This is a genomic window from Bradyrhizobium sp. SRL28 (genome assembly GCF_018596315.1).
GTDB lineage: Bacteria > Pseudomonadota > Alphaproteobacteria > Rhizobiales > Xanthobacteraceae > Bradyrhizobium.
Genome location: NZ_JAHEAG010000023.1, coordinates 1 through 55,582, shown reverse-complemented (window position 1 = coordinate 55,582; position 55,582 = coordinate 1). Strand labels below are relative to the sequence as shown.

Sequence of the window (55,582 nt, the reverse complement as noted above, 5' to 3'; positions counted from 1 at the left end):
TCATCGGTGGTTCGCCGGTGCCTGCCATTGTTCTGCTGGCGTTGAACGCTGTGGTTGCCTATGCGGAGCGTGGCCAGATCGCATTGCTTGCCGAGACTTCGTGAGGTGGCCGCGATGCGTTTTTCTCGCCGCGAGTTGACGATTACCGTGGGGCTGATCCTGGCCTTCGTGCTGCCGCTGACCGTGACCCTGTTGCTGACAGGATCCGGAGCGGCGACCTCAAAACCGCAGGCGAAGCCCGCTTTGCCCCCGATGCATCGGCTGGTGCTGCCGATCAACACCGATGACCCCACCACGATGAGGGCGCTGATCTCGACGTCGCTCAACCTTCCGAAATATTATCAGGAGCGCAACGAAGCGTTCACGATCGAAGTCGTCGCCTACAACGCCGGCGTTCACATGCTCCGCGCCGACACTTCACCGGTAAAGGACATGCTGCGCGTACTACGGGCGGTCAATTCGAACATCCGTTTTGTGGTCTGCGAGGCGACCAAGCTTGGCATGGAGCGCCAGGAGGGGCGTCCGATCACGCTGATCGATAACGTCGATCTCGTGCCGAGCGGGCCCGGGCGTATCATTGAATTGCAGGAAGCCGGCTGGTCCTACATCCGGTCGTGACAAATAGCGTTTTCGAGCGAAGTGGATACCCGGTTCGCGTGAAGAAAACGCGTCAAACAAGAATGCACAGTGGAGCATCCGATATGACGTCGCATCGCAGGCCGAGCCGCCGCACCGTCGTTGCCGGCATGATGGGCGCGACCGTCTCGCTCGCTCTGCCGGCACGCGCAGGAGCCGGCGGGCCGCCGCCATTCGCAACGGTCAGGCATCAGTTCACGGAGGTTCGCGGCGCGCGCCCGGTCCCGGTGCTGCCGATCCCGCGCCTCGGCAAAGGTACGCTCGATCTGACGTCCTTGCGCGGCAAGGTGGTGTTCGTCAATTTCTGGGCGACCTGGTGCCCGGCCTGCCGCACTGAACTGCCGATACTGGATCGGCTCGCGGGAAACGGCCGCGCCGACCTTGCGGTCGTCGCAATCACGACCGATCGCGATCGGTCTCTGGTGGCGCCCTTCGTCAAGAAATTGAACCTTCGCCACCTCACGATCGGCTTCGATCCCGGCGGACTGGTGGCGCGTGCCGGTGCCGGCGCAAGCGACAGCGTCGACACGCCGTTCGCGCTTTACGGCATGCCGATTTCCTTCCTGCTCGGCGTCACCGGGCAAGTCGAAGGCTACCTCACCGGTGAAGCGGACTGGCTCTCGGAGGAGGCGGGCCGATTGTTCGATTACTATGCCAGCGCCGGCCGCGGCTAACTAAGACGATCCGGCTTTGAGGCCAGCTCCGGGCGGCTTACGGCAGCTTGTCATACCCCTCGCCGAGCCCGTTCAGGCTGAGCGGAAAGCCGATGCCCTCTTCGGGCGTCTCAAAGATAATAAAAGTCGCCGTCTTGGCGGTCCTGAGCTGTCCGAGCAGCTTCTCGTCCATCACCACTTCAGCCACGCAGCCATTGGGCAGGCAGCGGACAAAGCCGGCGCGGCCGACGTCCTGGTTGTCGAGCTTCAGGCCGAGCCCGGAGGGAAGCAGGACGCCGAGCGGCGCCACCACCCGCATCAGCTTGCTCTTCTGGTCGGCCGTCTTGAGCACGATCACGGTGAGGCCGGCGTTGGAGCGGTCCTCGGCTACCACGCTCTGGATCAGGGCGCATTGTTCGCCCTGCGCGCCCGGCGGGGTGTCGCAACGGATCTGCCAGTCGCCATGGACCGAGCGCACCGCGCCTTGCGCGCTGGCCGCCTGGGTCAGGCCGAGCAGGAGCGCTATGGCGAGCAGGCCACCGAGCCAGCGGGCCGGTTCCAGGCCAAATCCCGTCCGACGCATTCCCGACTGATGTTTCGAACGCCCCATCGGGGTCCATCCTCTTCGCGATTTCCGGCACAGGCCGGCAGCATACATTGTAATTGGACTTACCCGGACTGATACGCAATGACGGCGCCTTAAAGGCGGCCCGAGAGCCAATCCACGCCGCGAGGAATGTCCGAACCCCGCGCGAATCAGGTCGGTCGGGAGCGCCGCGACTGTGCCTACATCCGGCAACCGGGCTGTCAAGCGGCGTAGCCTTGCAAAACGGCGGGATTTTGCTGATTTGTCGGGAAAATCCGCCATCCGCCGAATAGCAGGTGACGCATGGCGTTGCGCCCCACTACTGCATTGCGAGAGCCTTAGAATTATGGTTTGAGAGGCTGGATTTCGACGCGTTCTAACGATCTGGCCCAAGGTACCCTGGCAATACCGTTGCAGGTACTTTTGAAGGTGTACTTCCAAAAGTACCTCCGGTAGGCCGTTTGTGAGGGCGGATCGTGCGGCATTCCCGGCCATTCGGCGGGAGTGCTTTGGGGACTTATTCAAGGGAGCGCGAGCGGCATGAAGATGTCGAGTGGCCAGATGGGCCGTCGGTTGCTGGGGTTAGCGGTGGCGGGCATGACGCTCGTTTCCGGCGGGATGGCTTTGGCGGCGCAGCCGCAGCCGTGGGAAATGACGCTGCAGCCAGCCGCCTCTCCGGTGATGGAAAACATCATCAGCTTCCATAACCTGCTGCTGGTGATCATCACGCTGATCACCCTGTTCGTGCTGGCGCTTTTGGTCATCGTGGTGGTGAAGTTCAACGCCAAGGCCAATCCGATCCCCTCCAGGACCACCCACCACACGCTGATCGAGGTGGCCTGGACGCTGATCCCGGTGCTGATCTTGGTCGCCATCGCGGTGCCGTCGTTCCGCCTGCTGTTCCAGCAGCTCGACATTCCCAAGGCCGACCTGACCGTCAAGGCCACCGGCAAGCAGTGGTACTGGAGCTATTCCTATCCCGATAACGGCAAGTTCGAATTCGATTCGCTGATGGCGAAGGAAAAGCAGCCGCGCCTGCTCGGCGTCGACAACGAGATGGTGGTGCCGGTCAACAAGGTGATCCGCGTCCAGACCACCGGCGCCGACGTGATCCACGCCTTCGCCGTGCCGGCGTTCGGCATCAAGATCGACTCGATCCCCGGTCGCCTGAACGAGACCTGGTTCAAGGCGACCAAAGTCGGCATGTATTACGGCCAGTGCTCCGAACTGTGCGGCAAGGACCACGCCTTCATGCCGATCGCGGTGCGGGTCGTGGAAGACCAGGAGTTCGCGGCCTGGGTTGAGGCGGCGAAGAAGAAATTTGCGACCAACCCGGCGAACACGTTCGCTTCGGCTGGTGGTCAGGCCGCGCAGTAAGGCGCGGCCAGGGGACAAGCAGGGACAAGGGCGATGGGACCTGAAAAGGTCCGAAAAGGGACTGCAAGGCAGGATTTCAAAATGGCAACGACCGCAGCGACACACCACGATCACGCCCATGATGACCACGCGCATGCCAATCCGACCGGATGGCGGCGCTGGGTCTATTCGACGAACCATAAGGACATCGGCACGATGTACCTTATCTTCGCGATCTTCGCGGGCATCATCGGTGCGGCGATGTCGGTCGCGATCCGCATCGAGCTGATGTATCCCGGCGTCCAGTTCTTCCACGAATCCCACACCTACAATGTGTTCGTGACCTCGCACGGCCTGATCATGATCTTCTTCATGGTGATGCCGGCGATGATCGGCGGCTTCGGCAACTGGTTCGTGCCGCTGATGATCGGCGCGCCGGACATGGCGTTCCCGCGCATGAACAACATCTCGTTCTGGCTGCTGCCGGCCTCCTTTGCGCTGCTGTTGATGTCGACCTTCGTCGAGGGTGAGCCGGGCGCCAACGGCGTCGGCGCGGGCTGGACCATCTACGCGCCGTTGTCGACCTCGGGCCATCCGGGACCGGCGGTGGACTTCGCGATCCTGTCGCTGCATCTGGCCGGCGCCTCGTCGATTCTCGGCGCCATCAACTTCATCACCACGATCTTCAATATGCGCGCGCCGGGCATGACCCTGCACAAGATGCCGCTGTTCGTCTGGTCGATCCTGGTGACCGTGTTCCTGCTGCTGCTGTCGCTGCCGGTGCTCGCCGGCGCCATCACCATGCTGCTCACCGACCGTAACTTCGGCACCACCTTCTTCTCCGCCGACGGCGGTGGCGACCCGCTGCTGTTCCAGCATCTGTTCTGGTTCTTCGGCCACCCCGAAGTGTACATCCTGATCCTGCCCGCGTTCGGCATGATCAGCCAGATCGTCTCCACCTTCTCGAAGAAGCCCGTGTTCGGTTATCTCGGCATGGCCTACGCCATGGTCGCCATCGGCGGCATCGGCTTCGTGGTGTGGGCGCACCACATGTACACGGTCGGCATGTCCAGCGCGACGCAGGCCTATTTCGTCGCCGCCACCATGGTGATCGCGGTGCCGACCGGCGTGAAGATCTTCTCCTGGATCGCCACGATGTGGGGCGGTTCGATCGAGTTCAAGACGCCGATGCTGTGGGCGATTGGCTTCATCTTCCTGTTCACGCTCGGTGGCGTCACCGGCGTCGTGCTGGCCAATGCCGGCGTCGACCGTGTGCTGCAGGAAACCTACTACGTGGTCGCGCACTTCCACTACGTGCTGTCGCTCGGTGCCGTGTTCGGCATCTTCGCCGGCTGGTACTACTGGTTCCCGAAAATGTCGGGTTACATGTACTCGGAATTCATCGGCAAGCTGCACTTCTGGGTCACCTTCATCGGCGTGAACCTGGTGTTCTTCCCGCAGCACTTCCTCGGCCTCTCCGGCATGCCGCGCCGCTATGTCGACTATCCGGACGCGTTCGCGGGCTGGAACATGATCTCGTCGTACGGCTCCTACATCTCGGGCTTCGGCGTGCTGATCTTCATCTACGGCGTGGTCGACGCCTTCGCGAAGAAGCGGGTGGCCGAGGCCAATCCGTGGGGCGCGGGCGCCACCACGCTGGAATGGACGCTGACGTCGCCGCCGCCCTTCCACCAGTTCGAAGTGCTGCCGCGCGTTCAGTAGAGCAAACCGCGGCGCGCTCTTTAAAAAAAGCGCGTCGCACTCTTTTAGGGAAAACGAGTCCATCGTGTCGGTTGTCGATCACCACACCATCGAGCTTGGCCCCCGGATTTCCGAGGCTGAGGTCGGCGACTACATCGCGCTGCTGAAGCCGCGGGTGATGTCGCTGGTGATCTTCACTGCGCTCGTCGGTCTCGTCATCGCGCCGGGCCACGTCCACCCGATCCTGGCGTTCACCTCGATCCTCTGCATTGCAGTTGGCGCCGGCGCCTCGGGCGCGCTGAACATGGCGCTGGAAGGCGACATCGACGCTCTGATGTCGCGCACCGCCAACCGGCCGATCCCGCGCGGGCGCATCACCCCCTCGGAGGCGATGGCGTTCGGCCTGACGCTGGCGTTCTTCTCGGTGATAACGCTCGGCGTCCTCGTCAACTGGCTGGCCGGCGGACTGCTGGCGTTCACGATCTTCTTCTATGTGGTGATCTACACCATGTGGCTGAAGCGCTGGACCGCACAGAACATCGTGATCGGCGGCGCCGCCGGCGCGCTACCGCCCGTCGTGGCATGGGCCGCGGCCACCGGCTCGCTGTCGATGGAGCCGGTGCTGCTGTTCCTCATCATCTTCTTCTGGACCCCGCCGCATTTCTGGGCGCTGGCGCTGTTCCGCTCCGACGATTACGCCCGCGCCGGCGTGCCGATGCTGCCCGTGGTCGCCGGACCCGATGCGACGCGGCTGCAGATACTGCTCTACACGATCGTGCTGGTCGCGGTCGCTCTCTCGCCCTGGCCGCTCGGCTATTTCGACGCGGTCTATGGCGTGACCTCGCTGGTGCTCGGCGCCGGCATGATGTGGCTTGCGATCGGCGTCTATCGCCACCGCGAGGGCAAGGAAGCAGTGCGCGCGACGCGCCGGCTGTTTGCCTTCTCGATCCTGTATCTGTTCGCGCTGTTTGCGACCCTGCTGCTCGAAGTGGTCGTACGCGCCGTCATACCTTTTATCGGGTAGGGGGCGAATGGCGAAGGCATGGACGACAAGCAGAAGCCAGATGGAATCGTCCTCACCGAGGCACAGAAAAGAAGCCGCCGTCACCGCTCGATCGCCATTGCGCTCGCGCTCGGTGTGCTGGTCGTGCTGTTTTTCGCGGTCACCATGGTCAAGGGGCCGGCCGTTCTCGTCCGGCCCATGTAATCTTGGAATGTGATTGAGATGGAAAACCAGCCGCAGGCGCACGAGGGAACGGCGGGAGGCGACAGAACAGCTTCGCGCCGTACCCTGACGCGCGATGCGGTGGTGGCCTCGATCTGCGGCTTCGTCGTGGTGTTCATGGTCGGCGCGTCCTATGCCGCCGTGCCCTTCTACAACTGGTTCTGCCGCGCCACCGGCTTCAACGGCACCACCCAGGTCGCGACCTCTGCGCCGTCTGACGCGCCGTTGGCGCGCAAGATCGCAGTGCGGTTCGACGCCAATGTCGGCCCCGGTCTGCCGTGGAAGTTCGAGCCCGAGCAGAACGAGATCGAAGTCCGGATCGGCGAAGTCGTCACCGTGTTCTATACCGTGACCAACCAGGCCGCACGCGCTACCGCAGGCATTGCGGCGTACAACGTCGCGCCGCTGACGGTCGGCGCTTATTTCCAGAAGATCAACTGCTTCTGCTTCAACGAACAGATCATGGGTCCGGGCGAGAAGCGCGAGATGCCCGTAGTGTTCTATGTCGATCCGGCGCTGGCGAAAGACAGCGAGAACGACGGACTGAAAACCATCACGCTGTCCTACACCTTCTATCCCGTGCGCGATCCGGCGCCGAAGCCGGTGGCGGCCGGTGAAGGCGACAAGCGCAAGGGAAACCTGTGACCGCCGGATTCCGTATCTAACGGGATTTCGGCTTTGAAATTTGAGACGAATATGTGCCGAAGGGAACGGCACACCTAACGGAGAGACCGCAATGGCTACGGCGCACGCGAAGCACCACGACTACCACCTCGTCGATCCGAGCCCGTGGCCGGTCGTCGGCTCGATCTCGGCCTTCATTATGGCCGTCGGCGCGATCGCCTGGATGCACAAGATGTTCGCTGGTGCACCGGTCGTTTTCGGCATCGGCACCATCGGCGTGCTCTACACCATGGCGAGCTGGTGGGGCGATGTGATCCGCGAAGCCCAGTACAAGGGCGACCACACGCGCGTGGTGCAGATCAGCCACCGCTACGGCATGATCCTGTTCATCGCCTCCGAGGTGATGTTCTTCGTCGCCTGGTTCTGGGCCTTCTTCAATTCCGCGCTGTTCCCCGCCGACGCCGTTCATGCCACGCGTGATGCCATATTCGGCTGCGGTCCGGGCACGGCGATGGGCGCCTGCAGCGTGCCGGGCACTTGGCCGCCGAAGGGCATCGAGACCTTCGACCCCTGGCATCTTCCGCTGCTCAACACGCTGATCCTCTTGACCTCGGGCACGACTGTCACCTGGGCGCATCACGCGCTGCTCGAGGACGACCGTCAGGGCCTGAAATACGGCCTGATCCTCACCGTGCTGCTCGGGGCCGCCTTCACCGCCGTGCAGGCCTATGAATACGCCCACGCCACGTTCGGCTTCTCCGGCAACATCTACGGCGCGACCTTCTTCATGGCGACCGGCTTCCATGGCTTCCATGTGCTGGTCGGCACTGTGTTCCTGGTGGTGTGCCTGTTGCGCGCCTATGCCGGCCACTTCACGTCGAAGCAGCATCTCGGCTTCGAATTCGCCGCCTGGTACTGGCACTTCGTCGACGTGGTGTGGCTGTTCCTGTTCATCTGCATCTATGTCTGGTTCCGCGGCGCGGGGCCGGTGGCCGGCCACTGATACAGGGTTGGCGTGCTACAAGGGGGCGGTCGGAAGGACCGCCCTTTTTTCTTCTTCCCTTCTCCCCTTGTGGGAGAAGGTGCCTTCGCGAAGCGAAGGCGGATGAGGGGTCTGTCTCCACGGAGAGAACCCCTCACCCGTCGCCTCACTTCGTGAGGCGCCACCCTAAGAGCGAGCTTCGCTCGTCTCGACCCCACCAGGGGAGAGGGGCAGGAAAAAGTCATGGATAACGCGGCAATCACCGTCACCCAGAGCGCGCTACGCGGCATCGCCTGCCGCTGCCCGCGTTGCGGCAAGGGCAAGCTCTATGCGGGCTTCCTCAACCTGCGCCCGAATTGCGAAGCGTGCGGGCTCGACTACGCCTTCATCGATGCCGGCGACGGGCCTGCGATCTTCATCATCATGCTGGCGGGCGCCATCGTCGTCACCGCGGCCCTGATTGTCGAAATCAAGTATCAGCCGCCGTTCTGGCTGCATGCGGCGCTCTGGCTGCCGCTGATCATAGCTACCACGCTGTTGCCGCTGCGCTCGATGAAGTCGCTTCTGATCGCGCTGCAGTTCCATCACAAGGCGGCGCCCGGCCGGCTGATCGACCGCGAGCCGAAATGACCAGCCTCCCGTCGTCGCGGCGGCCGGCGGTTGCCGGTTTCGCCATCTTCACGCTTCTGATGGTGGCGGCCTTCACTGGCCTCGGGATCTGGCAATTGCAGCGCCGGGTCGAGAAGCATGCGCTGATCGCGATGCTGAACGAGCGGCTCGCCGCCGCGCCCGAGGCGCTGCCGGCGCGAGCGCACTGGAATACGCTGACGCCGGCCAAAGACGAGTTCCGCCGCGTCAGCTTCACCGCGACCTACGCGCCGGTGCCGGATGCGATGGTCTACAGCTCCGGCTCCGCGGTTCGCGACGACGTCTCCGGCCCCGGCACCTGGGCGTTCCTGCCGGCGCAACTCGCCGACGGCAACACCGTCGTGGTCAATTCCGGATTCGTCCAGAACACGATGCAGGATCGCAACCAGCAGGATCGCGCCGTGGGCCGCCTGATCACCGGTGATCCTGTGATGTTCACCGGCTACATCCGGTTTCCCGAAAGCGCGGGAACGCTGACGCCGCCGGAGAGCATGGCAAAGCGGCTCTGGTTCACCCGCGATCATCTCGCGATGGCGCGCGCGCTGGGCTGGGGCGAGCGCAACAAGGCCGTCGCGCCGTTCTATGTCGATCTGGAAACGCCGGCGCCCGAGAGCGGCATTCCAAAACCCGGCCCGCTTTCGGTGCGTCTCAAGGACGATCACCTGCAATACGCCATCACCTGGTTCACGTTGGCGTTTGCCGTCGTCATTGCGTTTGGCGTGTGGTGGCGCGGACAACGCCGCGCATGAGGCGCTATCCCCGTATTCACCCGGACTAGCTTGTCCGAACCTTTGCTCCGCACAATCGTTTTGGTTTCACGGTGCGTTCCGGACAATAGGCCGTTCAGTGTCCATTCACGACGATCGTCATACTCCGTCACCCGCGTCAGCGCCCGAAGCAAGATATGGCGACGTGGATGGGATCGCGAACTCGGCGGATGATTTCGATCAGATAGCCTTGGTGGTCGATTGGCTGGACGCCTGCCGGAATCGCGACCTGGCGACATTGCTCGACCTCTATGCCGACGACGCGACGCTCGAATGCCGCTGCGGCCGGGTCAAGGTCAGCGAAGGGCGCGCCGAACTCGAATCCTATTGGAGGCCGCGTCTCGGTGTGCTCGCTCCCACCGCCTTCGAGCTGGAGGAAATCACGCCGACCGCCGAGGGCGTCGTGCTCGATTATCTGAGCCACGAAGGCAAGCCGGTCCGCATCGCGTTCACCTTTTCGCGCGACGCCAAGATCCAGCGCACCGCTTGCGCCCCCGCAGGGCCGGCGTTGCGTCAGGAGGTTGCCGGCGTCGCGGATCGAGTTGGCTGACCACTACAGCGTTTTCGAGCGAAGTGGATGCCGGTTCGCGTAAAGAAAACGCGTCAAAATAAAATCTAGAACATGATCGGTTCTGATCCAATCAGAACCGATCATGTTCTAGCCTGGTTTCGCGCCTCGCTCATGTGCGGCGGATTCTCCCGCGGGAAGCCGGCAACGCACGCAGGTGCGGCCTTCCTCGCGCAGCAGCTCAAGCGTCCCGCTCAGCGCGCGAGCGCGCTCCAGCATTCCCGTCAATCCCCGGCCGAACATCCGATCCGCCGGAAAGCCTATGCCGTCGTCGGATACTTCCACGATCACCTCGCGGTCGTTGATCCCTGCCGCGACGTGCATCGCGTTCGCCTTGGCATGGCGAAGCACGTTTGTCACCGCCTCCTGGATCACGCGATAGACTGTCTGCGACAGCAAGCCGTCGACGTCGTTCAGCGTCGTGTCGATCTGCGACGTCACTTTGAGATCGCCCGCCTGTGCCTTCACGTTCTGCAGCAGCGTCTGGATGCTCCTCTCCAGGCCGAGCTCCTGAATGTAGAGCGGCCGCAGCCGGTCGAGGATGCGGCGGTTCGCCTGCTGCAATGTTTCGACCGACTGCAGGATGCCTTCGGCGGCGCTACTCAACTCCGCCTCGTCGGGGGGAATCGATTCGAGCAGCGCCACCGTGTTGGCGCGGATCCCGAACAGCAGCGGCCCGAGCTCGTCATGAAGCTCGCGCGCCATATCCTGCCGCTCGTCGTCCTGCAGCGACACGATCCGGCGCAGCAGGCTGCGGTTGTCCTGGCTGAGGCGATTGAGGGTGCGGGCGAGTTCGTTGGCTTCCTGCGCGCTCTTGCGGATCTCGGGCGGGCCGGCGCCAGGAATCGGCTGCCCGTAATCGCCGGTTCGCATTCGGGTCAGGCCGTCGCCCAGACTCTGCAGCGGTCGCAATGCGGAACGCGCGGCGAAATGGGCAATGGCCGCCGTCAACAGCATCAGGGTAATTCCGGAGCAGACGATCGCCAGAAACCCGATCCACTTCTCGTAGATGTCGGCGGCCATGTCGGGCGCAAATACGATGTCGCCGACCTGCTTTCCCTCGATCATCACGGGGAAGGCTGCTTTGAATTCCGGTATGCCGAGGAGGCGGACGAACCAGTCAGGCACCGTTCCCAAGGGGGTCTGGACCTCGGGAGGTTGAACATCGAGGCCGGTCCCGAGGGCCCGAAACCGGATGGTTGCGGAGTCTCCCAGTGGTTGCAAGAACGCATCGAGGGTTGCTTGCGGATTGGTGGAGGTTCGAAGCGCGCCGTTGAGCGCAGCCGCAACCGCTCTGGCCGAGCGAGCAGCCGGTTCGGTTTCTTCCATAAGTTGCGCCGTGGCAAAGATCTGGAGCGAGACGCCTCCAGCCAGCAGAGCGGCCACGAACATCAGGCCGAGCGGCAGCAACAACCGCGTTCGTAGAGAAAGTCTTTCCCACATTTTGGTTATAATAGTTCCCGCAACCCAAGATTTCGCTTTTCAAATGGCGCCAACCGCCTATTTATTCCCGAAGGGGATTAAATGATGCAAAATTCTTCCAGAACGGCAACCAAGGTCCTGATCGTCGACGACCACCCGGTGGTGCTATCGGGTTGCCGGTCGCTGTTCGCGTCGGACAGCTCTGTGAAGATCGACGAGGCCACCGACGCAAAATCCGGCCACCGTGCGTACGTTACCAAGAAACCCGACGTCACGGTGATCGATATCAAGCTTCCGGATGTCTCCGGTTTCGAACTGATGCGGCGTATCCGCAAGGACGATCCGGACGCCAGGATCATCATGTTCAGCATGAATGACGATCCGGCGTTCGTGGTTCGCGCCATTGAGATGGGCGCGCAGGGTTATGTCTCGAAGGGTGACGATCCAAGGATGCTGGTAAAGGCCGTCCGCAAGGTGGCTGCGGGAGACAATTTCATTTCGCCGCAACTGGCGGAGGCGGTGACCTTTTCAGGCGCGTCGATCAAGGCCAATCCGGCGTCGCAAATGACCGCGCGCGAGCTGGAAATCCTGCGGCTGCTCGGCCGCGGCGACAAGATCGTCGAGGTCGCCGATGCGCTTGAGATTTCCTACAAGACGGTGGCCAACACCACCTCGCTGCTCAAGCAGAAGCTCGGCGCCAAGAATCATTCGGACCTGATCCGGATCGCGGTGGAGATGGGGCTCGGCTGAGCGACGGCTGAATCAATCACTCTAATCGCCGAACCGGCCGCGCCTCGACGGCGCGACCGTTCGTATCGCTGCCTTTCGCGTCTCGTCCGGGCAATGGGAATGACGAACGCGAATGGAGCGAAAGCCTTACCAGCGGCGATGATGGTGATGGTGGCGATGCTTGTGGTGACCGCGTCCCCTGTACCACCCATAATGGTGTCCGCGTCCCCGGTGCTTGTGCCCGTGGCCGTGGCCGCGCCCATGCTTGACCTCGACCACTCCACCATCCGGCGCGGCCATCGGGGCGATGCCCAGCCTGGCGGAAGCGGATATGGTCATTGCCAGCAGCGCAAGACCAATCAGGGCGATACGTCTCATACAGTGTCCTCCCGTTCGCGTGATTGCGACGTCAGTCACAAGTTTCCCGCGCAACGTTTTGTTCCGGCGCGCCTGATGTAAATAACAAAGCGGTATTCGAGCCGCGTTTCCCGTTCATTCCCGGATAAGATTCGCCGCGCGACCGCGGGCCTCAGCACATTCGCAGCGGCCCGCGCGAGCGACGTCATTAGCGAGCGTTATGGTCATTGGCGGGAAAATTTGGCAATATGCGCCTCGCTGGTCGATCGCAGGAGCGGTGAATGGCGGACCCGGATATCGTGGAGATCGCCTGCGCCCGGGCGTGGAGCGTTTACCGCCTGATCAACAGCGATATCGCCGGGAATGACGCACTGCGAGATAAGCTGAAGGATTTCATCCGCATGCGCTGGGAGGCGGGCGACAACGAGACGGAGTTTTTGGCGGTCGAAGGTCTCAAATATCTCAAGCAACTGGACGGGTCCCGGACCGGCTAGGCGTTCGCCGCTGGTGAGGATTAAGTCGGGAAAAAACGGAAATTTTGCCGCAAGCCCGCCTTTTTCGTTTGCCGCGCTCAGCCCCGGTAACGCAGCGCCGCGACCAGCACGGCAAAGGCCGGGGTTAGCTGGCGGCGGCTCGGGTAATAGAGGTGGTAGCCCGAAAACGGCGCGCACCAGTCGGCCAGCACCCGGATCAGGCGGCCGTCGGCGAGGTGAGCCTGCACCTGGTCCTCGGGCAGATAGGCCAGGCCAAGCCCGGCCAGCACCGCGTTCATTCGCAGCGTGATGTTGTTGAACACCAACTGGCCGTCGACCCGGACCCTCAGCGCGCGTCCGCGCTTCTCGAACTCCCAGGCGTAGATCCCGCCATAGGTCGGCAACCGGATATTGATGCAGTTATGGGCCACGAGATCCTGCGGCTTGGCAGGCTTGGGGTGAACAGCGAAATAGGCGGGCGTGCCGACCACCGCCATGCGAAAATCCGGTCCGATGCGCACCGCGATCATGTCCTTTGCCACCTGCTCGCCGAGACGAACGCCGGCGTCGAAGCGCTCCGCGACGATGTCGGTGAAGCCGTAGTCGATGTTCACCTCCACCTTGATGTCGGGATACCTCGGCAGCAATGTTGCCAAAGCAGGCCAGAGGATCGTTGCGGCCGAATGTTCGGCTGCGGTGATGCGGACGGTGCCGGCCGGCTTGTCGCGCAGCTCGGTCAGCGCGGAAAGCTCGGCGTCGATCTCTTCCAGCTTCGGGGCCACCGTCCGCAGCAGGCGCTCGCCTGCCTCCGTCGGCGCGACGCTGCGGGTGGTGCGGGTCAACAGCCGCAGGCCGAGCCGCTCCTCCAGGGCGCGGATCGTATGGCTGAGCGCGGATTGTGAAACATCGAGCTGCGCCGCCGCCCGGGTGAAGCTTCTCTCCCGCGCGACCACCAGGAACGCGAGGAGATCGTTGATGTTCTGGCGCGCCATTCATGAATCCATTTCATAAGTGCAAGCTGATTGTACCACCTAATCCGGGCCCCGTGCAGCAATTAGCTTGTTAGAGGCCGGCAAGCGCGGTCCTCCGGACGCTCTTTCAAACGTGAACGCCGGCGAGGAACAGCCGAAACGCAGCGCAGTTACAGGATGCTTGATGCGGACGCCGACCCGGTTGCGCCGAACATCAGCGAATGACAGCAAGATAGGGAACACGACATGCAAGGTCCGAGCGACTTCGAACTATCGCGCCGGAAAATATTGCTGGGAACCGCTGCATCGGTGGCTTTCGGTGTAGCGCCCCGGATAGCCGATGCGCAAACACCGGCGGTTCCTGTGCAGGCCGGCGCCGCCCCCGCCATCTCAATGTCGAAAGTTTCCTTCAGCGTGAATGGCAAGCCGCGCGAAATTGCGCTCGACACGCGGACGACGCTGCTCGATGCGCTGCGCGAGCATCTGCATCTCACCGGCTCCAAAAAGGGTTGCGATCACGGCCAATGCGGCGCGTGCACGGTTATCGTTGGGGGGCGGCGGATCAATTCCTGCCTGACCCTGGCGGTCATGCATGAGGGCGACGAGATCAAGACGATCGAGGGGCTGGGTACGCCTGAAAACCTGCACCCGATGCAGGCCGCATTCGTGAAACATGACGGCTATCAATGCGGCTATTGCACGCCCGGGCAGATCTGCTCGGCGGTTGCCGTGCTGGACGAGATCAAGGCCGGCATTCCGAGCCATGTCAGCGCCGACCTGAACGCGCCGGCGCAACTGACCAATGCCGAGCTCCGTGAACGCATGAGCGGCAACATCTGCCGGTGCGGCGCCTATTCCAACATCGCCGAGGCGATCACAGAAGTTGCCGGGAGACAGGCATGAAGTCATTCACCTACGAGCGCGCCCGCAACCCCGCGGAGGCGGCCGCCTCCGTCCTGCGCAAGCCGGACGCCAAGTTCATTGCCGGCGGCACCAATCTGCTCGACCTGATGAAGCTCGAGATCGAGACGCCGGCCCATCTGATCGACGTCAACGGCCTCGCGCTCGACAAGATCGAGCCGACGGCGGAGGGCGGATTGCGGATCGGCGCGCTGGTGCGCAACACCGATCTTGCCGCCGATAGCCGCGTGCGGCGCGACTATGCCGTGCTGTCGCGCGCGCTGCTGGCGGGCGCCTCCGGCCAGTTGCGCAACAAGGCGACGACGGCGGGCAATCTGCTGCAGCGGACGCGCTGTCCTTACTTCTATGACACCAACCAACCCTGCAACAAACGCCGGCCCGGCAGCGGCTGTGCGGCGATCGGCGGATTCAGCCGCCAGCATGCCGTGGTGGGCGGAAGCGAAGCCTGCATCGCCACCCATCCGAGCGACATGGCGGTGGGGATGCGCGCGCTCGATGCGACGGTGGAAACCGTGCGGCCGGACGGCGCGACACGAGCGATCCCGATCGCCGAGTTTCACCATCTGCCGGGCAGCACGCCACATGTCGAGACGGCGCTTTCGCCAGGCGAGTTGATCACGGCGGTGACACTGCCAAAACCCGTTGGCGGCACGCATATCTACCGCAAGGTGCGCGATCGCGCTTCCTACGCCTTCGCGCTGGTCTCGGTCGCGGCGATCGTGCAGCGCGATGGCACCGGGCGCGTCGCGCTCGGCGGCGTCGCCCACAAGCCGTGGCGCATCGAGTCGGCCGATTCGCAATTGCCGCGTGGCGCCAAGGCGGTGATGGCGGAACTGCTGTCCGGCGCCAGGCCGACACGCGAGAACGCATTCAAGCTGTCGCTGGCCGAGCGCACGCTCGGCGCGGTGCTGACCGAAGCGAAGGGCTGACACATGAAATTCGAATCCCCCGCCACGACCAACCCGATCGACCAGCTCAAGATCGTCGGCCAATCCGTCAGCCGGATCGATGGTCCGCTCAAGACCACCGGTACGGCGCCCTATGCCTATGAGCGGCACGATGTCGTGGCGAACCAGGCCTATGGCTATGTCGTCGGCTCCGCGATCGCCAAGGGCCGGATCAAAAGCATCGACCTCGGCGCTGCCAAGGCTGCGCCCGGCGTGCTCGCCATCGTCACGGCCGATAACGCCGGCAAGCTCGACAAGGGCAGGCTCAACACCGCAAAACTGCTCGGCGGTCCCGAGATCCAGCATTATCACCAGGCTATCGCCGTCGTCGTCGCGGAAACGTTTGAGCAGGCGCGCGCCGCGGCACAGCTCATCCGGGTCGACTACGCCGCTGAGCAGGGCGCGTTCGATCTCGCTTCGTTGCTGGACAAGGCAAAGCCAAATCCCATCACCGCCGGTCCCGCCGATACCGCGGTCGGCGACTTCGCCGCCAACTTCGCTGCCGCGCCGGTCAGGCTAGACGCGCGCTACTCAACGCCCGATGAAGCGCACGCCATGATGGAGCCCCACGCGACGATTGCCGCATGGGAGGGCGACAAGCTCACGCTATGGACCTCCAACCAGATGATCGCCTGGAACAAGGCCGAGATGGCCAAGATCTTGGGCATGCGGGCGGAGAACGTTCGCCTCGACTCGCCGTTCGTCGGCGGCGGCTTTGGCGGCAAGCTGTTCCCGCGCGCGGACGCGCTGCTTGCCGCGCTCGGCGCGCGCGCGGCGAAACGGCCGGTAAAGGTGGCGCTGCAGCGCCCCCTGATGTTCAACAACACCACGCATCGCCCGGCAACGATCCAGCGCATCCGCATCGGGGCGACGCGGGACGGCAAGATCACGGCGATCGGTCATGAAAGCTGGTCGGGCGATCTGCCGGGCGGCAAGGCCGATGGGGCAGTCGCCCAGACGAGGCTGCTGTATGCCGGCGCACATCGCATGACCGCCACGCGGCTTGCGACGCTGGACCTGCCCGAAGGCAACGCGATGCGGGCGCCGGGCGAGGCGACAGGCATGATGGCGCTGGAAATCGCTGTTGACGAAATGGCCGAGAAGCTCGGCATGGACCCGATCGAGTTCCGCATCCTCAACGACACCCAGGTCGATCCGGAGAAGCCGGAGCGTCCTTTCTCGCAGCGTCAGCTCACCGAGTGCTTCCGCACCGGCGCCGAGCGTTTCGGCTGGAGCAAGCGCAACCCGCAGCCGGGCAGGGTTCGCGACGGCCGCTGGCTGGTCGGCATCGGCGCCGCCGCCGCGTTCCGCAACAATCTGCTGACGAAGTCGGCGGCGCGGGTGCGACTCGACAACGGCGGCATCGTGACCGTCGAGACCGACATGACCGACATCGGTACCGGCAGCTACACCATCATCGCGCAGACCGCGGCCGAGATGATGGGCGTGCCGCTCGAAAAGGTGAAGGTGCGCCTCGGCGACTCCGCCTTCCCGGTGTCGGCCGGTTCCGGCGGGCAATGGGGCGGCAACAACTCGACCGCGGGCGTCTATGCTGCCTGCGTCAAGCTGCGCGAGGCGGTCGCGCAGAAGCTCGGTTTCAACTCCGCGGAGGCAGAGTTCGCTGATGGCGAGGTGCGTTCGGGCAATCGCCGTGTGCCGCTGGCGCAGGCCGCGGCCGATGGCGGCCTCAGCGCCGAAGACGAAATCGAGTACGGCGATCTCGCCAAGAAGTACCAGCAATCGACCTTCGGCGCGCACTTCGTCGAAGTCGGCGTCGATGCCGCGACCGCCGAGATCCGCGTGCGGCGCATGCTCGCGGTGTGCGCCGCCGGCCGCATCCTGAATCCGAAGACGGCCCGCAGCCAGGTGATCGGCGCGATGACTATGGGCGTTGGTGCTGCGCTGATGGAAGAACTCGTGGTCGACAAGCGCACCGGCTTCTTCGTCAACCACGACCTCGCTGCTTACGAAGTGCCGGTTCATGCCGACATTCCGCATCAGGAAATGTTCTTCCTCGACGAGACCGATCCGATGTCGTCGCCGATGAAGGCCAAGGGCGTCGCCGAGCTCGGCATCTGCGGCGTGGCGGCGGCGGTTGCCAACGCAGTCTACAACGCGACGGGCGTGCGCGTCCGCGATTATCCGATCACGCTCGACAAGCTTTTGGAGCAAATGCCGGACGTCGGTTGAGCGCTTAAATCGCGCGCTGCCGCGAATCTCGAAGCTCGACGCAGGCGCCTTGAGGGGAAGCTCATGATCACGCGAAGACGCCTGCTCGCCACCACCGGCCTCGCGGTGCTGCAGGAGCCACGCCGGTTGTTCCGGCCAATACCAATACAAGGAACGGAACGATGGAAATCAAGCGCAGCGGTTCAAGCCCCTCAGGCAAGGGGCCGGCAGAATACTTCACGGGCAGCGTGCGCGTCGATCCGCTGATGCAGGCGCCCGATCCCGCGCGCGTCGCCGGCGCCAGCGTCACCTTCGAGCCCGGCGCGCGGACGGCATGGCACACCCACCCGCTAGGCCAGACCTTGATCGTCACATCCGGTCGCGGCTGGGTGCAGATCTGGGGCGGGCGTGTCGAGGAAATTCACCCGGGCGACGTCGTCTGGTTTCCGCCGGGCGAAAAGCACTGGCATGGCGCGACGCCGACGACAGCCATGACGCACATCGCCATCCAGGAGCGGCTCGACGGCAAGGCCGTCGACTGGATGGAGAAGGTCAGCGACGAACAATACCGGGCTTGATGGCCCTGTCCTTGGCTTGCTGGTCGTGGTTGTGAACTGGCTAACATGCAATGGCATGCCGAATTGCGTATGAGGCGAGCGCAACTCTATTGTCACCGGCGTCGTTCCACGCCCGCGTGTTCGCGGCGTCCGATCCGGCATGGCGGGAATATGGCAGTGGATGAAGATCGTTCATTGAAGCAAGTGCTCGAATCGCACCGAAAACGCGCTAAAGTGGCGCCATGGAAAATCCTCCGCGCCCATTGCCTTTCTCAGCATTCGAATGGCTGGTGTCCGGACGCTACTTGCGGGCGCGCCGCAAGGAAGGCTTCATTTCCGTCATCGCCGGTTTCTCGTTCCTCGGCATCATGCTCGGCGTTGCGACGCTGATTATCGTGATGGCCGTCATGAACGGCTTTCGCAAGGAATTGATCGACAAGATCGTCGGCCTGAACGGTCACCTTGTGATGCAACCACTCGAATCGCCGCTGACGGATTGGCAGGACGTCAGCGATCGCATCAGTCAGGTTCCAGGCATCCGGCTCGCCGTTCCCGTGGTGGACGGTCCGGCGCTGGCATCATCGGCGCACAATGCCTCAGGCGTGCTCGTTCGCGGCATTCGCACCGAGGATATGAACAAACTCACCTCGATTGCCAGCAACATCCAGCAGGGCTCGCTGGACGCATTTGCGCAGGGACAAGGGGTCGCCATCGGACGCAGGCTTGCCGATCAATTGTCGCTGCGTGCCGGCGACAACATCACGCTGGTCGCGCCGGGTGGACCGGTGACGTCGAAGGGGGCGGCGCCTCGTATCAAGCCTTACAAGGTCGCGGCGGTGTTCAGCCTCGACATGTCTGAATATGATTCCGTGATGGTCTTTCTGCCGCTCGCCGAGGCGCAGGCCTATTTCAAGCGCGCCGATGACGTGAGCGCGATCGAAATTTTCATCGAAGCCAGCCCCGACAGGGTCGACGAATTCCGGAGGCCGGTGGCAGACGCCGCCGGGCGGCCGGTGTTCCTTGTCGACTGGCGGCGGCGTACCTCGGCCTTTTTCGCCGCACTTCAGGTCGAACGCAATGTCATGTTTCTGATCCTGACCCTGATCGTGCTGGTCGCCGCGCTGAATATCGTTTCGGGCCTGATCATGCTCGTGAAGGACAAGGGCAGCGATATCGCCATTCTGCGCACCGTTGGCGCCTCGCGAGGATCGATCATGCGGGTGTTCCTGATCGCGGGTGCTGCGATCGGCGTGTTGGGTACGCTGACCGGGCTTCTCGTCGGCATGCTGGTTTGCTTCAATATCGAATCGATCCGGCAGTTTCTTTCCTGGCTCACCAATACCGAATTGTTTCCGCCAAAACTCTACTTCCTGTCGAAGTTGCCGGCGGAGATCGATTTTGGTGAGACCGCCGCCGTCGTGATCATGGCGCTGACGCTGTCATTCCTCGCGACGCTCTATCCATCATGGCGCGCGGCGCGGCTCGATCCGGTCGAGGCATTTCGATATGGGTAGTGGATGTGCGCGGGCTTTGCGCTCGTAGGGTGGGCAAAGGAGCGCCAGCGATGTGCCCACCATTCATGCTGCGCTCGTGATGGTGGGCACGCTCCGCTTTGCCCACCCTGCGGACCGGCGAAACTCCGACCCGGCCGAGATTTTTTCGTCGTCGAGCCATTTCCCCTTCGCCGCAAAACGCTTTATGGTGCCCCTCGCTTCGCGCTTGGCGAAATCTAATAGATGATTAATATCAAAGGCTTGGCATAGGGCTTGCGCCTTTGGAGGGTGGTTTGACGCGCTACATTTCGACGCGGGGGGAGGCCCCCGTCCTGGGATTCTGCGATGTGATGCTGACCGGGCTTGCCCGTGACGGCGGCCTCTATGTGCCCGAGGTCTGGCCGCAGCTCTCTCGTGAAACCATCGCGGGATTTTTCGGCCGGCCCTATTGGGAAGTCGCGGTCGACGTGATCAAGCCGTTCGCGGCAGGTGAAATCTCCGACGCCGATCTCGGGCGCATGGCGAACGAAGCTTACGCGACGTTCCGCCATCCTGCGGTGGTGCCGCTGAATCAAATCGGGCCCAATCAATTCGTGCTGGAACTGTTCCACGGCCCGACGCTGGCGTTCAAGGACGTCGCGATGCAGCTGATCTCGCGGCTGATGGATCACGTGCTGGCCAAGCGCAACCAGCGCACCACCATCGTGGTCGCGACCTCGGGCGATACCGGCGGCGCCGCGGTCGATGCGTTTGCGGGTCTCGACAATGTCGACCTGGTCGTGCTGTTCCCGAACGGGCGGATCTCCGACGTGCAGCGGCGGATGATGACAACGACGGGTGCCGCCAATGTGCATGCGCTCGCGATCGAAGGCACGTTCGACGATTGCCAGGCGATCGTGAAGGCGATGTTCAACCATCACGGCTTTCGCGACGCGGTCTCGCTGTCGGGCGTCAACTCGATCAACTGGGCGCGGATCGTAGCCCAGGTGGTGTATTATTTTACTTCCGCCGTCGCGCTCGGCGCGCCCGCGCGCATGGTGGACTTTACCGTGCCGACCGGCAATTTCGGCGATATCTTCGCAGGCTATGTCGCCAAGAAGATGGGCCTCCCGGTCCGCTGGCTGCGCATCGCCTCCAACGTCAACGACATCCTGCCGCGCACGCTCAAGACCGGCATCTATGAGGTGCGCGAGGTTCACGCGTCAGCTTCGCCCTCAATGGACATCCAGATCTCCTCGAATTTCGAGCGGCTGCTGTTCGAGGCGAGCCGCCGCGACCCCGACAGCGTTCGCCGGCTGATGGGCTCGCTGAAACAGTCCGGACGTTTCGTGCTGCCGGATGCCATGCTGGCCGCGATCCGCGAGGAGTTCGATGCCGGCCGCGCCGACGAGACCGAGACGTCGGCCGCGATCCGCGCCGCCTGGCGCGAAGCCGGCGACCTCGTCGATCCCCATACCGCGGTGGCGCTGGCGGTGGCCGATCGCGACACCTCGGATTCGAAGATCCCCAACATCGTGCTGTCGACCGCGCATCCGGCCAAATTCCCCGATGCGGTGGAAGCCGCCTGCGGCATGCGGCCGCAATTGCCGGCGTGGCTCGATGGTCTCATGACCAAATCCGAACACATCACGGTGATGAAAAACGATTCAGCCGACGTGGAGCATTTCGTGCGCTCGGTGAGCCGTGCCGCGAAGCAGGGAGTAGCCGGATGAGCGTTGACGTAACCAAGCTGCCATCCGGTCTGACTGTCGTCACCGACACCATGCCGCATCTGGAAACCGCGGCGCTCGGCGTCTGGGCCGGCGTCGGCGGCCGTGACGAGAAGCCGAACGAGCACGGCATCTCGCATCTACTGGAACACATGGCCTTCAAGGGTACGACGCGGCGCTCCTCGCGCGAGATCGTCGAGGAAATCGAGGCGGTCGGCGGCGATCTCAATGCCGGAACCTCCACCGAGACGACGGCCTATTATGCGCGGGTGATGAAGGCCGACGTGCCGCTCGCGCTCGACGTGCTCTCCGACATCCTAGCCAATCCGTCCTTCGTGCCTGACGAGCTCGAGCGCGAGAAGAGCGTCATCGTGCAGGAAATCGGCGCGGCGCAGGATACGCCCGACGACGTCGTGTTCGAGCACCTCAATGAACTCTGTTTTCCGGACCAGCCAATGGGCCGTTCGCTCCTGGGCACGGCGAAGACGCTGAAGAATTTTGATCGCGACATGCTGCGCGGCTATCTCTCGACGCACTACCGCGGCCCCGACATGGTGGTCGCGGCCGCAGGCGCGGTCGACCACAAGCGCGTGGTGGAGGAAGTGACGCAAAAATTTGCCAGCTTCGACGCCGCGCCCGCGCCGAAGCCGGCGCCGGCGATGTTCGGCAAGGGCGGCTCGCGGGTGGTGCACCGCGACCTCGAACAGGCGCATCTGACGCTGGCGCTCGAAGGCGTGCCGCAGACGGATCTATCGCTGTTCTCGCTGCAGGTCTTCACCAACACGCTCGGCGGCGGAATGTCGTCGCGGCTGTTCCAGGAAGTGCGCGAAAAGCGCGGCCTGTGTTACTCGATCTACACCTTCCACGCGCCTTATTCCGACACCGGCTTTTTCGGCCTCTACACCGGCACCGATCCCGGCGACGCGCCGGAAATGATGGAAGTGATCGTCGACGTCATCAACGATGCCGTCGAAACGCTGACCGAAGCCGAGATCGCCCGCGCCAAGGCGCAGATGAAGGCGGGGCTATTGATGGCGCTGGAAAGCTGCTCGTCCCGGGCCGAACAGCTGGCGCGGCACGTGCTGGCCTATGGCCGGCCGCAGACCGTGGAAGAGCTGGTGGCACGGATCGATGCGGTCAGCGTCGAATCGACCCGCAACGCCGCGCACGCGCTGCTGACCCGCAGCCGGCCGGCGGTCGTGGCGCTTGGCAGCGGCAGGGGTCTGGACACGGCGGTGTCTTTTGCGGAAGGATTGACGAGGTCGAAGGCGAAGACGCTGCTGCATTAGAGCATGATCCCGGACCCGGAGGGCCGCGTTAGCGCAAAGTGGGCCCCGGTTTTCCGTAAGGATCATGCTCCGATAGTTAGAGGGTAAAGGGCATGGCCCTGTTTCGTTTGCCAACCAGTGGACCGGCCGCGCTCGTGCCGCGCGGCCACGGACTGCTGCTGCGCGCCCCGCAAATGGCGGATTTCCTGCAATGGGCGCAATTGCGCGAACAAAGCCGCGCCTACCTGACGCCGTGGGAGCCGATCTGGCCGTCGGACGATCTGACCCGCGCGGGCTTTCGCCGAAGGTTGCGCCGCTACGCCGAGGATATCGCCGCCGACCGCTCCTATCCGTTCATCATCTTCCGCGAGTCTGATGGCACCATGATCGGTGGCATCACGCTCGCCAATGTCCGCCGCGGCATCGTGCAGGCCGGCACCATCGGCTACTGGGTCGGCGCGCCCCATGCCCATCGCGGCTACATGACCGCGGCGCTCCGGGTGTTGCTGCCGACGCTGTTCGGCGAGCTCAACCTGCACCGCATCGAGGCCGCCTGCATTCCCTCCAATTCGCCCTCGATCCGGGTGCTGGAGAAATGCGGCTTCACCCGCGAGGGACTGGCGCGGCGCTATCTCTGCATCAACGGCGTCTGGCAGGACCATCTGCTGTTCGGCCTGCTGCATGAGGATTTCCGCGGCTGAACCGTTGATTTCTAAGCCTTTTAGGTGCCTTGGGTTCGCCGCCATTGGGCTGCTATAACGCCGCCGGGGAACAATGCGGGACGATGGGATTTCAGGGACGTCGCATGGGTAACAATCGTTTGGCCAAGGTGATGGCGGCTGCGGCGGTCGCGGGCGGGCTGGCTTGCCTGATGGCGGCACCGGCATCGGCGCAATCGCTGGGCGATCGTTTCAAGAGCCTGTTCGGCGGCAAGTCGGACGAGGAGCCGGCCACCAATGCGCCGGCGGTGCCCCAGGACACGGGTGATCTGACCTGTCCACCAGTCACAGTCAGGGCCGGCGCCTCCACCTACGCTGTGGCGGCGCCCGGTAAGCAGCCGGTCGGCAACGACCTGCGCTTTCAGGCGACGATCTCCAAAATGGCCCGCGAATGCAGCCTCAATGGCGGCGTGATCACGGCGCGGATCGGCATTCAGGGCCGCGTCATTGCCGGCCCCGCCGGCGCCCCGTCGGCGGTCCAGGTTCCGATTCGCGTCGCGGTGGTGCAGGGCGGCGTGTCTGAGAAGACCATCGCCACCAAGGCCTACCAGACCACCGTCACCATGACCGAAGGCGGCAGCGAGCCGTTCACGCTGGTGGCCGAAGATCTCGCCTATCCGGCACCTTCCGGCGCCGTCGGCGACAGCTACATCTTCTATATCGGCTTCGACCCGCAGTCCCTGAAGCCCGAACGCCCGGCTCCGAAAAAGAAGAAGCAATAAAAAAGCCGGCGCGATCGTCTCGCGCCGGCTTTTGATTGGTGAGTTGAAAGCGCTCAGTTCAGCTTGGCGCGAACCTCGGCAATGCCCTTGGCAAGCAGGTCGTCGGCGACCGAGCCCTTGACCGACTGCGACAGGATGGTCGAGGCGGCTTCGACCGCGGCGTTGGCGGCGGCGGCACGGACGTCGGCCAGCGCCTGGGCTTCGGCGAGCGCGATCTTGCTCTCGGCGGTCTTGGTGCGGCGGGCGACGAAGTCTTCCATCTTGGCCTTGGCCTCGGTCGCGATGCGCTCGGCTTCGGCCTTGGCGTTGGCGATGATTTCCTCGGCCTCGCGCTCCGCGCTGGCGCGGCGGGTCTGGTACTCGCCGAGCAGCTTGGCGGCCTCCTCCTTGAGACGGCGGGCGTCGTCAAGTTCGGCCTTGATGCGCTGGGCGCGATGATCGAGTGCCGTCAGCACCGTCTTGTGGATGCCGAGATAGGCAAACAGCACCATGAGGATGACGAAGGCGATCGCAACCCAGGTTTCCGGTTGGGCAAACATCCGTCTATCCCTTCAACGTAGCATCGACGGCGCTGCTGACGGTTTTGCCGTCGGGCAGCACGCCGGTGAGGCGTTGCACGATTGCGCCGGCTGCATCCGCGGCGATGCCGCGGACATTGCTCATCGCAGTTGTCCGCGTTCCCGCGATCTGCTTCTCGGCGGCGGCAAGCCTGGTGGTCAGCTGGTCTTCCAGCGTCTTGCGCTCGGCTTCCGCGGCCGCATTCAGCTTCTCGCGGGTCTCGTTGCCGATGGCCTGCGCACGGGAACGCGCCGAAGCGAGTTCCGTCTCATACGCCTTCAGCGCAGCGTCGGACTCGTCCTTCAGCTTCTGCGCCGCCGCCAGATCGCCCTCGATCGCGTTCTGACGTGCGTCGATCACGCTTTCGACGCGCGGCAGCGCGATGCGCGACACGATCACATAGAGCGCGACGAACGCGATGGCGAGCGACACCAGCTGCGAAGCAAACGTGCTCGACTCGAACGGAGGAAATCCTCCGCCATGGCCGCCATCTGCTTGCGTGTGGGCGCCGGTACCATGACTTTTTTCAGCCACGGGGTTCTCCTCTTGCTGTCAGCGCGCCGCCCGGAACGGGCGGCGCGAGTGGGTGCAGCTCAGAGCGGAACGAACAGCAGCAGCAGCGCGATCAGCAGCGAGAAGATGCCCAGCGCTTCGGTCACGGCGAAGCCGAAGATCAGGTTGCCGAACTGGCCCTGAGCTGCGGAAGGATTGCGCACCGCTGCGGCGAGGTAGTTGCCGAAGATGATGCCCACGCCGACGCCCGCGCCGCCCATGCCGATGCATGCGATGCCCGCGCCGATAAGTTTAGCTGCTGCCGGTTCCATTTCTAGAGCTCCTTGAGAGGGTAAGACAAAGTGTGGGTGGAAATTCCCCGGACCGCTTAGTGTCCCGGATGAATGGCGTCGTTGAGGTAGATGCAGGTCAGGATCGCGAACACGTAGGCCTGCAGGAATGCGACCAGCAGTTCGAGTGCGGTCAGCGCCACGGTGAGCGCCAGCGGCAGCATGCCGCCGGCCCAGCCGAGCGCGCCGAGCCCGACGCCGAGCATGGCGACGAAGCCCGCGAACACCTTCAGCGCGATGTGGCCGGCCAGCATGTTGGCGAACAGACGCACGCTGTGCGAGACCGGCCGCAGGAAGAACGACAGGATTTCGATGAACATGACCAGCGGCAGGATGTACATCGGCACGCCGGTCGGCACGAAAATCTTGAAGAACTTGAGGCCGTTCTTGTAGATCCCGTAGATCAGGACCGTGAAGAAGACCAGGAGCGCCAGCGCCACGGTGACGATGATGTGGCTCGAAACCGTAAACGTGTAGGGAATGATGCCGATCAGGTTCGAGACGCAGATGAACATGAACAGCGAGAAGATCAGCGGGAAGAACTTCATGCCTTCCGAGCCGGCGGTAGAGCGGATCGTTGAGGCGACGAACTCGTAAGAGATTTCCGCGATCGACTGCAGTCGCCCGGGAATCAGCTGCCCTCTCGCCATGCCGCCGATCATAAGCAGCGAGATCACCGCCACCGTGATGAACATGTAGAGCGTCGAGTTGGTGAAGGCGATCGTGTGGTTGCCGATATGGCCGATCGTGAAGAGGGGCTCGATATTGAACTGGTGGATCGGGTCGATTTTCATCCGCGCGGCTCTTTATCCACCGGCCTGGCCGGCAATCGAATTTCAAATGTCGTGACTTCCCGTCGACGCTCAGCGCCTGCCTGGACCTGCGCCTGCGGATCTCACCACGTTGACCACGCCGGCGACGAAGCCGAGCAGAAGAAACACGATGAAACCGAACGGCGATGTCGACAATAAACGGTCGAACCCCCAGCCAATCGCCGCTCCGACGACAACGCCCGCGACCAATTCCGAGGAAAGCCGGAAACCAAGCGCCATGGCAGAAGTTCTGGCAGCTCTGTCTCCGCTTTCAGTTCCGGGTTGATCAGTCCTGATTTTTCGGCTGTCACGAATTTCGGACAACCGGTGATCCAGACTTCCGAGCCTTGCGGAAAGCGCAGCTTCGTCGGAAGACGGCTGATCGCGATTTTCACCTGCGTTGTCGTTTTTGTCTTCGGCCATGCCCAAGACATTAAACGATGCCAACGGTTGATGGAAATTACGCCCGTCACCCTTGAAAGCCGCGCGGACCATACTTACCGCGTCTATTCAAGTCAAGATTAGCCCGTAACCAGTTAGTTCTTTGATTTGATTGGATTTATTCAAGCGTCGCCTGCGACACTGTGGACCCGTCATCGCAGTGCAGCAGCTATTCCCGCATGGATCGATCTTGCGCCCGTTTGGTCGGTCTGTTGGGATGCGCCGGGTGAAGCTGATACCCTCGTGCCGGAGCCCGCATGCCGCGCCAGGTTGACTACTATTTCTCGCTGCAATCGCCCTGGGCCTATATCGGGCATCAGTCCTTTAGGCGTCTCGTAAGTACTTATGATCTCAAGGTAAATCACAGGCCGGTGGTGCTGGTCGATCTGTTTTCGGAGACCGGTGGCCTGCCCCTGATGAAGCGCCACCCGGTGCGGCAGCGCTACCGGATGGTCGAACTGCAGCGCTGGCGCGACAAGCGCGGGCTGAAATTTCATCTGCAGCCGGCGAACTGGCCATTCAATGCGCGCCTGGCCGATGGCGTCGTGATCGCGGCGCTCGAGGCCGGCCACGATCCCGACCGCTATTTGCGCCGCGCCTTTGCCGCCGTCTGGGAAGATCAGCTCAATCTCGCCGATCCCGCAACGATCGCGAAACTCGCCGACGAATCGGGACTGCCCGGCAAACAATTGCTGGAGCGCTCCGGCTCGGAGGAAATCAGCGCAGCGTATGAGCAGAACCGGCAGGACGCGCTGGCGGCCGACGTGTTCGGCTCGCCGGTCTATGTGCTGGAGGGCGAAGTGTTCTGGGGACAGGACCGCCTCGAATTGCTTGAAGACGCGTTGAAGTCCGCCCGCGCACCCTATAGCTCTAAGGTCTAGGGATGCCTTGAAAGCGCCCCGGCGGTCGAGGAAACCGGTAACTCCTGAGGCGGGAGCAAGCCCATGCGCACAGCGAAATCGTCCTCGAAATTCTCCAGTGTTATCGTGCTGGCCTGTTGCCTCGCCGGCGCCGGTCAGGCGCTTGCGGGTCCGATGCCGGAAACCGAGAACGGCCGCTACGCGCTGTCGCCGGCGGGCGACGGCATGCTCCGCCTCGACACCCGAACTGGCGCTGTCTCGACCTGCAACAATTCGGGCGCAGGCTGGGCCTGCTATGCCGTACCCGACGAGCGCGCGGCGATGGACACGGAAATCGGCCGTCTGCAAACCGACATTGTCCGGCTGCAGGCCGACAATGAAAAGCTCAAGGCCCAACTCGCCGAGCGCGAGCCCACGGTGCCCGGCAAGATCGAAGAGCCGCTGCCGAAATCGGATTCGCTGAAGAAGAGCGAGCCCAAGGTGGCGGAGGGCGAGCGCAAGATAGAAATCCCGCTGCCGAGCGACCGCGACATGGATCGCATGATGTCGTTCCTGGAGCGGGCCTGGCGGCGCCTGATCGAAATGGCCAACCGGGTGCAGCGGGAGGTCGACGGCAAGATTTGATGCGAGCGACGCGCTCTCTCGGGCGCTCCCTGCGAACGCAGGGACCCATACGCCGCGGCCTTTCGAGTGAGGGCGGTTGAAGTCGATATCGTTGGCAACAATAAACGTCTGTGGTTATGGGTCCCTGCGTTCGCAGGGACGACGTGTTGAGAGATATAACCTATGACCGCACCTAAATCCCTCTCCCGCACCGCTCCCTCCGCTATCACAGCCAACACCATCACGTCCTCGCTGCTGACCGTGCAGACTTCCGGCGCGGGCTTTACCGATCTCACCGCCGAGGTCGCGAAATTCGTGGCGGACGCCCGGGCGCGCGAAGGGGCGGTGACGCTGTTCATCCGTCACACCTCGGCGTCGCTGACGATCCAGGAGAACGCCGATCCGACCGTGCTCGTCGATCTGACGACGGCGCTGAACCGGCTTGCGCCAGAGAATGCCGGATGGCGCCACGATACCGAAGGGCCGGACGACATGCCGGCGCATATCAAGACCATGCTGACCGCGACCTCGCTGCACATCCCGGTGCTGCAGAGCGCGCTTGCCCTGGGCACGTGGCAGGCGGTCTATCTGGTCGAGCACCGCGCGCGGCCGCACCGGCGCGAGATCGTGCTGCAGTTCACCGGCATGACGGATTGAGGCACCCCGCAAAAGCAAACCGGCCGCGGATCGCTCCGCGGCCGGTTCGTGACTTCGTTCCGTCGAACGAAATCGGTTACTTCGTGATATCGACGTCCTTGGTTTCCGGCAGGAAGAAGAAGCCGATGACCACAGTGATCGACGCGAAGATAATCGGGTACCACAGGCCTGCGTAGATATCGCCGGTCGCGGCCACGATCGCGAACGAGGTCGCGGGCAACAATCCACCGAACCAGCCGTTGCCGATGTGATAGGGCAGCGACATCGAGGTGTAGCGGATCTTGGTCGGGAACAGTTCGACCAGCATCGCCGCGATCGGCCCGTAGACCATCGTGACGTAGAGCACCAGCACGAACAGAAGCCCGATGATCGCCGCTGCTTGCGGTTTGAAGATGTCAAACGGGTGATTCATCTTCACGAGCGTCGGGTTCGCACCACGCTTCGGATACCCCGCTTCTTGCAAGGCAGCCGTTGCCCCGGCGTTGGAATCCGCCGGCTTGGTATACTGGATGTCCTTGCCGTTGATGCGGATAACCACGGGCGAACCAGCCGGGCCAGCAACGGTGTCGTACTTGACCGAGGATTTCGCGAGGAAGTCGCGGGCCAGGTCGCAAGGTGCAGAGAACACGCGGGTGCCGACCGGGTTGAACAGGTCGCCGCAGCCCTTCGGATCGGCCACGACCTGCACCTTCACCGACTCGATGGCCTTTTCCAGCGTCGGGTTGGCGTTGGCAGAGATCATCTTGAAGATCGGGAAGAAGGTCAGCGCCGCGATCAGGCAGCCCGCCAGGATGATCGGCTTGCGGCCGATCTTGTCGGACAGCGCGCCGAACACGATGAAGAAACCGGTGCCGAGCAGCAGCGACCAGGCGATCAACAGGTTGGCGGTGTAGCCGTCGACCTGGAGGATCGATTGCAGGAAGAACAGCGCGTAGAACTGGCCGGTGTACCAGACCACGCCCTGGCCCATCACGCCGCCGAGCAGGGCGATGAGGACGAGCTTGGCATTGCTCCAGTTGGCGAAGGCTTCGGTGAGCGGGGCCTTGGAGCCCTTGCCCTCGTCCTTCATCTTCTGGAAGACCGGGGATTCATTCAGCCGCAGACGGATCCAGACCGAGATGCCAAGCAGCACGACCGAAAGCAGGAACGGAATGCGCCAGCCCCAGGCCGCGAAGTCAGGCTCGCCCAGAATGGTTCGGGTGAACAGGATGACAATCAGCGACAGGAACAGCCCCAGCGTCGCGGTAGTCTGAATGAACGACGTATAATAGCCGCGCTTGCCCATCGGCGCATGCTCGGCCACGTAAGTCGCCGCTCCGCCGTATTCACCGCCGAGCGCGAGGCCCTGCAGCAGGCGCAGCGCGATCAGAATGATCGGGGCTGCGATGCCGATGGTCGCAGCATTGGGCAGCAGGCCGACGATGAAGGTCGACAGGCCCATGATCAGAATGGTGACGAGGAAGGTATACTTGCGGCCGACGATGTCGCCGACGCGTCCGAACACGATGGCGCCAAACGGGCGTACCAGGAAGCCGGCGGCGAAGGCGAGCAGCGCGAAGATGTCGCGGGTTGCCGGCGGATAGGCCGAGAAGAACTGCGCGCCGATGATGCTGGCGAGCGATCCATAGAGGTAGAAGTCATACCATTCGAAGACGGTACCGAGCGAGGATGCGACAATGACGAAACGTTCGTCCTTTGTCATTCCCGTGGCCTTGCCGGACGTGGCAGTGATAGTGGACATCTTTGATCGCTCCCCTGCTTTTTTGACTCGCAAATGCGTTGCGCCTAACCGGCGCACAATTATTTGTGAACTTTCCTACATGTTCGGGAGGCCAGCCCCAATAGTACTTTCGGCGGGACGTTGGACCTCTGGGCGCACGATCAGGTTGGCGGCGCTTACTATTCAGGCAAATGCCGACCCAGCCGATCGAGCATTGCGCGCCCATCGGCACGAGACCGTGCTGCCGTTTGCGGGCAACACCGGCCAAAACAAAGCCGGCCGCGGATTGCTCCACGGTCGGTTGTCGAGTGGGTCCGAGCCGGCGGCTGCTGCCGCCGGCTGTCGTGACATCAGGCTGGCGCTCTGCTGCCCTGGATGTCGACACCGGAGCCGCTGGTGATATCGACGTCCTTGGTGTCCTTCAGGAAGAGCAGGCCAACGACCAGCGTCATCACCGCGACACCGATCGGATACCAGAGGCCTGCGTAGATATCGCCGGTCGCGGCCACGATCGCGGTTGCGAGCAGTGGCAGCATGCCGCCGAACCAGCCGTTGCCGATGTGGTATGGCAGCGACATCGATGTATAGCGGATCTTGGTCGGGAACATCTCGACCAGGAACGCGGCGATCGGCCCATATACCATGGTGACATAGATCACCATGATCACCAGGATCAGCTCGGTCATGAACCAGTTGACCTTGGCTTTGTCAGCTGAAGCCGGATAGCCGGCCGCCTTGAGCGCGGCCGTCCATCTGGCATTGTCCCAGCCCTCGACTTTGGTCGGGCCGATCGTCATGTCGACGGACTTCGACCCGGGCACGCTCACGATCTTGAACGAGAGTCCCGACTTGGTAAGGAAGTCCTGCGCGCGGTCGCATTGCGTAAAGTTGGACCACGGTCCCACGAAGATGTGGAAGTTACAGGTCGACTGGTCCGCCGATACGGTGATCGGATTCTTCTCGGCGAAAGCTTCAAGGTCAGGATTGACGAAGTGGGTGAGTCCCCTGAACAGCGGGAAGAAGGTGACCGCCGCAATCAAGCAGCCTGCCAGGATGATCTTCAGCCGGCCGATGCGGTCCGACAGCCAGCCGAAAAAGATGAAGAACGGCGTGCCGATCAGGAGCGAGAGTGCGATCAGCGAATAGGCTGAGACATAGTCGAGCTTGAGCGTGATGATGAGGAAGAACAGCGCATAGAACTGTCCTGTGTACCACACCACGCCCTGGCCGGCGGTGGCGCCGAGCAGGGCGAGCAGCACGTATTTATTGTTCGGGTAGTGGAAGAAGCTCTCGGTCAGCGGCGCCGTGGACCCTTTGCCTTCTTCCTTCATCTTCGCAAAGATCGGCGATTCGTTCAGGCGCAGCCGGATGTAGACCGAGAACACCAGCAGGATCAGCGAAATCCAGAACGGAATTCGCCAGCCCCATTCAGCGAACACCTTGGCGTCCATATAGAAGCGGCAGAGCCCGATCACCAGCAACGCCAGGAAGAAGCCGAGCGTCGCCGTGGTCTGAATGAAGCTTGTTGCAAAGCCGCGCTCGTTCGGCCGTGCATGCTCGGCCACATAGGTTGCCGCGCCGCCATATTCGCCGCCGAGCGCGAGGCCCTGGGCAAGGCGCAACGCCACCAACAGGATCGGGGCCAACCAGCCGATGGTTTGGAATGTGGGCAACAGGCCGACCAGGAAGGTCGCGCCGCCCATCACCACGATGGTGACGAGGAAGGTGTACTTGCGTCCGACCAAATCGCCGATGCGACCGAAAATGATGGCGCCGAACGGGCGCACCAGAAAGCCCGCCGCATAGGTTGCGAAGGCGGAGAGCAGTGCCGCTGTGTCGTTACCGGGCGGGAAGAACAGCGAGGCGAAGAATGGTGCCAGCGTGGCATAGAGATAGAAATCGTACCATTCGAAGACTGTGCCGAGCGAGGAAGCGAAGATGACGAATTTCTCGTCCTTTGACATGCCCGCGGCCTTCGCGGACGTTGCAGTCATTGTCGCCATTTGTCCCTCCAAATCGTTGTTGCAACGCTTTGACCCCATGCGCCGGTCTTGCTGCCGGATGGACTCATGGGCTTGGCTTTCACGGTAACATCGCCGTAAAACCTCTCCCAATACGACTTTCGGCTTTTGCCCGGCCTTTCCACGCGCCGATCGTGCCGCAGCGTCGTCGCGTTGCAGCGCACAAATCCGCGGTTAACCGCGTCGCCGCATGGCAATATTGCGCGCTTGCATGCGACAGCCGGGCAGGGGACAATTGCAAAACCGCTTGGCTGGCCTGCCGAAAACGTCACCGGTTGGCCGCAACGCTTTTCGCAAGAAGTAAATGACCGCTGCCAATACCCATCTCGTCATTGCCGATGACCATCCGCTGTTCCGCGACGCGTTGCGGCAGGCGGTCGCGAGCGTCGTGGCATCGGCTGTCGTCAGCGAGGCCGGATCGTTCGACGATCTCACCGCACTGCTGGAACGGGATTCCGACGTCGACCTGATCCTGCTTGATCTCACCATGCCGGGGATCTCGGGATTCTCCGGCCTGATCTATCTGCGCGCGCAATACCCGGCGATCCCGGTGGTAATCGTGTCCGCCAGCGACGACGCCGGCACGATCCGCAGGTCGCTGGATTTCGGCGCCTCCGGCTTTATCCCCAAGCGCTTCGGTGTCGAAACGCTGCGCGACGCCATCATGAAGGTGATGGAGGGCGACGTCTGGGTTCCGCCGGACACCGATCTCTCCTCGGCCGACGACCCCGACATGGCGCGGCTGCGCGATCGCCTGGTCACGCTGACCCCGCAGCAGGTGCGCGTGCTGATGATGCTGTCGGAGGGCCTGCTCAACAAGCAGATCGCCTATGAGCTCGGCGTCTCGGAAGCGACCATCAAGGCGCATGTTTCGGCGATCCTGCAGAAGCTCGGCGTCGAGAGCCGCACCCAGGCCGTGATCGCCGCGGCGAAGATCGCCGGCGGCCAATGGCGCCAGGGAACGCCAACAGGGTAACAGTTCCATGTCCGGATCCGGCAGGGCGCTGCTGTTCGACATCGACGGCACGCTGGCCGACACCGATGCGCTTCATCTGCAAGCGTTCAATCAGGTGTTCGCGCCGCATGGCCATGTGTTCGATCGCGATCGCGCCTCGAAAGAGCTGATGGGGTTTTCCAATATTTCGATCAGCGAGCGGTTTCTGCCGGGTCGATCGCCGGAGCGCCGGGCGGCCATCATGGCGGAGAAGGAAGAAGCATTCCGCAAGCTCGCGTCGGGACAAATCAAACCGTTAGCGGGTCTGATGAAACTGCTTGCCCTGGCGGATCGCGCTGACGTCCCCATGGTGGCGGTAACCAACGCGCCCCGCCTGAACGCCGAAATGATGCTTTCCGGGCTGGGCATCATGCAGCGGTTCAAGGCTGTGATCATCGGCGACGAGCTTCCACACGGAAAGCCGCACCCGCTGCCGTATCTGGAGGGGTTGCGCGCGGTGCGCGCCGCGCCCGACCTGTCTCTCGCATTCGAGGATTCCCGCTCCGGCGTTCAATCCGCTTCGGCGGCCGGCATCGCGACGATTGGAATACGGACGAGCCTCGGCCATGGCGATCTGCTCGCTGCGGGCGCGATCTGCACGGCCGCGACCTTTGATGATCCGGAACTGGTCGGGCTGGTCGGCAAGACAATGAACTGGTGACATCCGACGAGCGCGCCGCGTCTACTCTGCCCTCTGTTGCACCCGCCACTGGGCGACGGGGGGCCAATGGTGCCAGGGAACGCCGACGACCTAAGACCGTTCCATCTCCGCCATCCCCAGGGCGCTCGCATGGCGAGCCTTGAAGGAGGATGCGCTCATCCTGGCTGCCGCCGCGTGATCCGGTATGCGCAGCGACGAGCCCCGGCGAGAATATGGTCGATGCGCTCGACGGTCACGTCGGTCCCCAGCACGGCGCGGAACACCGCAAGTTCCGAACGACAGAGACCCTGGCAAGCGGTTGCTGCCGCGCAAATCGGGCAGTGGTTCTCGACCAACAGAAAGCTGTCCCGGGTATCCTTGGCCACGCTCGCCATGTAGCCCTCACGGCTTCGAATCCGTGCCAGCGCCGTCAGCTTCTGACGAAGTGAACCCTGCGCGCGGACGAATTTGCGGTAGTTGGCGACGATCGCACGCTCGCGGTGCTCGATCAGCCTTTCCCGGCCGTCGTCGCCAAAGACGTCGCGCATGGATTGCAATAAATCCAGGGTCAAATCGGAGTGGCGATCGGGGAACCGCTCGTGGCCGCGCTGCGTCAACCGCCAATATTTCCTTGGCCGCCCGCGCCCTTCGCGTTGGTCCTCGCTCTCCACCAGGCCTGCCGCCTCAAGCTTGAGGAGGTGCTGGCGCGCGCCGGCCGGGGTCATGTCAAGGCGCGCGCCGATGTCGGCGGCGACCTGCGGTCCGCGCGTCTTCAGGTGAAACAGGATGCGATCCTGACTGCGGTCTTCGTCTTGACTCATGGATTTATTTTAGAAACAAAATGCTATCTAAAATAACCCGGATGTCCATCGCTGGCAACTCCCAGCGTTGGTCCGGAGGGAGGCCCCGACATGGAGCAGGACTCTGTCCGGGAAGGGTGGCGATCGCTCTTCAAACGGGAATGGATTCCGACGCTCGCGATCCTGCTTGGCGGGGTGCTGCTGCAATCCATGAACGTATTGCTGCTGACGACCGTGCTGCCGTCCATCGTCGGTGAGCTCGGTGGCGTCGCAATGTTGAGTTGGCCGACCACCGCCTACCTTGCCTCCTCCATCGTCGCCGCAAGTTGTGTTGGCGTGCTCGCGACCGCAGTTGGCTCCCGAACAGTTTATTGCGTGGGCGTCACGATATTCGCCCTCGGCGCCCTGCTTTGCTCGATGGCTCCGGCCATGGGCTGGATCGTTGTCGGCAGGCTCATTCAGGGATTCGGCGGCGGCCTGGAGGCTGCCGTCGCCTATGTGCTGGTCCGCGGAACGTTCCCGGAATCGGCTTGGTCAAGGACGATTGCACTGATGTCGACCAGTTGGAGCATGTCAGTTCTGATCGGTCCCCTCGTCGGCGGGGTGTTCGCCCATTTTGGCAACTGGCGCAGTGCCTTTGTCACGACCGCCGTTATTGCCGTTGTCCTGGCAATAAGCGCCTTCTTCATCTTGCCGTCGGTGACGGCCCGTGGAACGTCACCCCTGCGCGTGCCCGCCGGACGGGTCGCCCTGATCTGCCTCGCGATTGCTGCAACGTCCGCCGCATCTGTCGTCGCATCGCTGCTTGCGAAATCGGGACTGATCGTCGCGGCGGGCGTCTCGCTCGCGGTGATGTTGCGGCTCGACCGTTTGGCAACGACCCGGCTCCTGCCGAGCGACGCGTTTTCATGGCGCACACAGACGGGTGTCGGGCTATGGCTTGCGCTACTGCTCTGCATCACCTTCAGCCCGCTTCAGATCTACGTGCCCATGTTCCTGCAGCAGTTGCATGGTTTCGATCCGCTCTCGGCCGGCTTTGCCGTCGCCAGCGCCTCGCTGGCGTGGACGATCGCCTCGATTGCAACCGCCGGGGTGTCGGTACGCTGGCCGGATCGATTGATGCTGACGGGGCCGGCAGTCATGGGGCTGAGCCTGATGGCCATCGCGTTTCTCGCGCCGTACGCCACGGCATCCGCATTGCTGCTGGTCTCGGCAATTGCCGCACTGGGTGCGGGCATCGGCCAGTGTTGGCCCTTTGTCGCGCACCGGATCATGGACAGCGCAAGGGCGGGCAACGAGGTCGTTGCGGCCTCATCGGTCCCCACCGTGCAGCAGATGGGCTTTGCATTCGGCGCGGCGATAGCGGGGGTGATAGCAAATGCCAGTGGACTGTCGGCTGCGGTTCCGGATGAGGGAATGGCGCGCACCGCCTTCTGGGTGCCGGCGAGCTTTGCCGTGTGCGCGATACTCGCTTTCCTGACCGGGTTGCGCTTGCGTTCCTTGCGCAAACCCTGAGTTGGCCTCGCCATCCCGCCAATAGCGAACTTTGAAGAGAACTAGCGTGCTACTCTGCCGCCACCAACTGCTGCGCCCGCCACTGGCCGAGCAGGGCGCGGAGCGAGGCTGGTTTGACCGGCTTGTTGAGGATCGCGATGTTTTCCTCGCGCGCGGCGGCGCGGACATTCGGGCTGCGATCGGCCGTGATCAGGATGGCAGGAATGTTTTCGCCGAAGCGGCGGCGGATCTCGCGGATCGCGGCGACGCCGTTGCCGCGGTCGAGATGGTAGTCGACCAGAAGGCCGGTCACGCTGCTGCCGGAGGCTTCGATCGCCGTGATCGCAGCGTCGGGATCGGCCACCGCGATCACCTCGGCGTCCCACGCCGTCAGCAGCGTCTTCATGCCGTCCAGGATCGCCGGGTCGTTCTCGATGCAAACGATAAGCGCGCCGCTCATCGGCGTCTTGGAAAGCGGCGTTGCGCTGGTGACGGCGGCGGTATGATTGATCGCCTTGGCGACCGGCACCGTCACCGAAAACACCGAGCCGCCGCTGGCAGTGGCGTCGATCGCGATGCCATGGTTGAGCACGCGCGCCAGCCGTTCCACGATCGACAGGCCGAGACCGAGGCCGCGAGCGATCCGCGCGCCCTGTTCCAGGCGGTGAAACTCCTTGAAGATCTCGCCGCGTTTCGTCACGGGAATACCGACGCCGGTATCGTAGACTCCGATCTGCAGCGATTGTCCGTGGCGGCGGCACCCGACCAGCACACGCCCGCGCGGGGTATATTTGATGGCGTTCGAGATGAAATTCTGCAGCAGCCGGCGCAGCAGCGAGCGGTCGGATTGCACCGGCAGCGAGCAGGGCACGAAGGCAAGCTCCAGCCCCTTGGCGCGGGCGATCGGCGCGAACTCGATCTCGAGCGAACGCATCAGGTCGGCCATCTTGAAGCTGGAGATCGAGGTCGCCATCGCGCCTGCATCCAGCCGCGAAATATCCAGGAGCGCGCCGAGGATTTCCTCGATCGCCTCCAGCGAGTCGTCGATGTTTTCGACCAGGCGCGAATCCTCTCCGCCGCTCTGCCGTTCGACGAGGCTGGTCACATAGAGCCGCGCCGCGTTGAGCGGCTGCAGGATGTCGTGGCTGGCCGCCGCGAGGAAGCGGGTCTTCGAGATGTTGGCGTCCTCGGCGGTGCTCTTGGCCTGCGCCAGTTCGGAATTCAGGCGGGTCAGTTCCTCGGTGCGGTCGCGCACGCGCTTTTCCAGCGTCGCATTGGCGCGTTCCAGCGCTTCGGCGGCCTCGAAGCTCGGCGTGACGTCGGAGAAGGTGACGACGAAGCCGCCGCCCGGCATCCGGTTGGAGCGGACCTCGATCACCATGTGGCGGTCGGGCAGGCGCTCCAGATAGGGCTCGCCCTCGGTGGTGTAGGCATCCAATCGCCGCTGCAGCAACCCGTCGGGGTCGCCGAAGTCGGCCGGGCTGACGGCGCCCATGAATTCGAGGATTTCCTGCAAGGGGATGCCGAGCTGCACGAGGTGCGGCGGCAGCGCCAGAATTTCACCGAACTGGGCGTTCGAGCAGATCAACTGCAAATCCGCATCGAACACCGCGATGCCCTGGCGCACATGGTTCAGCGCGGTCTGCAAAATCTCGCGGTTGAAATGCAGCGCGGCGTGGGAATCGTCGAGCAGTTTCAGCGCGGCCTTGGCGGAGACGGTTCGCTTGCGCAGCAACAGCGACATCACGAGGCGCGAGGAGGCGGCCCCGATCGAGGAGGCGATCAGGCGTTCGGCGTGTTGCAGCAATTCGAAATCGGCGGGCGCGGCCGGATCGAGATGGCCGGGATGGCCGGCGGCAAAGGCCTCGAAGGCCTGGGCAGCGCGCTCGGGGCCGAGATATTGCGCCACCGTGCTCTGGATGTCCTGCACGGTAACGGTCGTCCGCCAGCGCCGGAACGTCGGCGTGATCGGCGTCAGCGTGTTGGGTACGAACAGATCCGCCTGCAGCCGTTCGATCGACGACGGCCGTTGCGCGATCGACATCACGATGTAGGTCAGGATGTTGAGCGAGAGCGACCAGAGCACGCCATGCATCAGCGGCGGCAGATCGGCGCCGAACAATGCCCGCGGACGCAGCGCCTCGATGCCGAACGGTCCGTGTTGCAGCAGGAGGAGGCCGGTGGGATTACCCTCCAGGAAGCTCGGCAGGAACAGCGTATAGGCCCACACCGCAAAGCCGACGAGCATGCCGGTCATGGCGCCGCGGGCGGTTCCCTCGCGCCAGAACAGGCCGCCGAAGAAGGCCGGCGCCAGCTGGGCAAGCGCTGCGAACGACAGCAGACCGATCGCCGCCAGCTGCGCATTGCCGAGCGCGCGATAGTAGAAATACGCCATCACCATGATGGCGAAGATCGCAAAGCGCCGGATCCTGAGCAGGAAGTCGCCGAAATCTTTTTGGCTGTCGCGCGTCGCGGGGCTGCGCTGCAGCACCAGCGGCAGGACGATGTCGTTGGAGACCATGATGGAGAGCGCGACGCATTCCACGATCACCATCGCGGTCGCGGCCGACAGGCCGCCGACGAAGACGGCAATGCTGAGCAGCGGGGAATCCGCCTCGATCGGCAGCGCCAATACGTACATGTCGCTGTCCACGGCGCCGAACGGAAAGGTGACGAGGCCGGCGATCGCGATCGGAATCACGAACAGGTTGATGGCGACCAGATACAGAGGAAACAGCCAGCGGGCGCGGCTGACCTCCTCGGGGCTGGAGTTCTCGACCACGGTGACGTGAAACTGCCGCGGCAGCAGCATGATCGCGCAGAACGACAGCAGCGTCATGGTGAGGAAATTGCCGATCGATGGCGAATAGTTGATCGCGCGCACCGCCTCCGGAGTCTTCATCGCGCGTTCGATCAGCTCGACGGGCGTGAACATCCAGAAGGTGACGAAGGCGCCGGCGGCGAGAAAGGCCACCAGCTTGACGATGGATTCGGTGGCGACCGCCAGCATGAGGCCGTGCTGGTGCTCGGTGGCGTCGCTCTGGCGGGTGCCGAACAAGACAGCGAATGCCGCCATCGCCAGTGTCACGACCAGCGCGATGTCGCCGATGATCGGGATCGAGGAGAACAGCTTGTCCTCGCTCAGGATCGTCTCGAGCGAGGACGCCACCGCCTTGAGCTGGAGCGCGATGTAAGGCACGGAACCTACGATCGCGATGACAGCCACCGTGCCGGCGACCGCCTGGCTCTTGCCGTAGCGCGCCGCGATGAAGTCGGCGATCGAGGTGATGTTCTGCGACTTGGCGAGCTGGATCACGCGCCGGAGCAGCGGCGTGCATAGCCCGATCATCAGGATCGGGCCGACATAGATCGCGAGGAAGTCGGTGCTGGTGCGGGTGGCGAAACCGACCGAGCCGAAGAAGGTCCAGGAGGTGCAGTAGATCGCCAGCGACAGCGGATAGATCAGCATGCCGGCGCGGCCGCGCTGGCTCGGCGACAGCCGGTCGCCATAGCTGGCGACGCCGAACAACAGGCCGATATAGGCGAAGGCGGCGGCGATTACGCCCCAGTCGTGCAGCATCGCTGCGGGTCTCCCTCTCCGATCGGAAGCGTGCAAGCGCCATGGCCGGAAGAGGTGAGTATAAACGCTTTGGGCCGGCAGCGCACCGCGCTACCGGCCCAATTCCCGGGATTAGGAGGGGTAGGGTTACTCGGCCGCCAGCGATTTCCGCTTCAGCGGCAGGCCGAGACGGTCCCAAACCTGCAGCAGCGCTTCCGCGAGCTGATCGATCAGGCCGTCGTCGTGGTAGGGCGAGGGCGTGATCCTTAAGCGCTCGGTTCCCTTGGCGACCGTCGGATAGTTGATCGGCTGGATGTAGATGCCGTGCTCCTCCAGCAGCATGTCGGAGGCCTGCTTGCACTTCTCGGGATCGCCGACGAACAGCGGCACGATGTGGGTGTCGTTCGACATGACAGGCAGTCCGGCGGCATTGAGGATCGCCTTGACACGGGCGGCGCGGTCCTGGTGGCGCTCGCGCTCCCAGTTCGAGGTCTTCAGATGCCGGATCGCGGCGGTAGCGGCCGAGCAGATCGCCGGCGGCAGCGCTGTCGTGAAGATGAAGCCCGGCGCGTAGGAGCGGACGGCGTCGATGATCTCGGCTTTGCCCGCGATGTAACCGCCGAGGCAGCCGAAGGCCTTGGCGAGCGTGCCTTCCAGCACGTCGATGCGATGCATGACGCCGTCGCGCTCGGCGATGCCGCCGCCGCGCGGGCCGTACATGCCGACCGCATGGACTTCATCGACATAGGTCATGGCGCCGTATTTTTCGGCGAGATCGCAGATCCTGGCCAGCGGGGCTACGTCGCCGTCCATCGAATAGAGGCTCTCGCAGGCGATCAGCTTGGGCCGGTCGGGGCCCGCCGCGATCAAGAGCTCTTCCAGATGCGCCATATCGTTGTGGCGGAAGATCTGGCGTTCGCAGCCGGCCTGGCGCACGCCTTCGATCATCGAATTGTGGTTCAGCGCGTCAGAGAGAATGAGGCAGTTCGGAATAAGCTTGGCGATCGTCGAGATGCCGGTCTGGTTCGAGACATAGCCCGAGGTGAACAGCAGCGAGGCCTGCTTGCCGTGCAGGTCGGCCAGTTCCTGTTCGAGTTGCACCAGCGGATGATGGGTGCCCGCGATATTGCGGGTGCCGCCCGCGCCGGTGCCAACTCTCGTGGCGGTCTCGACCATGGCGCCGACCACCTTGGGATGCTGGCCCATGCCGAGATAGTCGTTGGAGCACCAGATCACGACGTTGCGCTGGCCCTTCGGCGAATGCCAGACCGCATGCGGAAAGCGGCCCGCCATCCGTTCGAGGTCGGCGAAAACGCGGTAGCGCCGCTCGTCATGCAGGCGGTTGAGAGCGGTACTGAAAAATTTGCTGTAATCCATCACACGACCTGGAACCGGAACCGGGGATTGGCGTGGGCTCTTTTTAGAGCCTTTCCAGCTTTGATGTCTATGCGAAATCCCTCATTCGATCGCGGCTCCGGGATGCATCCGAGGCGGATCAAATGTTGATCCGGATCAAGGCGCTAGGCGGGAATTGGGCACCGCATTCCGCGGGCCGGACACGTCCGGGCGTCGACGATCATGCGTCCGGTCTTGAGGCCAACACCGACATCCCTGCCAAGGTAGACCTGATCGCCTTTCGCGGGCGGCTGGCCGGTTTTCGCATATCCGTTTGGACCGGGCCTGCGCTATGGTTCCATGGTCGATATCGGGCCTGTGCTCATTGGCATGGGCTAAGGGCGGAGCCCCAGCCGATGAGCGATACCTCTTTCGAGACGGCGCTGGGCAGACGTGTTGAGGAGATGCTCGACGCGTGCACGCGCTGCGGCAAATGCGTCGAAGCCTGTCCAAGCGTGGCCCCCGCCGGGATCGCGGACACAAGTCCCACCGATATCATCAGCGGCATCCTTGACATCCTGCGGACGGGTGACGGTCCCGAGGCGTCGCGCAAATGGGCGGCGGCCTGCATGCTGAGCGGCGAGTGCATCAAGGCGTGCGACTACGGCGTCAACCCGCGCTTTCTGCTGGCCATGGCGAACGTCGCTATGGCCAAAAGCCAGAACGAACTACCCGAAAGGCGGCGCCGAGGGCTGACGCTATTCCGCGACGACAGCCGCGATGTGACGATGCTGTCGCAGTTGCAGCTCGATCGCGAGGTGCTGGAGCGGCTCGGCCAAAAATCAGCGTCGGCCGCGATACCGGCCGAGGCGCCGGATTTCGTATTCTATACCGGCTGCAATGTGCTGAAGACGCCGCATATCGCGCTGCTTGCCCTCGACATCATGGATGCGCTCGGCGTTACCTATCAGGTGATGGGCGGGCCGAGCCATTGCTGCGGCGTCAAACAGTTCAAGGCCGGCGACGTCGAGATGTCCGGACGCATGGGCGCGAACTCGATCGAGAAGATGTCACACTCGAAATCCGGCCAGGTGATCTCCTGGTGTCCGAGCTGCTACGTCCAGTTCACCGAGACGACGATTCCGGCCATCGAGCGACAAAGCGGCGCGCGTCCGTTCGAGATGACGCCCTTCTTGCTGTTTCTCCGCGATCGGTTGGCTTGGTTGACCCCGCTGTTGCGCCGGGAGGTCAAGATGCGGATCGCGCTGCACCGGCATCCCGGCGTTGCCGGCGTCATGGAAGCCGCCGCGGAAATCCTGCAGGCGATCCCCGGCATCGAGCTCGTCGATCTGCAGCAACCGGCGGTCGGCCTGCAGAGCAACAATCTCCGCGTCCTGCCCGAGTTCAAGCGCGAGTTGCAACGAAATGAGCTTCAGGCGGCGGCTGATGCCGGCGTCGACGCGCTGGTCGCCGTGTATCATTCCGATCATCGCGAATTATGCGCGCACGAACGCGACTGGCCGTTCCGCATCATCAACGTGCTCGACGTCGTCGGCGCGAGCATGGGCCTGTACCGCCACGACCGCTACAAAGAGCTCAAGCTGATGCAGGATGCCGATCAGATCGTCGCCGACTGCAAGGACCTGATCGCGCAACATTCGCTTGATGTCGCGACGGCCCGCAGCATCATCGCCAAGGGGATGCTCGGCGACCAGCCGCTGCCGCTGAAATAGCCGCCGCCGAATGGCGTCCGGCGAGAGGCCGGTGTCAGGTGGTCCGGAACCGCAGCACGCCGTCGCTGACCTCGGAGGTCAGGCGGCCCTCGACCAGCATGTAATTGACATGCGCGACCAGTTCGCCGGAAGCGAAGCCCATCTGGTGCACGTCGAGTGGGTACTTGTTGAACACCACCGGCACCAGCTCCCTCGACGTTTGCGGAACTTCCCGGCAGGCCTCCGCGATCAGGCGGCAGCGGTCCTCGTGATGGTCGGCGAGCTGCTTGATGCGGGTCTTCAGCCCGTAGAACGGCACACCGTGGCCCGGCAGCACCATGACGTCGTAGGGCAGCGTGGTGGTCAGGCTCGCCAGCGAGGCCAGGTATTCGCCGAGCGAGTTCTGGTCGGGCTCGACGGCCCAGACGCTGACATTGGGCGAAATCTTGCTCAGCACCTGGTCGGCCGAGAGAAACAGCTTGTCGGCGGCGCAATACAGCATCACCTGGTCGAGCGCATGGCCGCCGCCGGTGATCACCTTGAAACGCCGCGTGCCGATCACGACCTCGTCGCCATGCGAGATGCGGCGATAGGACGGCGGCAGCACCGAAACCCGCTTCAAATAGTCCTGGCCGCGGCCGAGCAATTTGTCGGTCAGGCTCTCGTCCATGCCGTGACGGCGGAAGAACAGCCGCTGCGCGTTGCGCCGCTCCTCGGTGCCGCGGTTCTGGTGATAGACCGATTGCAGATATTCGACCTGCGACATCTGCAGCGGGCAGTCGAAGCGCTCGATGATCCACCCGGCAAGGCCGACGTGATCGGGATGCGAATGGGTGACGATCAGCCGCGTGATCTTCACATGCCGGAGCGGCCCCTCGAACAGGGCAGTCCAGGCCGCAATGGTTTCCTCATTGCCGAAGCCGGAATCGATCATCGCCCAGCCGTCGCCGTCGGCGAGCAGGTAGATGTTCACGTGGTTGAGCCGGAACGGCAGCTTGAGCCGGACCCAAAGCACGCCGGGCATCACCTCGACGACCTGATCGTGGCCGGGGTGATTTTCCCAGGGGTATCGCAGTGCCTCGGCCGAGGACTGCACCATGTCGGTTTTCGAATGCATGCTACCGGCTTAGCGGTAGAGGCGGCGCCGCGCTAGCCGAAAAAAGTGGGTGCGGGGAAGGGATAAGGACATGGGTCGCCGGCCGGCGTGCGGAATTAGGTAGCCCGGATGGAGCGCAGCGCAATCCGGGAACGGTCGTTTCGCGGTTGTGAAGTCCCGGATTTCGCTGCGCTCCATCCGGGCTAAGATTTTAAGCCGCCCGGATGTTCGACAGGAACGCGTCGATCTCCTCGCGCAGCACGTCGGCCTCGCGGCGCAGCGCGCCGGAGGCGGTCAGCACCTGGCCGGCGGCGGTTCCAGCCTGCGACGAGGCGCTGGAGACACCGACGATGTTGGTGGAAACCTCGCTGGTGCCGCCGGCGGCGTGCTGGATGTTGCGCGCGATCTCGCGCGTCGCCGCACCCTGCTCCTCGACAGCGGCCGCAATCGCGGTGGTCACCTCGTTGATCTCGCTGATCGTGTTGCTGATGTTCCTGATCGCCGAGACCGCCGTCGTCGTCACCGTCTGCATGCTGACGATCTGCTGGCGGATCTCGTCGGTGGCCTTCGCGGTCTGGTTGGCGAGGCTCTTCACCTCGGAGGCGACCACGGCGAAGCCGCGGCCGGCGTCGCCGGCGCGTGCCGCCTCGATGGTGGCGTTCAGCGCCAGCAGGTTGGTCTGCGAGGCGATGGTCTGGATCAGGTCGACCACCACGCTGATGCGGGCGGCGTTATCCGCAAGTCCCTGCATGGTGGCATCGGTCTCGCCGGCGTCGTCGACCGCCTTGCGGGCGATCTCCGCCGAGGTAATGACCTGACGGCCGATTTCCTCGATCGAGGAGGACAATTCCTCGGTGCCCGACGACACGGTCTGCACGTTGGCTGAAGTCTGTTCGGCGGCGGTCGCCACCGCGGTCACCAGTGCGTTCGATTGATCGGCTGTCGCCGACATGCTTTGCGCGGTCGACTGCATCGAGCCAGCCGCGGACTGCAGGCTGTCGAGCGCGGTGCGAACGGTGCTTTCGAACTCGACGATTCGTGCTTCCATGCGGTTGGCGCGCTCGGACTTGGCGATGCGGTCCTTGTCCTGCTCGGCGGAGAGCGCGCGGCTCTGGATCATGCTCTCGCGGAACACCTGCAGCGAATCCGCCATGACGCCGATCTCGTCCTGGTGGTGGGTCTGATAGACCTCCGATTCGAGGTCGCCGCTGGACAGTACTTGCATCGAGCGCTGCAGGTTGCTGATCCGCCGCAGGATGTTGCGGCCGACATAGAGCCAGACGAACAGGATCGAACCGACCAGCGTCGATATGCCGAGGGCCAGCATGACCATGGTCCCGAACGAAATCTCCTGACGCGCCTGCCAGGCCGCGGCGTCGGTTTCCTTCTGCACGGCGTCGACCAGCTGCTGCACGCTGATGCCGAGGCCGACATTGAGCTTGCGGGTTTCCTCCAGAATGGTCTGGCCGTAATCGTCCGCATCCAGCTCCTGCTGGCGGACCTTGAAGACGCCGGTCTTGCCGTCGGCAAGCGCCAGCAGGCTCAGGGTCGTGTTTTGAACGGACCGCATCGCCGTGGTCTTGGGCAGCGCTTCGAGATTCGACTTCACGCGCGCCTGCGCGGTGCGGAAGTCCCTGCCGGTCGCTTCGAGCACCTCGGCGTTGTTGGTCGAAAGCGCGGCGATCATGTCAAACGCCATGAGATTGCCGCTGGCGGCGATGTCGGCGAGCTGGTCGGCGGTTTTGTGGGCCCGGATGGCTTCGGCTTGCGAGAAGTTGGGCGCAGCGTAGATGCTGTAGAGCTCGGTCTGCGCGTCGATTGCCGCTGGTCCCGCAGCAGCCACGAAGCGCCGCTGCGCTTTGCGCACAGCGTCGTAGAGCTTTTCGTGCTGGGCGCCCAGTTCGAGCCGCTCGCGCGCGGCGGCGCCGAGACTCTTGATCACCTCATCGATGTTCTTCATGTTCTCGGTGAGCGCCGCAACGACCGCCTTGTCGGCACCGAGTTCGACGATCTCGCCGAGCTTCTGCAGCGCGATCGCCTGGGTTTCCTTCATTTTTCTGGTTCGATCGTTGAGCGCCTCTTCGCTGCGCGCGGCCAGCAGCGCCGGCCCCTGGCTGGCGAGGCTCGCGCTCTGTGCGGATAGCTGCAGACTGGCGGCGAGACGGGGGATATCCCGGCCGCTCAGATCGACCATGGTCCCGCCGAGTCGCCCGAGCATCAGGCCGGCGCCGGCGGAGATGACGATCGCCATGCCGGCGATGACGGCGAAGGCGGCAAACAGACTGCCCCTGACGCCGAAGCGAAAACCCTTGAGCCTTGAATTGGATTGTGCCGCCATTTGCCCGCTGTCCCGTCTACGCTACCTTGAGATGTTTCCTCGCGCGGCAGTATCCCTGTACCCGGTTAACAAGTTTGGAAGCGGAAGGCTTTTCGCCGCATTTTTGCCGGCAGATTGCTTGCATTTGACCGATTTTTTCCGTGAACCGGAAAACGGGGCCGAAAAACAAAAGGCCGGCTTGAAAGCCGGCCTTCCGCAATTCGCAGTTGCAAGGGCTCAGTAGCGTGCCACCACGGGGCTTGCGAAGTTGAAGCGATAATTGACGCCGAGCTTCAGCGTATGGTCTTCGGTGTGGAAGCTTCCGAATGGCGCCAGCGCGGCAGGGGTCACGAAGCGGGTGCTGCCGAAGTCGTAATACATGTACTCGCCTTTGACCGCCCAGTTCGGGGCGAACATGTACTCGACGCCGGCGCCGACGGTGTAGCCGTTGCTGTGATTGCCATGGAGCAGGAAGGGGATCGGCGCGCCGGCCAGGGTCACCCTCTCGCTGTTGTCGGAATAGGCGTAACCGCCTTTGACATAGAGCAGGCCAAAACCCCAAGTGTAGCCGATGCGGGCCGTGATCGAGCCGAGGCCGCGCTGATCGTTGGTGTAGACATAGCCGCCGGGGAAAGTGGCGGTGAGGTTGCTCTTGCCGAGCCAGGAATACTGGCCCTCGGTGCCGAGCACCCAGTTCGGCGCGAATTGCCAATCGAGGCCGGCCTGAACGCCGCCGAGCAGCCGGGTGCTGGAATCGCTCAGCACCGCGCCGTTGAAGTTGTTGCTGCCGCTGAAGGCGCCGCCGAGATGACCGCCGAGATAGAAGCCGGTCCAGATAGGGACCTGCGGCATATAGACGGGCGCCTGTTTGGAGTAGGGGCGCGCACCGAGATCGGCGCCAAGGGCGGGGGCTGCGGCAGTGAGGGCTGCGAAGGCCACGAGGGCTGCGAGGATCTTCTTCATTGTATTGGTCTCCGAAAACCGTTCGGCGACACCCTCGTGCGGGGCGCCTTCCATGCCCCCGCAATTAGACTGCATTTATCTAAAATGCTGTCACTCCCGGGTGACAGCAGGTGCTAACCCAACCCATTGGCAGACAAACGTTTTTTGTACTTAATGAAGGCCTAATCAAAGGTTAGGAAAGGCTTAATTTTCGAAGTCCGCGAAGCCTTCCGGCAAGCTTTGCTTAACCAATGCGGCGCCGCACGTCGCTGCGCATCTGTTCGCGGAAGGCCTGCCGGCGGGCGGGGCGGTCTTTCACCGGGACGTCGTGGCGGTCGAACACGTTGAACATTTCGAGGATCGGATAGTGGTCGCTGGCCATCGCCAGGATGCGCAGCAGCTCCGCCACCGGCCCGGTCGGGCCGGTGACCTCCCATCGGCGGATGGTGTCGGCGCCATCGGAGGCCGACAGCCCGCAGAGTTTGGCCATGTCGGCCACCGACAACGGCTGGCCGATGGCCTCACCGAGATGCTGGCGAAGTTTCTTCAGTTCCGCTCCGGTCACGGGTTCTCCGTTTCAAATCGACATCTGTGAAGTACGTCACACACCTGATGTGACTTGGGGCGTATACGCAACGCATAAGGTTTCCTGATGAGGAGGCAAACCATGCGCCGATTACTCGAAAGCCTGACCCCCGACGCCCGCCGGATCTACTGGCAATGGGTCGGCGGCATGTTTGCACTTTATGTCGTGCTGTTGCTCACCGCGGCAGGCGTATTCGTCGGTCACGAATCATCGCGCAAGCTGGCGCAGGAACCGGTCACGACTGTGGCAATCGACGGCAAGCAGCGCTCCCTCTCCGACGTCTCGGCGCCGCTGCGGCAGGCCGCGCGGTATGATTGAGAGCCGGGGACGAGGGCCTTAAGTTGATTGGGGCCGGCGAGGAACGATAGCGATCGGGGTGAAGGTATAAACGGCCTCGCCGCCCTGATTGAACATAGTCCATTTCACCAGCACGATGCCTTGCGGCTTTGTTCGCGATGGAGTGAGGCCAACAACCTCTCCTTCGAGATGGAGCGTATCGCCGGGTCGCACCGGCGCCGTCCAGCGTAATTCGTCGACGCCGATCCCTATCAGGGGATGGGGACCGAACGGCCGAATTTGGACGGCGAGGTTCATGGCGATCGCAGCCGTATGCCACCCCGAAGCAGCGAGACCTTTGAATGCCGTTTTTGCGGCAGCGGCTTCGTCCAGATGCATCGGTTGCGGATCATATTCCGCAGCGAAACGTTTGATGTCGCTTTCGGTGATCTGCACATTTTCGCTCTTGAAACGCATCCCCAACGCAAGATCGTCGAACCACTCGATCATCGTGTGCTCCTCCTCAAACGGATCTGCATCGGTCGGCTGGACGGAAATGAACCGCGCTGCTCAGACGCCGATCGCATTCCGCGCCACCACGTCGCGATAGAAGGCTGCGCTGAGCTTTGGCGTCCGGCGCTGCGTCCCGAAGTCGACATGGTAGATCCCGAAGCGCTTCTCGTAGCCGTAGATCCATTCGAAATTGTCCATCAGGCTCCAGAGGAAATAGCCGCGGACCGGCACGCCCTCTGACGTCGCGCGCTGCAATTGCCTGAGATAATTGCGCAGATACATGATGCGATCGAGATCGTAGACCTGGCCATCGTCACGGAGTTTGTCTTCCGACGAGGTGCCGTTCTCGCTGATGTAGATCGTCTCGATGTTCCAGACCTTCGCCGCCAGACGCGGCGCCCAGTAGATCGTCTCGGGGCCGACCCTCAGCCAGTCGGAATTCATGTGCGGGAATGAGGCCGGAAAAGGCAGCACGCGCCAGCCCGGCGCCTTGTCGGACGCGGCGATGTAGAATTGCGGCGCGTAGATGTTGAGGCCGACGAAATCATTGGGCGAGGAAATGATCTTCAATTCGTCGGCAGTAAATTTCGGCGCGTCCTTGCCGGCGTATTGAAGAAATCCGTCAGTGTATTTGCCTTCCAGGATGACGCCGAGGAATCCGGAGTTGAGTTCGCGCGTCGCTATCTCGGCCGCGCGCACATTGTCTGGCGTGTCGAACGCCGGGACGCAGGCCGCGATGTTTTCGGCCGGACCGACCCTGGTGCCCGCGCGTCCATGCGCGCGGATCGCCTGCACGGCGAGGCCGTGCGCCAGCGCCACATGATGGCGGACCTGGTTGACGTCGGCGTCCGGCAGTTTGAGGCCGGGGGCATCGACGCCCCATCCATAGCCGAAATTCACGAACCTTCCGGCTTCGTTGATCGTGAAGATCGACCTGACGCGATCGCTGATACGCGCCGCCACGTGGCCGGCATAATCCCCGAACGCCTTCGACGTTTCGCTGGATCGCCAGCCGCCCACTCTGTCCTCGAGCGCCTGCGGCAGATCCCAGTGATAGAGCGTCGCGTAGGGTTCGATGCCACCCTTGAGCAGTTCGTCGATGAGGCGGTCGTAGAAGTCGAGGCCCTTGGGGTTCGGCTTGCCCGTGCCTTCCGGAAACACCCGCGGCCACGCGATCGAAAAACGGTAGGCCTTGGCGCCCAATTCCCTGATCAGGCCGATGTCTTCCTTGTAGCGATGATAGTGCTCATTGGCGCGATCCCCGGTCGTGCCGTCCTCGATCTTGCCGGGCGTGTGGGTAAACGTATCCCAGATCGAGCGGCCGCGGCCGTCTTCGTTGACGGCGCCTTCGATCTGATAGGACGACGTGGCGGTGCCCCACACGAAGTCTTTCGGAAAACTCGCAAGCCCCGGCCGCTCGGCTGCTGGTTGCGCGGCGGCGTCGGCCGGTGCAGCCGTGATGCCGAGCGCGGACAAGCCTGCAAGCTTTGCAAAATGCCGGCGCGAGAATTTTCCGAACATCATCATCTCCGGTCAGCGTTCGTCGATTTGGTAGGCGGATATCCTGTCGATCTCGAAGGCGACAATATTGGGAGATTCGCCATCGACGAATCCGACGCCCTCGAAAGTCTTCGAGCCCATGGCGAGATTGACGATCATGTACATGGGTTCGTGGAAACCGACGGGAACCTTGATCTCGGAGACCGGCTGGCGGTCGATGAAATAGGTGATGCGGTCCGGCTGCCACAGCACGCCATAATCGTGAAAGACGGTCGGTGCGTCCGGCACCCGGAAGTCGAACCCGCAGCGTTCCACGCGCTGCGTTTCCGGTATCCGCCAATGCGTCGTCATCGCGAGGTCGCCCGGCCGTTGCCCGCGGCCCTCCATGACATCGACTTCCGGCGGCCAGCCGCCGTCGTCGGCGAGCATCCAGAACGCCGGCCATACGCCGACGCCGACCGGTATCTTGGCACGTATTTCGAAATAGCCGTACTTCTGGGAAAACCGGCTCTGGGTCGTCAGGATGCCCGAGATATATTCATTATCGAAGAGAACGGTTTTCAGCGCCGGCGGGGTGCGGCTGGCGACGATCGAGAGAACGCCGTCCTTGACCTTGAACGGGTCGAGGCCGAGCGGCGTTGTTTCCCGTCCGCCATAGCGCGGATCGACATAGATCTGCTGCTCGCCGTTGTAACTGGTCTTGCGCCTGAAGTCGGAGCCGGCGCCGCCCCAATAGCGCGCCTCCGGCCAGGCGGCGCCGCCGGCGTAATGCGGCGCCCATCTTTCATCCAGCAGCGGATGGCTGTCGAAATCATCGTGGAAGGTCCGGTGCAGAGATACCGATGCGAACGATGCGGGGTTCGGCGCCTCGACGCGGCGGCATTTTTCGCCGAGGATGGCGGTCGCGACCTGCAGCGTGAGCTTGGCTGTCGCACCGGCGAGATCGGCCTGCGCGAACGCCGGGACGGCGGCGAACAGGCAGCCGATCGAGACCAGGGCGCGCAGCGTAAATCTCTCGGTTCCCGGTTCGCTTCGACGCGACAGGAGGTCACTCACTGACGATGCCCTCGATCTGACGATCCTTCGGAAACCCGACCGACATGCTCACCTGTTTGAGGTACGTAGTTATACGAGGTGAATGCTTAACGGCAAGGTAGCCAAGTCTGAGGTTGACTAGAGTGCTTGCGATATCGATGGCACGCGTGCGGGGCGTGGGCGTCGGAACCACCGGCAAGATAGTTCATTTTCTTTTCAGTGCTTAAAATTTATAGGACAGCTACCTCAATATTAAGGGCGTACGAAAGTTCTTGAATGCTCGTCTACTTTGTGACGGACGAACCGACGAAGTTACCGGCGATTCGTGCCATGCTCGAACCGCAACACGCCGTGGTGCCCTGGGTGCTGGGCAGCGACGGCACGGGGATCAGGTCGCATGGCGTGCTGATGGTCGACATTGACCTGCGGCAGATGCCGCGCGTCGATCAGCTCAAGTTCGTTTTGCACGAGCTTGCCACCATTCCCGAGAAGCTGTTCGTCGTTCACAATCTCTCCCGTTCGATGGTTGCGCAGGCCCATGCGCTCGGCGCGACCGAGATTATTTCACGCCCCAAGGAAGCGATTCTCAAGGTCGCGCAGATCGAAGAGGCGGAGGTGGCCGCGGAAGAGGACGCGGCAGAGCCGACACCGGATATGGACGAAGGGGTGGTAGCCTTCGCCTCGATGTTTTCGGATGTGCGCCGTGGCAGGCCGCTGAAGCTTGTCGATGCGAAGCGTGCAACGTCGAAGATCATCACCCGCGTCGGGCAGGATGGGCTTTCGAACTGGCTCGATGAAGTGCGCCGCTATCATGAGGGCACGTTTCAGCACTGCCTGCTTGTAACAGGTGTTGCGGTCGCCTTCGGGCTGGATGTCGGATTCTCCGGCGGGGACGTATCGCGGCTCGGAATGGCGGCGACCCTCCACGACATCGGAAAGGCGCGCATTCCTCTCGAGATCCTGGACAAGCCGGGACGCCTCGACCCCGAGGAGGAGGAAATCATCCGGCGTCATCCCGTGATCGGATATGATCTGTTGAAGGGCGTATCGGGCATCAGCGCGGAAATTCTGGATGGCGTGCGGCATCATCACGAATATCTTGATGGCTCCGGCTATCCGGATGGATTGGCGGGCTCGGAGATTTCCGATCTGGTCAGATTGCTGACGATCTCGGATATCTTTGCCGCGCTGGTCGAGTCGAGGCCCTACAGGCCGCCAATGCCCCGGCAGGACGCCTACCAGATCCTCTGCGGCATGGAGGGCAAGCTGGAGGGAGCGCTGGTCAAGGCGTTCCGGAAAGTGGCGCTTGCGTCGTGAACAAACACCTGCCGACACGCCGCGCGGAATGATCGCGATCCTGGGCTGAATTCCCAACTGAGGCCGTTAAATTTATCGGAAGGGGCTGGTGCTGCCAGACAGGATTGAACTGTCGACCTCTCCATTACCAATGGAGTGCTCTACCACTGAGCTACGGCAGCATGCCCGGTATGGGGGAATCGGCCCAAATGGCCGCCCACTAGGCGGCCGGTTCTTGCCACAAGGGCCCCTCTGGCGCAAGCACGCGGGCAGGCCGGAAAGGACCCAAAATCGTCAAAAACCGACGCTGAGGATCGCGACGTCAGGCAATTCGGCAAGTTTGGGCCTTACTCCGGTTCCCGATCTCGTTCTGAGCGGCCGGACTGCAGGTCGCGCAGGCCTGTCGAATATTTGTGGTGTAAGCCGCCTGGTCTCCAGCTCGCTCCAATTCTCGTGATGCCCGGCCCAATCCCGGGCATGCTGCCTCTCATGAGTCCACGCCCTACCAGGTCTTGCGTTTTCGGATGACGTGAGGCCCATTGCTACTTTGCATGGGGTTGTTTTCGCAATTTTGAGTCCGGTGCAGCGATGCACCTACCACCGCATTCCGAGGAATTCGAGGGCATCGATCAGCTCGATCCGGCCTCGGTGAAAGAGCTGTTCGGCCGAATCGCCCGATGTGCCGGGCGCTCGATTGCAGTATGGATGATCGAACCCCACCATCTTTCGGCAATGGCGTCCCCTGACGTCGTTTCAATCAAGGCGTGTTCGACGGACTGACGATGAAGGACGATCAAGACAGGGCTGCGGGTAAGACCAGCGCGGATGTGAAGGATTCACGACGGGACCGGCTGAAGCTGGCGTTGCGCGAAAATCTCAAGCGGCGGAAGTCGCAGGCCCGCGGGCGCAGCGATCCCGCTGCATCTTCCGAAACCACCGATGCATCCCTAGATGACGCCAGCGGAGAAAAGCCTTAGCCAGTAGCGCAGCGGGAAATCCCGATCGCTCGCCGGGTGGCGCGGCACGCTCTCTGCACAGTTCTGTTTCTTTTTTGGGCGGCGACAATGAGTGCAGACACCACGGCCGGTCCGGCGACCGGCGCCAACGCTTACGCGTTTCCACGTCACGAGCAGACATTTCCGGCGCTGACGCATCACGAGATCGAACGGATGCGCCGGTTCGGGGAGCCGCGAAGCTACAGGGACGGCGAAGCCCTGTTCGAGACCGGCAAGGTAGGCCCCGGCATGTTCGTCGTGCTGTCGGGCCATGTCGCGATCACCCAGCGTGACGGCCTCGGCCATGTCACGCCGATCATCGACCAGGGGCCGGGGCAGTTTCTGGCCGAGATCGGCCAGCTTTCCGGCCGCGTCGCACTGGTCGACGGCCATGCCGATGGTGGCGATGTCGAAGTGCTGCTGATTCCGCCGGATCAATTGCGGGCGCTTCTGGTCGCGGAAGCCGAACTCGGCGAGCGCATCATGCGCGCGCTGATCCTGCGCCGGGTCAGCCTGATCCAGGGCGGCGTCGGCGGTCCGGTGCTGATCGGCCCGCCTTCGCTCGGCGACATGGCGCGGCTGCAGAATTTTCTGGGGCGCAACGGCCAGCCGCACCACGTGCTCGATCCCGCAGCCGACAAGGACGCTGCCGACCTCGTGGCGCGCTATGCCACCTCGCGCGCCGATCTGCCGCTGGTCGTGATTCCCGACGGCCGGGTGCTGCGCAATCCGTCGGAGCCGGCGATCGCCTACGCGATCGGCATGATCGGCGACCACAACAAAGAAAAGCTCTATGACGTCGCGGTGGTCGGCGGCGGGCCGGCGGGTCTTGCCACCGCCGTCTACGCGGCTTCCGAAGGATTGTCGGTCGCCGTGTTCGATACGCGCGCGTTTGGTGGTCAGGCCGGCGCCAGCGCCAGGATCGAGAACTATCTGGGTTTCCCAACCGGCATTTCGGGTCAGGCGCTGGCCGGGCGTGCCTTCAACCAGGCGCAAAAGTTCGGCGCCGACATGATGATCCCCGTCTCGATCCGGTCGCTCGATTGCAGCCGCACCGACGGCCTCTTTGCGTTGGCGACCGACTGCGGACAGATGATGCGCGCCAAATCCGTCGTGGTCGCGAGCGGGGCGCGCTACCGCCGGCCCGAGATGGAGAATCTCGAGACATTCGAAGGCCGCGGCGTCTGGTATTGGGCCTCGCCGATCGAGGCGAAGCTGTGCGCCGGCCAGGATGTCGTGCTGGTTGGCGGCGGCAATTCGGCGGGTCAGGCCGCGGTGTTCCTGTCCAGCCACGCGCGCAAGGTCTACATGATCATCCGCGGCGGCGGGTTAGGGGCCAGCATGTCGCGCTATTTGATCGAGCGCATCGAGGCGACCCCCAATATCGAATTAATGTTCAACGCCGAAGTGGTCGGTCTCGAAGGCGATGACGACGCATCGCTGACGCGGGTGCGCTGGCGCAGCCGTCTCGCCCCGGAGGAACATACGCTCGATGCCCGCAATCTGTTTCTGTTCGTCGGGGCCGATCCCGCCACCGGCTGGCTGGATGGCTGTGGCGTCATGGTCGATCGCGGCGGCTTCGTCGTGACGGGCGCGCAATGCAAACAGAAAGACGGGCAGTCGGCGTCGCCGCTGGAAACCTCGGTGCCCGGCGTGTTCGCGGTCGGCGACGTGCGCTCCGGCTCCGTCAAGCGCGTCGGTGGCGCGATCGGCGAGGGCGCGCAGGTGGTGGCGGCGCTGCACGGCTATCTGGCCGATGCCATGAAACCGTCGCT

The 55,582-nt window shown here is 63.4% G+C and carries 55 protein-coding genes, 1 tRNA gene and 1 pseudogene (1 of these 57 cut by a window edge); 35 read left to right on the top strand and 22 right to left on the bottom strand.

Annotation, left to right across the window (positions count from 1 at the left end):
• The 3 genes from KIP88_RS31405 to KIP88_RS31395 form a co-directional block, all read left to right on the top strand.
• Positions 1 to 104 carry the 3' end of a DoxX family protein gene (locus tag KIP88_RS31405; RefSeq protein ID WP_308163683.1) on the top strand. It extends 217 nt beyond the left edge of the window, so the window shows 104 of its 321 coding nt (coding positions 218–321); its start codon lies off the left edge, out of view; the stop codon is at positions 102 to 104.
• Positions 105 to 114: 10 nt separating this feature from the next.
• Positions 115 to 618 (top strand): DsrE family protein, encoded by a 504-nt coding sequence (locus tag KIP88_RS31400; RefSeq protein WP_214492027.1) that lies wholly within the window; start codon positions 115 to 117, stop codon positions 616 to 618.
• A gap of 83 nt (positions 619 to 701) precedes the next feature.
• Positions 702 to 1,310, top strand: coding sequence for a TlpA disulfide reductase family protein (locus tag KIP88_RS31395; RefSeq protein ID WP_249791148.1), 609 nt, complete (start codon positions 702 to 704; stop codon positions 1,308 to 1,310).
• A 37-nt stretch (positions 1,311 to 1,347) separates the two neighbouring features.
• Here the strand turns inward: KIP88_RS31395 and KIP88_RS31390 are convergent, their stop codons facing one another.
• Positions 1,348 to 1,899 carry an invasion associated locus B family protein gene (locus KIP88_RS31390; RefSeq protein WP_374226532.1) on the bottom strand — a complete coding sequence of 184 codons (552 nt, stop codon included), beginning with the start codon at positions 1,897 to 1,899 and terminating at the stop codon, positions 1,348 to 1,350.
• Positions 1,900 to 2,415: 516 nt separating this feature from the next.
• On the opposite strand from KIP88_RS31390, the gene coxB reads away from it, so the two are divergent.
• The 9 genes from coxB to KIP88_RS31345 all read left to right on the top strand — a co-directional run bounded on the left by coxB (position 2,416) and on the right by KIP88_RS31345 (position 9,728).
• Positions 2,416 to 3,252, top strand: a complete 837-nt coding sequence (coxB, locus tag KIP88_RS31385) for a cytochrome c oxidase subunit II (RefSeq protein WP_214492025.1) — start codon at positions 2,416 to 2,418, stop codon at positions 3,250 to 3,252.
• An 81-nt stretch (positions 3,253 to 3,333) separates the two neighbouring features.
• On the top strand, positions 3,334 to 4,953 hold the full coding sequence (gene ctaD / locus KIP88_RS31380) for a cytochrome c oxidase subunit I (RefSeq protein WP_214492024.1): 1,620 nt from the start codon (positions 3,334 to 3,336) through the stop codon (positions 4,951 to 4,953).
• Between the two features lie 64 nt (positions 4,954 to 5,017).
• A complete protein-coding gene (locus KIP88_RS31375) occupies positions 5,018 to 5,956 on the top strand; it encodes a heme o synthase (protein WP_214492023.1) in 939 nt (312 codons plus the stop codon).
• A gap of 18 nt (positions 5,957 to 5,974) precedes the next feature.
• Positions 5,975 to 6,139 (top strand): CoxF protein, encoded by a 165-nt coding sequence (locus KIP88_RS31370; protein ID WP_214492022.1) that lies wholly within the window; start codon positions 5,975 to 5,977, stop codon positions 6,137 to 6,139.
• Between the two features lie 18 nt (positions 6,140 to 6,157).
• Entirely contained in the window at positions 6,158 to 6,802 is a 645-nt protein-coding gene (locus tag KIP88_RS31365; protein WP_214492021.1) for a cytochrome c oxidase assembly protein, read from the top strand.
• Between the two features lie 91 nt (positions 6,803 to 6,893).
• Positions 6,894 to 7,784, top strand: coding sequence for a cytochrome c oxidase subunit 3 (locus KIP88_RS31360; protein WP_214492020.1), 891 nt, complete (start codon positions 6,894 to 6,896; stop codon positions 7,782 to 7,784).
• A 222-nt stretch (positions 7,785 to 8,006) separates the two neighbouring features.
• Complete coding sequence (locus KIP88_RS31355) at positions 8,007 to 8,393, top strand: DUF983 domain-containing protein (protein ID WP_214492019.1); 387 nt, start codon at positions 8,007 to 8,009, stop codon at positions 8,391 to 8,393.
• Entirely contained in the window at positions 8,390 to 9,160 is a 771-nt protein-coding gene (locus KIP88_RS31350) for an SURF1 family protein (protein ID WP_214492018.1), read from the top strand. Before KIP88_RS31355 ends, KIP88_RS31350 begins: the two co-directional genes overlap by 4 nt.
• A 163-nt stretch (positions 9,161 to 9,323) precedes the next feature.
• On the top strand, positions 9,324 to 9,728 hold the full coding sequence (locus tag KIP88_RS31345) for a nuclear transport factor 2 family protein (protein WP_308163682.1): 405 nt from the start codon (positions 9,324 to 9,326) through the stop codon (positions 9,726 to 9,728).
• Positions 9,729 to 9,836: 108 nt separating this feature from the next.
• On the opposite strand, the gene KIP88_RS31340 is transcribed toward KIP88_RS31345, so the two are convergent.
• Positions 9,837 to 11,189 (bottom strand): histidine kinase, encoded by a 1,353-nt coding sequence (locus KIP88_RS31340; RefSeq protein ID WP_214492017.1) that lies wholly within the window; start codon positions 11,187 to 11,189, stop codon positions 9,837 to 9,839.
• Between the two features lie 84 nt (positions 11,190 to 11,273).
• Between KIP88_RS31340 and KIP88_RS31335 the strand changes: the two genes are divergently transcribed.
• Entirely contained in the window at positions 11,274 to 11,918 is a 645-nt protein-coding gene (locus KIP88_RS31335; protein WP_214492016.1) for a response regulator transcription factor, read from the top strand.
• Between the two features lie 126 nt (positions 11,919 to 12,044).
• Here the strand turns inward: KIP88_RS31335 and KIP88_RS31330 are convergent, their stop codons facing one another.
• Positions 12,045 to 12,275 (bottom strand): hypothetical protein, encoded by a 231-nt coding sequence (locus tag KIP88_RS31330; protein WP_214492015.1) that lies wholly within the window; start codon positions 12,273 to 12,275, stop codon positions 12,045 to 12,047.
• 260 nt (positions 12,276 to 12,535) lie between these two features.
• Here KIP88_RS31330 and KIP88_RS31325 point away from each other — a divergent pair, with 260 nt between their 5' ends.
• Entirely contained in the window at positions 12,536 to 12,748 is a 213-nt protein-coding gene (locus KIP88_RS31325; RefSeq protein ID WP_214492014.1) for a hypothetical protein, read from the top strand.
• 77 nt (positions 12,749 to 12,825) lie between these two features.
• On the opposite strand, the gene KIP88_RS31320 is transcribed toward KIP88_RS31325, so the two are convergent.
• A complete protein-coding gene (locus KIP88_RS31320) occupies positions 12,826 to 13,719 on the bottom strand; it encodes a LysR family transcriptional regulator (RefSeq protein ID WP_214492013.1) in 894 nt (297 codons plus the stop codon).
• A gap of 225 nt (positions 13,720 to 13,944) precedes the next feature.
• On the opposite strand from KIP88_RS31320, the gene paoA reads away from it, so the two are divergent.
• The 9 genes from paoA to KIP88_RS31275 all read left to right on the top strand — a co-directional run bounded on the left by paoA (position 13,945) and on the right by KIP88_RS31275 (position 24,203).
• Positions 13,945 to 14,601 carry an aldehyde dehydrogenase iron-sulfur subunit PaoA gene (gene paoA, locus KIP88_RS31315; protein ID WP_214492012.1) on the top strand — a complete coding sequence of 219 codons (657 nt, stop codon included), beginning with the start codon at positions 13,945 to 13,947 and terminating at the stop codon, positions 14,599 to 14,601.
• Positions 14,598 to 15,548 carry a xanthine dehydrogenase family protein subunit M gene (locus KIP88_RS31310; RefSeq protein ID WP_214492011.1) on the top strand — a complete coding sequence of 317 codons (951 nt, stop codon included), beginning with the start codon at positions 14,598 to 14,600 and terminating at the stop codon, positions 15,546 to 15,548. The genes paoA and KIP88_RS31310 overlap by 4 nt, the downstream gene beginning before the upstream one ends.
• A 3-nt stretch (positions 15,549 to 15,551) precedes the next feature.
• Positions 15,552 to 17,756: an aldehyde oxidoreductase molybdenum-binding subunit PaoC gene (paoC, locus tag KIP88_RS31305; RefSeq protein WP_214492010.1), complete on the top strand. Its 2,205-nt coding sequence runs from the start codon at positions 15,552 to 15,554 to the stop codon at positions 17,754 to 17,756.
• 161 nt (positions 17,757 to 17,917) lie between these two features.
• A complete protein-coding gene (locus KIP88_RS31300) occupies positions 17,918 to 18,313 on the top strand; it encodes a cupin domain-containing protein (RefSeq protein WP_214492009.1) in 396 nt (131 codons plus the stop codon).
• Between the two features lie 221 nt (positions 18,314 to 18,534).
• Positions 18,535 to 19,806, top strand: coding sequence for a lipoprotein-releasing ABC transporter permease subunit (locus KIP88_RS31295; RefSeq protein WP_214492008.1), 1,272 nt, complete (start codon positions 18,535 to 18,537; stop codon positions 19,804 to 19,806).
• A 272-nt stretch (positions 19,807 to 20,078) separates the two neighbouring features.
• Positions 20,079 to 21,497, top strand: a complete 1,419-nt coding sequence (gene thrC, locus KIP88_RS31290) for a threonine synthase (protein WP_214492007.1) — start codon at positions 20,079 to 20,081, stop codon at positions 21,495 to 21,497.
• Positions 21,494 to 22,783, top strand: coding sequence for a pitrilysin family protein (locus tag KIP88_RS31285; RefSeq protein WP_214492006.1), 1,290 nt, complete (start codon positions 21,494 to 21,496; stop codon positions 22,781 to 22,783). The genes thrC and KIP88_RS31285 overlap by 4 nt, the downstream gene beginning before the upstream one ends.
• 92 nt (positions 22,784 to 22,875) lie before the next feature.
• Positions 22,876 to 23,463 carry a GNAT family N-acetyltransferase gene (locus KIP88_RS31280; protein ID WP_214492005.1) on the top strand — a complete coding sequence of 196 codons (588 nt, stop codon included), beginning with the start codon at positions 22,876 to 22,878 and terminating at the stop codon, positions 23,461 to 23,463.
• Between the two features lie 104 nt (positions 23,464 to 23,567).
• Positions 23,568 to 24,203 (top strand): hypothetical protein, encoded by a 636-nt coding sequence (locus KIP88_RS31275; protein WP_214492004.1) that lies wholly within the window; start codon positions 23,568 to 23,570, stop codon positions 24,201 to 24,203.
• 53 nt (positions 24,204 to 24,256) lie between these two features.
• On the opposite strand, the gene KIP88_RS31270 is transcribed toward KIP88_RS31275, so the two are convergent.
• The 5 genes from KIP88_RS31270 to KIP88_RS31250 form a co-directional block, all read right to left on the bottom strand.
• Entirely contained in the window at positions 24,257 to 24,742 is a 486-nt protein-coding gene (locus tag KIP88_RS31270) for an ATP F0F1 synthase subunit B (protein WP_214492003.1), read from the bottom strand.
• Between the two features lie 4 nt (positions 24,743 to 24,746).
• Positions 24,747 to 25,295: a F0F1 ATP synthase subunit B' gene (locus KIP88_RS31265; protein ID WP_214492002.1), complete on the bottom strand. Its 549-nt coding sequence runs from the start codon at positions 25,293 to 25,295 to the stop codon at positions 24,747 to 24,749.
• A gap of 59 nt (positions 25,296 to 25,354) precedes the next feature.
• Positions 25,355 to 25,585 (bottom strand): F0F1 ATP synthase subunit C, encoded by a 231-nt coding sequence (locus tag KIP88_RS31260; RefSeq protein ID WP_016847054.1) that lies wholly within the window; start codon positions 25,583 to 25,585, stop codon positions 25,355 to 25,357.
• A 56-nt stretch (positions 25,586 to 25,641) separates the two neighbouring features.
• Positions 25,642 to 26,397, bottom strand: coding sequence for a F0F1 ATP synthase subunit A (locus KIP88_RS31255; RefSeq protein ID WP_214492001.1), 756 nt, complete (start codon positions 26,395 to 26,397; stop codon positions 25,642 to 25,644).
• Positions 26,398 to 26,466: 69 nt separating this feature from the next.
• Positions 26,467 to 26,838, bottom strand: a complete 372-nt coding sequence (locus KIP88_RS31250; RefSeq protein ID WP_214492086.1) for an AtpZ/AtpI family protein — start codon at positions 26,836 to 26,838, stop codon at positions 26,467 to 26,469.
• Positions 26,839 to 27,113: 275 nt separating this feature from the next.
• Here KIP88_RS31250 and KIP88_RS31245 point away from each other — a divergent pair, with 275 nt between their 5' ends.
• The 3 genes from KIP88_RS31245 to KIP88_RS31235 all read left to right on the top strand — a co-directional run bounded on the left by KIP88_RS31245 (position 27,114) and on the right by KIP88_RS31235 (position 28,976).
• A complete protein-coding gene (locus tag KIP88_RS31245) occupies positions 27,114 to 27,737 on the top strand; it encodes a 2-hydroxychromene-2-carboxylate isomerase (protein WP_214492000.1) in 624 nt (207 codons plus the stop codon).
• Positions 27,738 to 27,800: 63 nt separating this feature from the next.
• On the top strand, positions 27,801 to 28,340 hold the full coding sequence (locus tag KIP88_RS31240) for a hypothetical protein (protein WP_214491998.1): 540 nt from the start codon (positions 27,801 to 27,803) through the stop codon (positions 28,338 to 28,340).
• Positions 28,341 to 28,502: 162 nt separating this feature from the next.
• A complete protein-coding gene (locus KIP88_RS31235; RefSeq protein WP_214491996.1) occupies positions 28,503 to 28,976 on the top strand; it encodes a secondary thiamine-phosphate synthase enzyme YjbQ in 474 nt (157 codons plus the stop codon).
• A gap of 76 nt (positions 28,977 to 29,052) precedes the next feature.
• Here KIP88_RS31235 and KIP88_RS31230 read toward each other — a convergent pair whose 3' ends face one another.
• Entirely contained in the window at positions 29,053 to 30,717 is a 1,665-nt protein-coding gene (locus KIP88_RS31230; RefSeq protein ID WP_214491990.1) for an MFS transporter, read from the bottom strand.
• Between the two features lie 329 nt (positions 30,718 to 31,046).
• Positions 31,047 to 32,699: an MFS transporter gene (locus tag KIP88_RS31225; RefSeq protein ID WP_214491988.1), complete on the bottom strand. Its 1,653-nt coding sequence runs from the start codon at positions 32,697 to 32,699 to the stop codon at positions 31,047 to 31,049.
• 322 nt (positions 32,700 to 33,021) lie between these two features.
• On the opposite strand from KIP88_RS31225, the gene KIP88_RS31220 reads away from it, so the two are divergent.
• Both KIP88_RS31220 and KIP88_RS31215 read left to right on the top strand, forming a co-directional pair.
• Entirely contained in the window at positions 33,022 to 33,693 is a 672-nt protein-coding gene (locus KIP88_RS31220) for a response regulator transcription factor (protein WP_214491987.1), read from the top strand.
• A gap of 7 nt (positions 33,694 to 33,700) precedes the next feature.
• The gene (locus KIP88_RS31215; protein ID WP_214491986.1) at positions 33,701 to 34,372 is read left to right on the top strand and encodes an HAD family phosphatase; all 672 of its coding nucleotides are present in this window, start codon (positions 33,701 to 33,703) and stop codon (positions 34,370 to 34,372) included.
• 155 nt (positions 34,373 to 34,527) lie between these two features.
• On the opposite strand, the gene KIP88_RS31210 is transcribed toward KIP88_RS31215, so the two are convergent.
• The gene (locus KIP88_RS31210) at positions 34,528 to 35,172 is read right to left on the bottom strand and encodes a metalloregulator ArsR/SmtB family transcription factor (RefSeq protein WP_214491985.1); all 645 of its coding nucleotides are present in this window, start codon (positions 35,170 to 35,172) and stop codon (positions 34,528 to 34,530) included.
• 90 nt (positions 35,173 to 35,262) lie between these two features.
• Here KIP88_RS31210 and KIP88_RS31205 point away from each other — a divergent pair, with 90 nt between their 5' ends.
• Complete coding sequence (locus KIP88_RS31205; RefSeq protein ID WP_214491983.1) at positions 35,263 to 36,666, top strand: MFS transporter; 1,404 nt, start codon at positions 35,263 to 35,265, stop codon at positions 36,664 to 36,666.
• A 49-nt stretch (positions 36,667 to 36,715) separates the two neighbouring features.
• Here KIP88_RS31205 and KIP88_RS31200 read toward each other — a convergent pair whose 3' ends face one another.
• Together KIP88_RS31200 and hemA are read right to left on the bottom strand one after the other, a co-directional pair.
• Positions 36,716 to 40,225 (bottom strand): PAS domain-containing hybrid sensor histidine kinase/response regulator, encoded by a 3,510-nt coding sequence (locus KIP88_RS31200; RefSeq protein WP_214491981.1) that lies wholly within the window; start codon positions 40,223 to 40,225, stop codon positions 36,716 to 36,718.
• Between the two features lie 126 nt (positions 40,226 to 40,351).
• A complete protein-coding gene (gene hemA / locus KIP88_RS31195) occupies positions 40,352 to 41,581 on the bottom strand; it encodes a 5-aminolevulinate synthase (protein ID WP_214491980.1) in 1,230 nt (409 codons plus the stop codon).
• A 374-nt stretch (positions 41,582 to 41,955) separates the two neighbouring features.
• Here hemA and KIP88_RS31190 point away from each other — a divergent pair, with 374 nt between their 5' ends.
• The gene (locus tag KIP88_RS31190; RefSeq protein ID WP_214491978.1) at positions 41,956 to 43,272 is read left to right on the top strand and encodes a (Fe-S)-binding protein; all 1,317 of its coding nucleotides are present in this window, start codon (positions 41,956 to 41,958) and stop codon (positions 43,270 to 43,272) included.
• Positions 43,273 to 43,306: 34 nt separating this feature from the next.
• Here KIP88_RS31190 and KIP88_RS31185 read toward each other — a convergent pair whose 3' ends face one another.
• The 4 genes from KIP88_RS31185 to KIP88_RS31170 all read right to left on the bottom strand — a co-directional run bounded on the left by KIP88_RS31185 (position 43,307) and on the right by KIP88_RS31170 (position 48,171).
• Positions 43,307 to 44,368: an MBL fold metallo-hydrolase gene (locus KIP88_RS31185; protein ID WP_214491977.1), complete on the bottom strand. Its 1,062-nt coding sequence runs from the start codon at positions 44,366 to 44,368 to the stop codon at positions 43,307 to 43,309.
• A gap of 190 nt (positions 44,369 to 44,558) precedes the next feature.
• Positions 44,559 to 46,685 carry a methyl-accepting chemotaxis protein gene (locus tag KIP88_RS31180; RefSeq protein WP_214491975.1) on the bottom strand — a complete coding sequence of 709 codons (2,127 nt, stop codon included), beginning with the start codon at positions 46,683 to 46,685 and terminating at the stop codon, positions 44,559 to 44,561.
• Between the two features lie 216 nt (positions 46,686 to 46,901).
• Positions 46,902 to 47,627, bottom strand: coding sequence for an outer membrane protein (locus KIP88_RS31175; protein WP_214491974.1), 726 nt, complete (start codon positions 47,625 to 47,627; stop codon positions 46,902 to 46,904).
• Positions 47,628 to 47,850: 223 nt separating this feature from the next.
• A complete protein-coding gene (locus KIP88_RS31170) occupies positions 47,851 to 48,171 on the bottom strand; it encodes a DNA-binding transcriptional regulator (protein ID WP_214491969.1) in 321 nt (106 codons plus the stop codon).
• A gap of 102 nt (positions 48,172 to 48,273) precedes the next feature.
• On the opposite strand from KIP88_RS31170, the gene KIP88_RS31165 reads away from it, so the two are divergent.
• A complete protein-coding gene (locus KIP88_RS31165; protein WP_214491966.1) occupies positions 48,274 to 48,510 on the top strand; it encodes a hypothetical protein in 237 nt (78 codons plus the stop codon).
• 18 nt (positions 48,511 to 48,528) lie between these two features.
• Here the strand turns inward: KIP88_RS31165 and KIP88_RS31160 are convergent, their stop codons facing one another.
• The 3 genes from KIP88_RS31160 to KIP88_RS31150 are packed head-to-tail and all read right to left on the bottom strand — an operon-like array spanning position 48,529 to position 51,537.
• Positions 48,529 to 48,978: a MaoC family dehydratase gene (locus tag KIP88_RS31160; RefSeq protein ID WP_214491965.1), complete on the bottom strand. Its 450-nt coding sequence runs from the start codon at positions 48,976 to 48,978 to the stop codon at positions 48,529 to 48,531.
• A 60-nt stretch (positions 48,979 to 49,038) separates the two neighbouring features.
• On the bottom strand, positions 49,039 to 50,502 hold the full coding sequence (locus tag KIP88_RS31155) for a GH1 family beta-glucosidase (RefSeq protein ID WP_214491964.1): 1,464 nt from the start codon (positions 50,500 to 50,502) through the stop codon (positions 49,039 to 49,041).
• 12 nt (positions 50,503 to 50,514) lie between these two features.
• Complete coding sequence (locus KIP88_RS31150) at positions 50,515 to 51,537, bottom strand: glycoside hydrolase family 16 protein (RefSeq protein ID WP_308163681.1); 1,023 nt, start codon at positions 51,535 to 51,537, stop codon at positions 50,515 to 50,517.
• Positions 51,538 to 51,792: 255 nt separating this feature from the next.
• On the opposite strand from KIP88_RS31150, the gene KIP88_RS31145 reads away from it, so the two are divergent.
• Positions 51,793 to 52,833: an HD-GYP domain-containing protein gene (locus KIP88_RS31145; RefSeq protein WP_214491963.1), complete on the top strand. Its 1,041-nt coding sequence runs from the start codon at positions 51,793 to 51,795 to the stop codon at positions 52,831 to 52,833.
• Between the two features lie 86 nt (positions 52,834 to 52,919).
• Here KIP88_RS31145 and KIP88_RS31140 read toward each other — a convergent pair.
• A tRNA-Thr gene (locus KIP88_RS31140) sits at positions 52,920 to 52,994 on the bottom strand.
• Positions 52,995 to 53,415: 421 nt separating this feature from the next.
• Here KIP88_RS31140 and KIP88_RS48565 point away from each other — a divergent pair.
• The 3 genes and pseudogenes from KIP88_RS48565 to KIP88_RS31130 form a co-directional block, all read left to right on the top strand.
• Positions 53,416 to 53,508, top strand: a pseudogene (locus tag KIP88_RS48565) (TIGR01459 family HAD-type hydrolase); the annotation flags it as partial.
• A gap of 68 nt (positions 53,509 to 53,576) precedes the next feature.
• Complete coding sequence (locus KIP88_RS31135) at positions 53,577 to 53,789, top strand: hypothetical protein (RefSeq protein ID WP_308163680.1); 213 nt, start codon at positions 53,577 to 53,579, stop codon at positions 53,787 to 53,789.
• 87 nt (positions 53,790 to 53,876) lie between these two features.
• Positions 53,877 to 55,582: FAD-dependent oxidoreductase (locus tag KIP88_RS31130; protein WP_214491962.1), on the top strand; the 1,706-nt coding region annotated here is incomplete at its 3' end.

Bases quoted from the DNA above. Each gene is read 5' to 3' on its own strand.
- KIP88_RS31255 (WP_214492001.1), bottom strand. From the start codon at position 26,397: ATGAAAATCGACCCGATCCACCAGTTCAATATCGAGCCCCTCTTCACG.
- KIP88_RS31250 (WP_214492086.1), bottom strand. From the start codon at position 26,838: ATGGCCGAAGACAAAAACGACAACGCAGGTGAAAATCGCGATCAGCCG.
- KIP88_RS31185 (WP_214491977.1), bottom strand. From the start codon at position 44,368: ATGCATTCGAAAACCGACATGGTGCAGTCCTCGGCCGAGGCACTGCGA.
- KIP88_RS31165 (WP_214491966.1), top strand. From the start codon at position 48,274: ATGCGCCGATTACTCGAAAGCCTGACCCCCGACGCCCGCCGGATCTAC.
- KIP88_RS31335 (WP_214492016.1), top strand. From the start codon at position 11,274: ATGCAAAATTCTTCCAGAACGGCAACCAAGGTCCTGATCGTCGACGAC.
- KIP88_RS31360 (WP_214492020.1), top strand. From the start codon at position 6,894: ATGGCTACGGCGCACGCGAAGCACCACGACTACCACCTCGTCGATCCG.
- KIP88_RS31270 (WP_214492003.1), bottom strand. From the start codon at position 24,742: ATGTTTGCCCAACCGGAAACCTGGGTTGCGATCGCCTTCGTCATCCTC.
- KIP88_RS31295 (WP_214492008.1), top strand. From the start codon at position 18,535: ATGGAAAATCCTCCGCGCCCATTGCCTTTCTCAGCATTCGAATGGCTG.
- KIP88_RS31395 (WP_249791148.1), top strand. From the start codon at position 702: ATGACGTCGCATCGCAGGCCGAGCCGCCGCACCGTCGTTGCCGGCATG.
- KIP88_RS31175 (WP_214491974.1), bottom strand. From the start codon at position 47,627: ATGAAGAAGATCCTCGCAGCCCTCGTGGCCTTCGCAGCCCTCACTGCC.
- KIP88_RS31355 (WP_214492019.1), top strand. From the start codon at position 8,007: ATGGATAACGCGGCAATCACCGTCACCCAGAGCGCGCTACGCGGCATC.
- KIP88_RS31320 (WP_214492013.1), bottom strand. From the start codon at position 13,719: ATGGCGCGCCAGAACATCAACGATCTCCTCGCGTTCCTGGTGGTCGCG.
- KIP88_RS31390 (WP_374226532.1), bottom strand. From the start codon at position 1,899: ATGGGGCGTTCGAAACATCAGTCGGGAATGCGTCGGACGGGATTTGGC.
- KIP88_RS31260 (WP_016847054.1), bottom strand. From the start codon at position 25,585: ATGGAACCGGCAGCAGCTAAACTTATCGGCGCGGGCATCGCATGCATC.
- KIP88_RS31325 (WP_214492014.1), top strand. From the start codon at position 12,536: ATGGCGGACCCGGATATCGTGGAGATCGCCTGCGCCCGGGCGTGGAGC.
- KIP88_RS31225 (WP_214491988.1), bottom strand. From the start codon at position 32,699: ATGGCGACAATGACTGCAACGTCCGCGAAGGCCGCGGGCATGTCAAAG.
- KIP88_RS31310 (WP_214492011.1), top strand. From the start codon at position 14,598: ATGAAGTCATTCACCTACGAGCGCGCCCGCAACCCCGCGGAGGCGGCC.
- KIP88_RS31280 (WP_214492005.1), top strand. From the start codon at position 22,876: ATGGCCCTGTTTCGTTTGCCAACCAGTGGACCGGCCGCGCTCGTGCCG.
- KIP88_RS31340 (WP_214492017.1), bottom strand. From the start codon at position 11,189: ATGTGGGAAAGACTTTCTCTACGAACGCGGTTGTTGCTGCCGCTCGGC.
- KIP88_RS31145 (WP_214491963.1), top strand. From the start codon at position 51,793: ATGCTCGTCTACTTTGTGACGGACGAACCGACGAAGTTACCGGCGATT.
- KIP88_RS31285 (WP_214492006.1), top strand. From the start codon at position 21,494: ATGAGCGTTGACGTAACCAAGCTGCCATCCGGTCTGACTGTCGTCACC.
- KIP88_RS31220 (WP_214491987.1), top strand. From the start codon at position 33,022: ATGACCGCTGCCAATACCCATCTCGTCATTGCCGATGACCATCCGCTG.
- KIP88_RS31235 (WP_214491996.1), top strand. From the start codon at position 28,503: ATGACCGCACCTAAATCCCTCTCCCGCACCGCTCCCTCCGCTATCACA.
- KIP88_RS31245 (WP_214492000.1), top strand. From the start codon at position 27,114: ATGCCGCGCCAGGTTGACTACTATTTCTCGCTGCAATCGCCCTGGGCC.
- KIP88_RS31275 (WP_214492004.1), top strand. From the start codon at position 23,568: ATGGGTAACAATCGTTTGGCCAAGGTGATGGCGGCTGCGGCGGTCGCG.
- KIP88_RS31370 (WP_214492022.1), top strand. From the start codon at position 5,975: ATGGACGACAAGCAGAAGCCAGATGGAATCGTCCTCACCGAGGCACAG.
- paoA (WP_214492012.1), top strand. From the start codon at position 13,945: ATGCAAGGTCCGAGCGACTTCGAACTATCGCGCCGGAAAATATTGCTG.
- KIP88_RS31330 (WP_214492015.1), bottom strand. From the start codon at position 12,275: ATGAGACGTATCGCCCTGATTGGTCTTGCGCTGCTGGCAATGACCATA.
- KIP88_RS31160 (WP_214491965.1), bottom strand. From the start codon at position 48,978: ATGATCGAGTGGTTCGACGATCTTGCGTTGGGGATGCGTTTCAAGAGC.
- KIP88_RS31300 (WP_214492009.1), top strand. From the start codon at position 17,918: ATGGAAATCAAGCGCAGCGGTTCAAGCCCCTCAGGCAAGGGGCCGGCA.
- ctaD (WP_214492024.1), top strand. From the start codon at position 3,334: ATGGCAACGACCGCAGCGACACACCACGATCACGCCCATGATGACCAC.
- KIP88_RS31205 (WP_214491983.1), top strand. From the start codon at position 35,263: ATGGAGCAGGACTCTGTCCGGGAAGGGTGGCGATCGCTCTTCAAACGG.
- paoC (WP_214492010.1), top strand. From the start codon at position 15,552: ATGAAATTCGAATCCCCCGCCACGACCAACCCGATCGACCAGCTCAAG.
- KIP88_RS31365 (WP_214492021.1), top strand. From the start codon at position 6,158: ATGGAAAACCAGCCGCAGGCGCACGAGGGAACGGCGGGAGGCGACAGA.
- KIP88_RS31240 (WP_214491998.1), top strand. From the start codon at position 27,801: ATGCGCACAGCGAAATCGTCCTCGAAATTCTCCAGTGTTATCGTGCTG.
- KIP88_RS31180 (WP_214491975.1), bottom strand. From the start codon at position 46,685: ATGGCGGCACAATCCAATTCAAGGCTCAAGGGTTTTCGCTTCGGCGTC.
- KIP88_RS31200 (WP_214491981.1), bottom strand. From the start codon at position 40,225: ATGCTGCACGACTGGGGCGTAATCGCCGCCGCCTTCGCCTATATCGGC.
- KIP88_RS31155 (WP_214491964.1), bottom strand. From the start codon at position 50,502: ATGTTCGGAAAATTCTCGCGCCGGCATTTTGCAAAGCTTGCAGGCTTG.
- KIP88_RS31350 (WP_214492018.1), top strand. From the start codon at position 8,390: ATGACCAGCCTCCCGTCGTCGCGGCGGCCGGCGGTTGCCGGTTTCGCC.
- KIP88_RS31215 (WP_214491986.1), top strand. From the start codon at position 33,701: ATGTCCGGATCCGGCAGGGCGCTGCTGTTCGACATCGACGGCACGCTG.
- KIP88_RS31400 (WP_214492027.1), top strand. From the start codon at position 115: ATGCGTTTTTCTCGCCGCGAGTTGACGATTACCGTGGGGCTGATCCTG.
- KIP88_RS31230 (WP_214491990.1), bottom strand. From the start codon at position 30,717: ATGTCCACTATCACTGCCACGTCCGGCAAGGCCACGGGAATGACAAAG.
- hemA (WP_214491980.1), bottom strand. From the start codon at position 41,581: ATGGATTACAGCAAATTTTTCAGTACCGCTCTCAACCGCCTGCATGAC.
- KIP88_RS31190 (WP_214491978.1), top strand. From the start codon at position 41,956: ATGAGCGATACCTCTTTCGAGACGGCGCTGGGCAGACGTGTTGAGGAG.
- coxB (WP_214492025.1), top strand. From the start codon at position 2,416: ATGAAGATGTCGAGTGGCCAGATGGGCCGTCGGTTGCTGGGGTTAGCG.
- KIP88_RS31210 (WP_214491985.1), bottom strand. From the start codon at position 35,172: ATGAGTCAAGACGAAGACCGCAGTCAGGATCGCATCCTGTTTCACCTG.